General features: G+C 73.0%; 52 protein-coding genes, 1 pseudogene and 1 riboswitch (2 of these 54 only partly in view). Of the genes and pseudogenes, 14 read left to right on the top strand and 39 right to left on the bottom strand.

Translation table 11 applies throughout. From position 1 onward, the window contains the following. Window positions 1-844 carry the 3' portion of a DUF3097 domain-containing protein gene (locus P0Y31_RS10420; RefSeq protein WP_275869087.1) on the top strand. The gene continues 35 nt to the left of window position 1, outside the view, so 844 of the gene's 879 nt are visible here — the last part of the coding sequence; its start codon lies beyond the left edge, outside the window; its stop codon occupies window positions 842-844. A 143-nt stretch (window positions 845-987) separates the two neighbouring features. Continuing rightward, entirely contained in the window at window positions 988-1569 is a 582-nt protein-coding gene (locus P0Y31_RS10425; protein WP_275869090.1) for a DUF4870 domain-containing protein, read from the top strand. Window positions 1570-1623: 54 nt separating this feature from the next. On the opposite strand, the gene hemW is transcribed toward P0Y31_RS10425, so the two are convergent. After that, window positions 1624-2850 (bottom strand): radical SAM family heme chaperone HemW, encoded by a 1227-nt coding sequence (hemW, locus tag P0Y31_RS10430; protein ID WP_275869093.1) that lies wholly within the window; start codon window positions 2848-2850, stop codon window positions 1624-1626. A 98-nt stretch (window positions 2851-2948) separates the two neighbouring features. Between hemW and P0Y31_RS10435 the strand changes: the two genes are divergently transcribed. Both P0Y31_RS10435 and P0Y31_RS10440 read left to right on the top strand, forming a co-directional pair. After that, a complete protein-coding gene (locus P0Y31_RS10435) occupies window positions 2949-3905 on the top strand; it encodes an ornithine cyclodeaminase family protein (protein ID WP_275869096.1) in 957 nt (318 codons plus the stop codon). A 9-nt stretch (window positions 3906-3914) separates the two neighbouring features. Beyond that, complete coding sequence (locus tag P0Y31_RS10440) at window positions 3915-4700, top strand: tyrosine-protein phosphatase (RefSeq protein WP_345803632.1); 786 nt, start codon at window positions 3915-3917, stop codon at window positions 4698-4700. Here the strand turns inward: P0Y31_RS10440 and P0Y31_RS10445 are convergent. The 9 genes from P0Y31_RS10445 to P0Y31_RS10485 form a co-directional block, all read right to left on the bottom strand. Then, a complete protein-coding gene (locus P0Y31_RS10445) occupies window positions 4697-5164 on the bottom strand; it encodes a hotdog fold domain-containing protein (RefSeq protein WP_275869099.1) in 468 nt (155 codons plus the stop codon). The genes P0Y31_RS10440 and P0Y31_RS10445 overlap by 4 nt on opposite strands. A 160-nt stretch (window positions 5165-5324) precedes the next feature. Then, window positions 5325-7169: a translation elongation factor 4 gene (lepA, locus tag P0Y31_RS10450; protein WP_275869102.1), complete on the bottom strand. Its 1845-nt coding sequence runs from the start codon at window positions 7167-7169 to the stop codon at window positions 5325-5327. A 164-nt stretch (window positions 7170-7333) separates the two neighbouring features. Beyond that, window positions 7334-8611, bottom strand: coding sequence for a nucleotide pyrophosphatase/phosphodiesterase family protein (locus tag P0Y31_RS10455; protein WP_275869105.1), 1278 nt, complete (start codon window positions 8609-8611; stop codon window positions 7334-7336). After that, window positions 8608-10302, bottom strand: a complete 1695-nt coding sequence (locus P0Y31_RS10460; protein WP_275869108.1) for an alkaline phosphatase D family protein — start codon at window positions 10300-10302, stop codon at window positions 8608-8610. The genes P0Y31_RS10455 and P0Y31_RS10460 overlap by 4 nt, the downstream gene beginning before the upstream one ends. Window positions 10303-10370: 68 nt before the next feature. Next, window positions 10371-11582 (bottom strand): MFS transporter, encoded by a 1212-nt coding sequence (locus P0Y31_RS10465; protein WP_275869111.1) that lies wholly within the window; start codon window positions 11580-11582, stop codon window positions 10371-10373. Continuing rightward, window positions 11579-12634, bottom strand: coding sequence for an ABC transporter ATP-binding protein (locus P0Y31_RS10470; RefSeq protein WP_275869113.1), 1056 nt, complete (start codon window positions 12632-12634; stop codon window positions 11579-11581). Before P0Y31_RS10470 ends, P0Y31_RS10465 begins: the two co-directional genes overlap by 4 nt. Next, window positions 12631-14139, bottom strand: a complete 1509-nt coding sequence (locus tag P0Y31_RS10475; RefSeq protein WP_275869116.1) for an iron ABC transporter permease — start codon at window positions 14137-14139, stop codon at window positions 12631-12633. Before P0Y31_RS10475 ends, P0Y31_RS10470 begins: the two co-directional genes overlap by 4 nt. Window positions 14140-14225: 86 nt before the next feature. Continuing rightward, entirely contained in the window at window positions 14226-15281 is a 1056-nt protein-coding gene (locus P0Y31_RS10480; protein WP_275869119.1) for an extracellular solute-binding protein, read from the bottom strand. A 117-nt stretch (window positions 15282-15398) separates the two neighbouring features. After that, window positions 15399-15830, bottom strand: coding sequence for a hypothetical protein (locus P0Y31_RS10485; protein ID WP_275869122.1), 432 nt, complete (start codon window positions 15828-15830; stop codon window positions 15399-15401). Between the two features lie 47 nt (window positions 15831-15877). Between P0Y31_RS10485 and P0Y31_RS10490 the strand changes: the two are divergent. The 3 genes and pseudogenes from P0Y31_RS10490 to P0Y31_RS10500 all read left to right on the top strand — a co-directional run. Further along, window positions 15878-16357: pseudogene (locus tag P0Y31_RS10490) on the top strand (phosphotransferase); the annotation flags it as partial. 80 nt (window positions 16358-16437) lie between these two features. Continuing rightward, on the top strand, window positions 16438-16962 hold the full coding sequence (locus P0Y31_RS10495) for a type II toxin-antitoxin system PemK/MazF family toxin (RefSeq protein ID WP_275808805.1): 525 nt from the start codon (window positions 16438-16440) through the stop codon (window positions 16960-16962). Between the two features lie 59 nt (window positions 16963-17021). Then, entirely contained in the window at window positions 17022-17522 is a 501-nt protein-coding gene (locus P0Y31_RS10500; protein ID WP_275869125.1) for a type II toxin-antitoxin system PemK/MazF family toxin, read from the top strand. 68 nt (window positions 17523-17590) lie between these two features. Here P0Y31_RS10500 and rpsT read toward each other — a convergent pair whose 3' ends face one another. From rpsT to hflX, 5 genes are all read right to left on the bottom strand, one after another. Then, the gene (rpsT, locus tag P0Y31_RS10505) at window positions 17591-17851 is read right to left on the bottom strand and encodes a 30S ribosomal protein S20 (protein WP_275808811.1); all 261 of its coding nucleotides are present in this window, start codon (window positions 17849-17851) and stop codon (window positions 17591-17593) included. Between the two features lie 191 nt (window positions 17852-18042). Next, a complete protein-coding gene (gene holA, locus P0Y31_RS10510) occupies window positions 18043-19035 on the bottom strand; it encodes a DNA polymerase III subunit delta (protein ID WP_275869818.1) in 993 nt (330 codons plus the stop codon). A 40-nt stretch (window positions 19036-19075) separates the two neighbouring features. After that, on the bottom strand, window positions 19076-21340 hold the full coding sequence (locus P0Y31_RS10515; protein WP_275869128.1) for an ATP-dependent DNA helicase: 2265 nt from the start codon (window positions 21338-21340) through the stop codon (window positions 19076-19078). A 34-nt stretch (window positions 21341-21374) separates the two neighbouring features. Then, on the bottom strand, window positions 21375-22439 hold the full coding sequence (locus P0Y31_RS10520; protein WP_275869130.1) for a GNAT family N-acetyltransferase: 1065 nt from the start codon (window positions 22437-22439) through the stop codon (window positions 21375-21377). 59 nt (window positions 22440-22498) lie between these two features. Further along, complete coding sequence (hflX, locus tag P0Y31_RS10525) at window positions 22499-23953, bottom strand: GTPase HflX (RefSeq protein WP_275869133.1); 1455 nt, start codon at window positions 23951-23953, stop codon at window positions 22499-22501. A 74-nt stretch (window positions 23954-24027) separates the two neighbouring features. Between hflX and P0Y31_RS10530 the strand changes: the two genes are divergently transcribed. After that, entirely contained in the window at window positions 24028-24645 is a 618-nt protein-coding gene (locus P0Y31_RS10530; RefSeq protein ID WP_275869136.1) for a methyltransferase, read from the top strand. On the opposite strand, the gene dapF is transcribed toward P0Y31_RS10530, so the two are convergent. The 3 genes from dapF to def are packed head-to-tail and all read right to left on the bottom strand — an operon-like array spanning window position 24629 to window position 27039. Continuing rightward, the gene (gene dapF / locus P0Y31_RS10535) at window positions 24629-25495 is read right to left on the bottom strand and encodes a diaminopimelate epimerase (protein ID WP_275869138.1); all 867 of its coding nucleotides are present in this window, start codon (window positions 25493-25495) and stop codon (window positions 24629-24631) included. The two genes, P0Y31_RS10530 and dapF, sit on opposite strands and share 17 nt — an antisense overlap. Further along, a complete protein-coding gene (gene miaA, locus P0Y31_RS10540) occupies window positions 25488-26438 on the bottom strand; it encodes a tRNA (adenosine(37)-N6)-dimethylallyltransferase MiaA (protein ID WP_275869141.1) in 951 nt (316 codons plus the stop codon). Before miaA ends, dapF begins: the two co-directional genes overlap by 8 nt. Before the next feature lie 4 nt (window positions 26439-26442). Then, complete coding sequence (gene def / locus P0Y31_RS10545; protein WP_275869144.1) at window positions 26443-27039, bottom strand: peptide deformylase; 597 nt, start codon at window positions 27037-27039, stop codon at window positions 26443-26445. A 112-nt stretch (window positions 27040-27151) separates the two neighbouring features. Here def and P0Y31_RS10550 point away from each other — a divergent pair, with 112 nt between their 5' ends. Then, window positions 27152-27370 carry an antitoxin gene (locus P0Y31_RS10550; RefSeq protein WP_275808834.1) on the top strand — a complete coding sequence of 73 codons (219 nt, stop codon included), beginning with the start codon at window positions 27152-27154 and terminating at the stop codon, window positions 27368-27370. 68 nt (window positions 27371-27438) lie between these two features. Here the strand turns inward: P0Y31_RS10550 and miaB are convergent, their stop codons facing one another. Further along, on the bottom strand, window positions 27439-28968 hold the full coding sequence (miaB, locus tag P0Y31_RS10555; RefSeq protein WP_275869146.1) for a tRNA (N6-isopentenyl adenosine(37)-C2)-methylthiotransferase MiaB: 1530 nt from the start codon (window positions 28966-28968) through the stop codon (window positions 27439-27441). Window positions 28969-29105: 137 nt separating this feature from the next. Here miaB and P0Y31_RS10560 point away from each other — a divergent pair, with 137 nt between their 5' ends. Beyond that, window positions 29106-29765 (top strand): YceI family protein, encoded by a 660-nt coding sequence (locus tag P0Y31_RS10560; protein ID WP_275869149.1) that lies wholly within the window; start codon window positions 29106-29108, stop codon window positions 29763-29765. Window positions 29766-29891: 126 nt separating this feature from the next. Here the strand turns inward: P0Y31_RS10560 and P0Y31_RS10565 are convergent, their stop codons facing one another. The 12 genes from P0Y31_RS10565 to P0Y31_RS10620 all read right to left on the bottom strand — a co-directional run bounded on the left by P0Y31_RS10565 (window position 29892) and on the right by P0Y31_RS10620 (window position 40163). Continuing rightward, window positions 29892-30653 carry a YoaK family protein gene (locus P0Y31_RS10565; RefSeq protein ID WP_275869151.1) on the bottom strand — a complete coding sequence of 254 codons (762 nt, stop codon included), beginning with the start codon at window positions 30651-30653 and terminating at the stop codon, window positions 29892-29894. A gap of 93 nt (window positions 30654-30746) precedes the next feature. Next, a complete protein-coding gene (locus tag P0Y31_RS10570; RefSeq protein ID WP_275869154.1) occupies window positions 30747-31478 on the bottom strand; it encodes a LamG domain-containing protein in 732 nt (243 codons plus the stop codon). 217 nt (window positions 31479-31695) lie between these two features. After that, window positions 31696-32346, bottom strand: a complete 651-nt coding sequence (locus P0Y31_RS10575; protein ID WP_275869156.1) for a regulatory protein RecX — start codon at window positions 32344-32346, stop codon at window positions 31696-31698. 26 nt (window positions 32347-32372) lie between these two features. Next, window positions 32373-33404, bottom strand: a complete 1032-nt coding sequence (gene recA, locus P0Y31_RS10580; protein WP_275869820.1) for a recombinase RecA — start codon at window positions 33402-33404, stop codon at window positions 32373-32375. A 276-nt stretch (window positions 33405-33680) separates the two neighbouring features. Then, complete coding sequence (locus P0Y31_RS10585) at window positions 33681-34130, bottom strand: GNAT family N-acetyltransferase (protein WP_275869158.1); 450 nt, start codon at window positions 34128-34130, stop codon at window positions 33681-33683. Then, window positions 34120-34617 carry a DUF427 domain-containing protein gene (locus P0Y31_RS10590; RefSeq protein WP_275869161.1) on the bottom strand — a complete coding sequence of 166 codons (498 nt, stop codon included), beginning with the start codon at window positions 34615-34617 and terminating at the stop codon, window positions 34120-34122. Before P0Y31_RS10590 ends, P0Y31_RS10585 begins: the two co-directional genes overlap by 11 nt. A gap of 88 nt (window positions 34618-34705) precedes the next feature. After that, window positions 34706-35536, bottom strand: coding sequence for an ABC transporter permease (locus P0Y31_RS10595; protein ID WP_275869163.1), 831 nt, complete (start codon window positions 35534-35536; stop codon window positions 34706-34708). Continuing rightward, entirely contained in the window at window positions 35533-36384 is an 852-nt protein-coding gene (locus tag P0Y31_RS10600; protein ID WP_275869165.1) for an ABC transporter permease, read from the bottom strand. Before P0Y31_RS10600 ends, P0Y31_RS10595 begins: the two co-directional genes overlap by 4 nt. After that, window positions 36384-37316, bottom strand: coding sequence for an ABC transporter ATP-binding protein (locus P0Y31_RS10605; protein ID WP_275808852.1), 933 nt, complete (start codon window positions 37314-37316; stop codon window positions 36384-36386). The genes P0Y31_RS10600 and P0Y31_RS10605 overlap by 1 nt, the downstream gene beginning before the upstream one ends. Window positions 37317-37360: 44 nt before the next feature. Beyond that, entirely contained in the window at window positions 37361-38398 is a 1038-nt protein-coding gene (locus tag P0Y31_RS10610; protein WP_275869168.1) for a nitronate monooxygenase, read from the bottom strand. 7 nt (window positions 38399-38405) lie between these two features. Beyond that, on the bottom strand, window positions 38406-38627 hold the full coding sequence (locus P0Y31_RS10615; RefSeq protein WP_275808856.1) for a DUF3046 domain-containing protein: 222 nt from the start codon (window positions 38625-38627) through the stop codon (window positions 38406-38408). A gap of 30 nt (window positions 38628-38657) precedes the next feature. After that, the gene (locus P0Y31_RS10620) at window positions 38658-40163 is read right to left on the bottom strand and encodes a glycosyltransferase family 39 protein (protein ID WP_275869171.1); all 1506 of its coding nucleotides are present in this window, start codon (window positions 40161-40163) and stop codon (window positions 38658-38660) included. Between the two features lie 90 nt (window positions 40164-40253). On the opposite strand from P0Y31_RS10620, the gene P0Y31_RS10625 reads away from it, so the two are divergent. Continuing rightward, window positions 40254-44975, top strand: a complete 4722-nt coding sequence (locus P0Y31_RS10625; RefSeq protein WP_275869173.1) for an ATP-dependent helicase — start codon at window positions 40254-40256, stop codon at window positions 44973-44975. 3 nt (window positions 44976-44978) lie between these two features. Next, window positions 44979-45854 carry a DNA-formamidopyrimidine glycosylase family protein gene (locus P0Y31_RS10630; RefSeq protein WP_275869175.1) on the top strand — a complete coding sequence of 292 codons (876 nt, stop codon included), beginning with the start codon at window positions 44979-44981 and terminating at the stop codon, window positions 45852-45854. Between the two features lie 3 nt (window positions 45855-45857). Here the strand turns inward: P0Y31_RS10630 and P0Y31_RS10635 are convergent, their stop codons facing one another. From P0Y31_RS10635 to rimO, 5 genes are all read right to left on the bottom strand, one after another. After that, a complete protein-coding gene (locus P0Y31_RS10635) occupies window positions 45858-46445 on the bottom strand; it encodes a GrpB family protein (RefSeq protein WP_275869178.1) in 588 nt (195 codons plus the stop codon). Between the two features lie 10 nt (window positions 46446-46455). After that, window positions 46456-46755 (bottom strand): helix-turn-helix transcriptional regulator, encoded by a 300-nt coding sequence (locus P0Y31_RS10640; RefSeq protein ID WP_275808869.1) that lies wholly within the window; start codon window positions 46753-46755, stop codon window positions 46456-46458. 140 nt (window positions 46756-46895) lie between these two features. After that, complete coding sequence (locus P0Y31_RS10645) at window positions 46896-47408, bottom strand: CinA family protein (RefSeq protein ID WP_275869180.1); 513 nt, start codon at window positions 47406-47408, stop codon at window positions 46896-46898. A gap of 7 nt (window positions 47409-47415) precedes the next feature. Next, on the bottom strand, window positions 47416-48063 hold the full coding sequence (locus P0Y31_RS10650) for a CDP-alcohol phosphatidyltransferase family protein (protein ID WP_275869182.1): 648 nt from the start codon (window positions 48061-48063) through the stop codon (window positions 47416-47418). Next, entirely contained in the window at window positions 48060-49550 is a 1491-nt protein-coding gene (rimO, locus tag P0Y31_RS10655) for a 30S ribosomal protein S12 methylthiotransferase RimO (RefSeq protein ID WP_275869185.1), read from the bottom strand. The genes P0Y31_RS10650 and rimO overlap by 4 nt, the downstream gene beginning before the upstream one ends. Window positions 49551-49583: 33 nt before the next feature. Here rimO and P0Y31_RS10660 point away from each other — a divergent pair, with 33 nt between their 5' ends. Next, complete coding sequence (locus P0Y31_RS10660; protein ID WP_275869187.1) at window positions 49584-50789, top strand: dipeptidase; 1206 nt, start codon at window positions 49584-49586, stop codon at window positions 50787-50789. On the opposite strand, the gene P0Y31_RS10665 is transcribed toward P0Y31_RS10660, so the two are convergent. From P0Y31_RS10665 to P0Y31_RS10675, 3 genes are all read right to left on the bottom strand, one after another. Continuing rightward, a complete protein-coding gene (locus P0Y31_RS10665; protein ID WP_275869190.1) occupies window positions 50786-51445 on the bottom strand; it encodes an ion channel in 660 nt (219 codons plus the stop codon). The two genes, P0Y31_RS10660 and P0Y31_RS10665, sit on opposite strands and share 4 nt — an antisense overlap. 45 nt (window positions 51446-51490) lie before the next feature. Then, on the bottom strand, window positions 51491-52786 hold the full coding sequence (locus P0Y31_RS10670) for a multidrug effflux MFS transporter (protein WP_275869192.1): 1296 nt from the start codon (window positions 52784-52786) through the stop codon (window positions 51491-51493). Between the two features lie 116 nt (window positions 52787-52902). Beyond that, complete coding sequence (locus tag P0Y31_RS10675; protein ID WP_275869822.1) at window positions 52903-55434, bottom strand: DNA translocase FtsK; 2532 nt, start codon at window positions 55432-55434, stop codon at window positions 52903-52905. 506 nt (window positions 55435-55940) lie between these two features. Then, window positions 55941-56053: riboswitch (SAM riboswitch) on the top strand. Window positions 56054-56095: 42 nt separating this feature from the next. Between P0Y31_RS10675 and P0Y31_RS10680 the strand changes: the two genes are divergently transcribed. Next, on the top strand, window positions 56096-56532 hold the 5' portion of the coding sequence (locus tag P0Y31_RS10680; protein ID WP_275869194.1) for an aminotransferase class V-fold PLP-dependent enzyme. It continues 964 nt past the right edge of the window; 437 of the gene's 1401 nt are visible here — the first part of the coding sequence; its start codon is at window positions 56096-56098; the stop codon falls past the right edge of the window.

The raw sequence follows: 56532 nt of genomic DNA on the forward strand, positions 1-56532 counted from the left end.
CGACTGGCGTGCGCCCAAGGGCGGACGCTCCCGCGAGGTCGAGGCGGAGTCCGGCCTCGTGGTCGAGGACGTCGAGACCGGGTGGTGCGGGGCGGTCACCCGGGTCGAGAAGGCCGGCGGGATGCACGTGGTGCACCTCGAGGACCGGCGCGGCCGGTCGAAGGGCTTCCCCCTCGGCCCCGGCTTCCTCCTCGACGGACGACCGGTGGTGCTGACCCCGCCGAAGGCCGCTGCCCGCGCCCAGGTCGCGGCCGCCAGGCAGGCCGCCTCCCGCACCGCCAGCGGCTCGCGCGCGGTCCACGGCGCCAAGGCCAAGGTGGCCAGCGGGTCGCGCATCTTCGTCGAGGGGCGGCACGACGCCGAGCTCGTCGAGCGCGTCTGGGGTGACGACCTGCGCATCGAGGGCGTGGTCGTGGAGATGCTCGACGGCGTCGACGACCTCGAGGCGGCCATCCGGGACTTCCAGCCCGGCCCGGGCAGGCGCATGGGCGTGCTCGTCGACCACCTCGTCCCCGGCACCAAGGAGCACAAGGTGGTGGAGGCGGCCCAGCGCCTCCGGCCGTATGCCGCCCACGTCAAGGTCCTGGGCCACCCGTACGTCGACGTGTGGCAGTCGGTGCGGCCCGAGCGGCTGGGACTGCAGGCCTGGCCGGTGATTCCCCGCGGCACGTCGTGGAAGCACGGCATCTGCGCCCACCTCGGGTGGCCGCACGAGAGCCAGGCGGACATCGCCCGGGCGTGGAAGCAGATCCTCGGCACGGTGCGCAGCTACGCCGACCTCGAGCCCACCCTGCTCGCCAGCGTCGAGGAGCTGATCGACTTCGTCACCGCGCCGGGTCACTAGTCGCCCCGAGGTCCGGGCACGAGGTCGTCCCGGCCGCGCGGCTCAGGGGTTACCCGGACCGTGCCCTGAGCGCACCCCGAAAGGGGGTTCGGCCCGCCGCGGTGTGCGGTTGACTGGCACCAAGACCACAAGGAGAGACGCAGATGAGCGAGAACACGTCGTCCACGCCGGAGCCGCAGGCCCCGCAGGGACAGCCCTCCCAGCCGACGGCGCCGGGTGAGCCCCAGCTGCCGCCGCAGGAGCCGTCCCAGGAGCTGCCCCCGCCGCCCTATGAGCAGGAGCAGCCGTACGGGCAGGCGCAGGAGCAGCCGAACCAGCAGGGCTACTACCAGCAGCCGTACCAGCAGGGCTACCAGCAGCCGTATGCCGCGGCCGGTCCCGCACCGCTCTCGCCCACCGACGAGCGCAACTGGTCGATCGCGGCGCACCTGTCGCCGTTCCTCGCCTCGTTCGTCGGGCTGCCGTTCCTCGGCCCGCTGGTGATCTACCTGGTCTTCCGCGACCGCGGACCCTTCATCCGCCACCACGCCGCGCAGGCGCTGAACTTCCAGATCATCGTGGCCATCGGCATCCTGATCTCGGTCCCGCTGATGTTCGTGCTCGTCGGGTTCATCACGGCCGGCATCATCGCCGTCGCCGCGATCGTCTTCCAGATCGTCGCGGCGGTGGAGGCCAACAACGGCAAGTGGTACCGCTACCCCCTGACGCCCGACTGGGTGAAGTAGCCGAGCCCCCCGGACGGGCAGTCGCTGTCGTGGCGGCAGCCGCCCGTCCGGGGCTCAGCGCAGGCCGAGCAGGCGGCGCACTACGGTGTCGGCGAGCAGCCGGCCCCGGCGGGTCAGCACCGCCGCTCGGTCCCGCACCGCCGCCGTCCCGTCGAGCAGGCCGTCGGCGATGAGCCCGGCCACCGCCTCCCGGCCCTCGTCGCGCAGGTCGGCCAGCGGCAGCCCGTCGGCGAGCCGCACGCCGAGGAGCACCCGCTCGTCGTAGCGCTGCTCCTCCGTCAGCGTCTCCCGGCCGGCAGCCGGGCTCGCCCCGGAAGCCAGCCGGCCGGCATACGCGTTGGGGTGCTTGACGTTCCACCACCGCACGCCGCCGACGTGGCTGTGGGCACCGGGACCGACACCCCACCAGTTGCCGTCGGCCCAGTAGCCCTCGTTGTGGCGGCACCGGGCGGCCGGTGTCCGCGCCCAGTTGCTCACCTCGTACCAGTCGTAGCCGGCGGCGGCGAGCAGCTCGTCGGCGAGCTCGTACTTGGCCGCCTCGTCGTCGTCCTCGGGGGCCGGCACCTGGCCGCGGCGCACCTGGGCGGCGAGCTTGGTGCCCTCCTCGACGACGAGCGCGTAGGCGGAGACGTGGTCGGGGTCGAGGGCGACGGCCGCCTCGAGGCTGGCGCGCCAGTCCTCGAGGCTCTCCCCCGGCGTGCCGTAGATGAGGTCGACGCTGGTCTGCAGGCCCGCCGCTTTCGCAGCCTCGACGGCCCGGGCGACGTTGGCCGGCTCGTGGGTGCGCTCGAGCACCTTCAGCACGTGGGGCACCGCCGACTGCATGCCGACCGACACGCGCGTGAACCCGCCCTCGGCCAGCCGCTGCAGCGCCTCCGGCGTCACCGAGTCGGGGTTCGCCTCGGTCGTGACCTCGGCGCCCTCGGCCAGCCCGAAGACCTCCCGCACACCGTCGAGCATGCGCACGAGGTCGTCGGCGGCGAGCATGGTCGGCGTCCCTCCACCGACGAACACCGTCTCCACGGGCGGGGCCCCCTCGAGCACGCCACCGGCGAACCGCAGCTCGCGCAGCGCCGCGTCGGCGAACGTGTCGACGCTGGCGCCGTCGGCCCCGAGCTCGGTCAGTGTGTAGGTGTTGAAGTCGCAGTAGCCGCAGCGCACCGTGCAGAACGGCACGTGCAGGTAGATGCCGAAGGGGCGGGCCGGCAGGGTGGTCAGGGCCGACGCCGGGAGGCGTCCGTCGGGCGGCGCGGGGTCGCCCTCGGGCAGCGTGCTCGGCATGGGTCCATTCTCTCAGCCGCATCGTGGTCATTCGAACAGGGCGTGGTGCTCCGGCCACGGCGGGCGGGGGCGAGGAGGGCGCCGGTAGGTTGGCGCCCGTGCTGGTCCTGACCGATGACGACGTCCGCCGGCTGCTGCCGCCTCCGGCGGAGTGCGTCGAGCTCGCCGCCGCCGCGCTCACCGCCCTGGCCGACGGCCGGGCCGAGGCGCCGCCCAAGCCGGCCGTGCACACCCTGCCCGGCAGCTTCGCCAACGCGATGCCCGCCGCCTGGCCGGAGCGAGGGCTGCTGGGCTGCAAGTGGATCAGCATCTTCCCCGACAACCCGGCCCGCGGGCTGCCGACGGCGTCCGGCGTCATGGTCGTCAACGACGGCGAGACCGGTCTGCCGGTGTGCCTCATGCCGGCCGCCGAGCTGACCGCTGCCCGCACCGCCGCCGTCAGCGGGGCCTGCGTGCGCCACCTGGCGCCGCCACGGCCCGGCCACGTGGCCATCACCGGCGCCGGGGTGCAGGCCCGCTCGCACCTGCGCGTGCTCGAGGCCCTCGGGTGGCACGACGTGGTGGTGTGGGCCCGACGGACGGAGGCCCTCGACGCGCTGACGGCGTGGGCGGCCGAGGAGACCCCCTCCGTGCGGCTGCGGAGGGCGCCCGAGCCGGCCGGGGCCGTGCGGGGAGCCGCCGTCGTCGTGACCGCCCTCTCGATCGGGCTCACCGGCGCCGAGCTGCACCCGGAGTGGGTGCGCGACGACGCCCTGCTGCTCCCCCTCGACTACGCCAGCTCGGTCGGCCCGGCCCTCGCGGCGACCGCCCTTCTCGCGGCCGACGACGTCGTGCAGTTCGAGGCCGTGCGGAGCCAGCGGAAGCTGGGCGACTACCCGTCGCCCACGACGTGGACCGGTGCGCTGCTCGCAGCGAACCCGCGGGACAGGCCCACCGGCCGCGTCGTGTGCCAGAACCTCGGCAACGGCCTGAGCGACCTCGTCGTGGCCGACGCCGTCTGGCGCGCCGCCGGCGACGCGGGAGCCGGGCAGGTGGTTGGCGGCACCTCCACGTAAGGTCTGGACGTGAGCATCGGCTGGGTGGACCTCGACGGCGTCGTCAACATGCGGGATGTCGGGGGTCTGCCCACCATGGACGGGCGCACCGTGCGCACCGGCCGCCTGCTCCGCTCCGACAACCTCCAGGACCTGACCGAGCGCGACGTCCGGCGGCTCATCGACGACTTCGGGGTCACCGACATCGTCGACCTGCGCAGCAACGTGGAGTACCACACCGAGGGCCCCGGACCGCTGACCCGCACACCCCTGACCCACCACCGTCACTCGCTCTTCCGCGACGACGAGGTCGAGGTCACCGTCGAGGACGCGCTCGTGCTGCCGTGGCAGAAGGACGGCGTGCGTGAGCGCCTGGCCAGCCACGACGACGACTACTGGGCGAGCCACTACCTGGGCTACCTCGCCGACCGCCCGGACTCCGTGGCTGCGGCCCTCGAGGTCGTCGCCACGGCCCACGGGGCAACCGTCGTCCACTGCGCGGCCGGCAAGGACCGCACCGGCACGGTCGTGGGCCTGGCGCTCGCGGTGGCCGGTGTCCCCGACGAGGAGATCGTCGCCGACTACGTCGCCACCGCCGAGCGCATCGAGCGCATCATCGAGCGCCTGAGCGCCCGACCCGCCTACGCCGACAACCTCCGCGACCGACCGCTCGAGGACCACCTGCCCAGGCCCGAGACGATGGCGCGCATCCTCACGGTGCTCGACGAGCGGCACGGCGGCGCCGCCGGCTGGCTGGTCGAGCAGGGCTGGACCGAGGAGCAGGTGGCCGGGCTGCGTTCCAGCCTGGTGGGCTAGCTCGCCGGCCGGTCCGAGATGTGCAGCCGGATCACGCCCTGCACCACCGCAGTTCCGTCCTCCCGCACCCCGCGCACCCGCACCGGCACCTCCACCCGGCCAGCGGCCCAGTCCTGCGGGTCGGTCTCGGCGATGCAGCGGATGTCGCTGGTGGCCTTGGCGGTGTAGTCGACGCTCATGCCCTTGGGGATCCACCGCCGCCCCGGCGGGATGGTCGCCTCGGCAAGGGCTCCCATCGCGGCCTCGAGGCCGTTGCAGATGGCGATGACGTGCACGGTGCCGATGTGGTTCTGCACCCGGCGCCGCTTGGCGACCGTCAGCTCGGCGTAGTTCGGTCGCAGCTCCACGAAGCGGGGCCGGGAGGTGCGGAAGTAGGGCGCGGCCTGCTCGAAGACCAGGGAGAAGAGCCGCTTGCCCTGGGGGTATGCCGTGAGGCGCCGGTAGAGCGCGTAGGTGTCCACCATGGCGGCGATATTACCCGCCGGTAACCCAGGACGTGCTTTCGCCGAGATGGACCTCAGTCACACTCCGCGTCGGCGTGTCGTGGGGCGGAGCCCCATCTCGGCGAGCCGCACGCGCAGGCGAGCGCGCCAGCGGCCGCCTGCACGCGGCATACCGGGCTGGTTACTTCTTCTTGTCGGCTGCGCTGCTGTCGGACGACAGCGCCGCGATGAAGGCCTCCGGCGGGACCTCGACGGTGCCGATGTTCTTCATCCGCTTCTTGCCGGCCTTCTGCTTCTCGAGCAGCTTGCGCTTGCGGCTGATGTCGCCGCCGTAGCACTTGGCGAGCACGTCCTTGCGGATGGCGCGGATGTTCTCGCGGGCGATGATGCGCGCCCCGATGGCGGCCTGGATCGGCACCTCGAACTGCTGGCGCGGGATGAGGTCCTTGAGCTTGCTGGCCATCATCACGCCGTAGGCGTAGGCCTTGTCCTTGTGCACGATCGCGCTGAACGCGTCGACGGTCTCGCCCTGGAGCAGGATGTCGACCTTGACGAGGTCGGCGACCTGGTCGCCGTCAGGCTCGTAGTCGAGCGAGGCGTAGCCGCGGGTGCGCGACTTGAGCTGGTCGAAGAAGTCGAAGACGATCTCGGCGAGCGGCAGCGTGTAGCGCATCTCGACGCGGTCCTCGGACAGGTAGTCCATGCCGCGCAGGCTCCCCCGCTTCTGCTGGCATAGCTCCATGATGGCGCCGATGAACTCGCTCGGCGCGAGGATGGTCGCCCGCACCACCGGCTCGCGCACCTCGGAGATCTTCCCGTACGGGAACTCGCTCGGGTTGGTGACGACCAGGGTCTTGCCGTCGTCCATCGTCACGTCGTAGACGACGTTGGGCAGCGTCGAGATGAGGTCGAGGTCGAACTCGCGCTCGAGCCGCTCACGGACGATCTCGAGGTGGAGCATGCCGAGGAACCCGATGCGGAAGCCGAAGCCGAGGGCCGCGGACGTCTCCGGCTCGTAGACCAGCGCCGCGTCGTTGAGCTTGAGCTTGTCGAGGGCGTCGCGCAGGTCGGGGTAGTCCGAGCCGTCGATCGGGTACAGCCCGGAGAACACCATCGGCTTGGGGTCGCGGTAGCCGCCGAGTGCCTCCTTGGCCGGCTTGGCGGCGTTGGTGACGGTGTCACCGACACGGGACTGGCGCACGTCCTTCACGCCGGTGATGAGGTAGCCGACCTCGCCGACGCCGAGGCCCTTGGACGGCACCGGCTCGGGTGAGATGACGCCGATCTCGAGCAGCTCGTGCGTGGCCCTCGTCGACATCATCTGGATCCGCTCGCGCGGGTTGAGGTTGCCGTCGATCACCCGGACGTAGGTCACCACACCGCGGTAGGTGTCGTAGACGGAGTCGAAGATCATGGCGCGGGCCGGCGCGTCGGCATCGCCCACCGGCGAGGGGAACTGCTTGACGATCTGGTCGAGCAGCGGCTCGACCCCGAACCCGGTCTTCCCCGACACCTGCAGGCAGTCCTCCGGCTCGCAGCCGATGAGGCCGGCGAGCTCCTCGGCGAACTTCTCCGGCTGCGCCGCGGGGAGGTCGATCTTGTTGAGCACCGGGATGATCGTGAGCTCGTTCTCCATGGCCAGGTAGAGGTTGGCCAGGGTCTGGGCCTCGATGCCCTGCGCGGCGTCGACGAGCAGCACGGCGCCCTCGCACGCGGCGAGGGAGCGGGACACCTCGTAGGTGAAGTCGACGTGCCCGGGGGTGTCGATCATGTTCAGCGCGTAGGTCGTGCCGTCGAGCTCCCACGGCATGCGCACGGCCTGGGACTTGATGGTGATGCCGCGCTCGCGCTCGATGTCCATCCGGTCGAGGTACTGCGCGCGCATGGCCCGCTCGTCGACCACGCCGGTGATCTGGAGCATCCGGTCGGCGAGGGTCGACTTGCCGTGGTCGATGTGGGCGATGATGCAGAAGTTCCGGATCAGCTCCGGCGGCGTTGCGTGCGGCTGCAGCGCGGTGCGGGCCATGGGTGACACGGGTTCTTCAGACCTCTTCGGCGAGTCGGGGGCGGATCGACCCATCCTCCCATGCGCAGCCGTATGCCGGTGACGCACCGCTCGCGGTTCGGGGTATCGGTGCGCGCCATGGCACACGTCGATACCCCGAACCGCGAGAGGTCAGAGGCGAGGGGTCAGAGGCGCGAGGTGCCGTCGTAGCCGCCGGAGGGGGCAGACAGGCCGAAGAGCGCCCCAACCGTCGGGGCGACGTCGAGGGTGTGCGCCACGTCGGTGCGCACCTCGCCGAACGCGATCCGTCGCGACCCGCCCGCGAGGAAGAACGGGATCGGCTCGGTGGCGGGGTGCCCGTGGTTGCCGGGGATGGGGTTGGAGTACACCGCGGGGTCACTGAACCGCCAGCCCGCCCTGCAGTAGGCGACGACGTCACCGGCCTCGGGGCCGAGCCGCAGGTCGGACGGCACGTGGGTCGACAGCACGCCGGCCACTCCCCCGGCGACCTCGCGCATCCGGGTCACCGCCGCGGCGCGGTCGGCCTCGGCGCCGGTCCAGTAGAGGAGGTCGGCGCCGCCGTTCTGCGCGACCTGCACGCGGCCGGTGAGCAGCGGGTCGGCCTCGAGCGCCGGGGCGAGCGACACGACGCGAGTCGGCACCGACCAGTCCATCGAGTGGTCCGCGAGCACGACGAGCACCGAGCTCTCCCACCGGCCGGTGTCCTTCAGGTGCTGGACGAACCGGCCGACCTGCTGGTCGGTGGAGGCCAGCGCGGCGGTCCGGGCCGCGGCCAGCGTCGTCGAGCCCGTGAGGTCGGAGTGTCCGACCCGGTCGATGTCACCGAGGTTGGTGAACACGAGGTCGGGGTCGACGCTGTCGACCATCGAGATGAGGGCGTCCGTGGTGAAGGCGTCCGGCGCGTGGTTGGTGACGGGCACCAGCGGCGAGGGCTCCCAGCGGTAGGTCGCGCGGGTCCCGAAGATCCCGTAGAGGTACGACTTCGACAGCACGGTGCCGGTGCGGTAGCCGGCGGCGTTCAGCCGCTCGAGGAGCGTCGGGAAGCGCAGGTCGCTCGACCGGTCCAGGGTGCGCTCGGCGCCCTCGCTCCGGTCGAAGACCGCGTTGGCCGGCACGCCGCTGCGGTCGGGGCGCACGCCGGTCATCATCATCACGTGGTTGGGGATGGTCTCCATCACCGGCAGCGAGCGGGCGTTCGGGTACCACGTGCCGGCCTGGCGCAACGCGTGCAGGTTCGGCGTCAGGTCGGGGGTCACCTCGTCGGGACGGCAGCCGTCCGTGACGAGCACGTAGACACGGGTGCGGGCGCCCGCCGCCGCGGCGGCGAGGGGCGCGCCGGCGGCCGCCGAGAGCACCACGACGCCGCCGAGGGCACCGGCGGCGCGCAGGAAGGTGCGGCGCGACGTGGCGCCACCGTGCGGCATACCGGTCGTCGGGGTCATCGCGCCTCCCCCGTCGCTGCGGTGAGCTTGTTACTGCCGACGGCCACCTTCCAGCCCGTCGACCACGTCGAGGTGGCCGCCTGGTCGGCGCGGTCGCTGGTGACGTACCAGTCCATCTGGGTCTCCTGGGGGGTGATCGTGAGCACGGAGTAGCCGTGGCTGTCGAAGTCGAGGTGCTTCACGTGGCGGTTGCTGGCCCTGATCGCGTCCTCGACGGCCAGCGAGCTGGTGCGCGGCGGCGACCCGGTGAGGTCGTCGAGGTTGTTGGACGTCACCGAGGTGGCGACCAGCTCGACGCCGACCGTGCGGCTGAGCGGGTAGGTGCCCGGGTCGACCGGCAGCTCGCAGGCCCAGGCCGAGTGGATGTCGCCGGTCAGGAAGAGGGTGTTGGCGATGCCGCGGTCGGCGAGGAAGTCGACGAGCTCGCGGCGGTCGGCGGTGTAGCCGTCCCACTGGTCGACGTTGTAGGGCGCGCCGTCGCGGGGAAGGATGCCGGTCAGGTCGGCGATCGGCCCGGCGACGTGCTGGTCGAGCGGCGGGAAGAGGACGGGGCTGACCATCACCGGGTTGCCGACGAGCTTCCAGGTGGCGTCGCCCTCGGCGAGGCGGTCCTTGAGGAACTGCATCTGTGCGTCGCCGGTGATGGTCCGGGACGGGTCGCCCGTGGAGCCCGGGTCGGTGGTGGCGGCCTGCTGGCTGCGGTAGCTGCGCAGGTCGAGCATCGTCAGGTCGGCGAGCCGGCCGAACTGCAGGTGGCGGTAGACCTGCACGCCGTCGCCGGCCACAGCCGTGCCGGACAGCCGGACCGGCATCCACTCGTCGTAGGCCGTGCGCGCCACGGCTTTGCGGGTGGCCCAGTCGCCCTCGTCGGGCTGGTGGTTCTCGGCACCACCGGACCAGGCGTCGTTGGCGCTCTCGTGGTCGTCCCAGGTGGTGACCCACGGCACGGCCGCGTGCAGGGCCTGAAGGTCGGGGTCGGTCTTGTACTGCGCGTGGCGCTGGCGGTAGTCGGCCAGCGACACCATCTCGTGGGCCGGCTCGTGGGCGCGGACGACGCGGTTGGACTGGCCGTTCGCGTACTCGCCCGTGCCGTACTCGTAGAGGTAGTCACCCATGTGCAGCACCGCGTCGAGGTCGCCGCGGGCCGCGAGGTGGCGATAGGCCGAGAAGTAGCCCGCCTCCCAGTTGGAGCACGAGACCAGGGCGAGGCGGAGCCGTTCGGGCGTGGCGGTGGGCGCCGGTGCGGTGCGGGTGCGGCCGACCGGTGAGGTCGCGCCGTCGAGCGTGAAGCGGTACCAGTGGTCGGTCGCGGGGGCCAACCCCCGGGCGTCGACCTTGACGGTGTGGTCGCGCTCCGGGCCGGTCGCCGTCGAGCCCTGCGCGACGACCCGGCGGAACTCGGGGTCGGTGGCCACCTGCCAGCCGACGGCGACCCGCGGGCCGGCACCCGAGCCCGGCAGGGCGTCGGAGGTGGGGGTCACGCGGGTCCACAGCACCACGGCGTCGGGAAGCGGGTCACCGGACGCGACCCCGTGGCGGAAGACGGGGGTGGCGTCAGCGCCGGTGGAGCTGCCGGCGGTCGTGCTGCGGGTGGTCGGGGCGGCTGTCGCGGCCTGGGCGAGCGCGCCGCCGGCACCGAGGGTGCCCGCGGCCGCCGCCGAGCCGGCGAGGAAGGTCCGTCGTTCGATCATGGTCACGCAGCCTCAACGAGGCGGGTTGCGTGCGGGTGACGGGATCGGCGGGAGGGTTCACGCGGTGTTCACCCGCGGGCCACGGAGGCCAGCGCGTCGGGCGCCTGCGCGGTTGCCGCCCGGGTCTCGCGGCGCTGGGCCAGCCCCGAGACGACCGCCAGGCCGACGCCGAGCACGGCGAGGGCAGCGCCCACCCGGGAGGGCCACTCGTAGCCGAGCCCGCCAGCGAGCACGACCGAGCCGAGCCAGGCTCCGAGGGCGTTGGCGATGTTGAGGCTCGAGTGGTTGAGCGCGGCGGCCAGCGACTGGCCCTCGTGGGCGACGTCCATGAGCCGGGTCTGCAGCATCGGCACGAGGATGCTCGGAAGCAGGCCGAGCAGGAACACCATGGGGACCGCGAGCACCGGCTGGCGGGCCGCGAAACCGAAGACCGTCAGCATCACCGCGATGAGGCCGAGCGTGACGACGATGCCCCGCATGAGCCCGCGACGAGCGACCCGGCCCGACAGCATCGTGCCGACCGTCATGCCCACGCCGTAGACCGCCAGCACCACCGGGATGGCCGCGACCGGCAGCCCGGCGAGCTCGGTCATGGTCGGCGAGATGTAGGCGTAGGTGGCGAACATGCCGCCGAAGCCGACGGTGCCGATGCCGAGCGCGAGCCAGACCTGCGGCTTGTGGAGGGCGCGCAGCTCGGCCCGTACCGACTCCTCGCCGGTGACCGCCGTGAAGGGCACCCAGCGCCACACCGCGAGCACGGTGAGAAGCGCGATGACGCCGACCGCGGCATACGGCCACTGCCAGCCGAGGTCCTGGCCGAGCTTGGTGGTCAGCGGGACGCCCACGATGTTGGCCACCGTCAGACCGGTCAGCACCATCGCCACCGCCCAGGTGCGCTTGTGCAGGGGCACCAGCGACGCCGCGACGAGGGAGGCGATGCCGAAGTAGGCGCCGTGCGGCAGCCCGGCGGCGAAGCGGGCCGCCATGAGGGTGGGGTAGGTCGTCGCGAGGGCCGAGGCGACGTGGGCCACCGCGAAGGCCATCATGAGCCAGAGCAGCAGGTGCTTGCGGGGCAGCTTCGCGCCCAGCGCCGCCAGCAGCGGCGCCCCGACGACCACGCCCGCGGCATAGGCGGAGACGACGTGACCGGCGGTCGGGATGTCGATGCCCACGCCCGCGGCCACCTCGGGCAGCAGACCCATGGTGACGAACTCGGTGGTGCCGATGGCGAAGCCACCGGTGGCCAGCGCGAGCAGGGCCAGTCGGGGGTGCGCGCTCACGCGCGGTCCGCGAAGAACAGCCCGGGGCCCTCGACGGTGACGCGGACCCGGTCACCGACAGTGGCCGCGGGCCCGGTGGTGCGCACCAGCAGCCGCACCCCCGCGGACTCCTCGAGCAGCACGGCGACGGTGGCGTCGTGCCCGTGGAACGAGACCGTCTCGACCTGCGCGGGCACCCCCGCACCGGTGTCGCCGCGGTGCAGCCGCAGCTGCTCGGGGCGCAGCGCCAGCACTCCGGACGAGCCGGTGGCTGCCGCATGCCGTTCGGCCGGCACCGCGACGACGTCACCGAGCACCGTGTGCGCCGCCGTGCCCTCGAGCCGCGCGGGCAGCTCGACGAGCTGGCCGACGAACCGGGCGACCCCGAGGTCGACCGGGCCGGTGTAGACCTGCTCGGGCGAGGCGTGCATGCGCACCACGCCGTCGTCCATCACGGCGACGGTGTCGGCCATCGAGAGCGCCTCGTCCTGGTCGTGGGTGACCAGCACGGCCGTGGCGCCGGTCGCCGACAGCGCGGTGCGCACGTCGGCACGGACGGACCCGCGCAGCCCGGCGTCGAGCGCGGAGAACGGCTCGTCGAGCAGGACCAGCCGCGGGTTCGGGGCGAGGGCCCGGGCCAGGGCGACCCGCTGCTGCTGGCCGCCGGACAGCTCGTCGGGCCGGCGCTTGGCGTAGCCGGCCAGGCCGACGAGCTCGAGCACCTCGGCGACGCGCCTGCTGCCGCGTCGCTGGTCGCGTGCCAGGCCGAAGGCGACGTTGCCGGCGACGTCGAGGTGCGGGAAGAGCGAGCCCTCCTGGGGCACGAGCGAGACGCCTCGGCGCTCGGGCGGCACGTCGGTGCCCGGGCCGAAGAGCACCTGGTTGTCGACCATCACGGTGCCGGAGTCGGGCCGGACGAAGCCGGCCACGGCCCGCAGCAGGGTCGTCTTGCCACAGCCCGAGGGGCCGAGCACCGCGGTGAGGGTGCCCTCCGGCACGTCGAGGTCGACCCCCCGCAGGACGGTGGTGTCGCCGAACGAGGCGTGCAGGTCACGGATGGTCAGCGCGCTCATGACACGTCCGCCTCTCCGACGCGCTGCGATCTCATGAGGGCAAGCGTAGGCAGCACCGCGAGCACGACGAGAGCCAGCCCGTAGGGTGCCGCCGCGCCGTAGGCGGCCACGCCGGTCTCGGTCCAGAGGCTGGTGGCCAGGGTGTCGGCGCCGGTGGGCCGCAGCAGCAGCGTGGCCGGCAGCTCCTTCATGCAGGTGAGCAGCACGAGGGCGGCGCCCGCGCCGATGCCCGGTGCCGCCAGCGGCAGGGTCACCCGCCGCAGGACCTGCCACGGCGTGCTGCCCAGGCTGCGGGCCGCCTCCTCGGTGCGCACCGGGCTCATCGCCACCGCCGACCGCACGGCCCCGATGGCCGCGGGGACGAACAGCACGGCATACGCGAGCACGAGCAGCGGGGTGCGCTGGTAGATGGGCTGGGCCACCCGCGCCCCGAAGAACACGAGGGCGAGCGCGACCACGATGCCCGGCAGCGCGTGGCCGGCGAAGGAGGCGTGCTCGATGAGGGCGGTGCTGCGGCCGCGGTGGCGCGCCGCCAGGACGCCGACGGGGATCGCCAGGGCGGTGCAGAACACCGCGCCGAGCAGGGCGAACCAGAAGGTGTTGAGCGCGCTCGCCACCAGGTCGGGTACGTCGACGCCGGCCGACAGGCCGGTGGCGAACCAGTAGAGGAGCGACGCGATGGGGAAGACGAGCGCGACCGCGACGACCACCCCGGCGAGGGCGGCGGCCGGCCAGCGCAGGCGACCCAGCCCGACGACGTGCGGGCGGCGCGACACTCCCCCGCCGACGCGCGCGTGCTCGGTGCCACGCCGGGTCCGCGCCTCCGCCACGGTGATGGCGACGGTGATGATGACCAGGAGGAGGGACAGCACGGCGGCGGGGGTGCGGTCGAAGCTCGAGCGGTAGGACGCGTGGATGACGCGGGTGAACGCGTCGAAGCGCAGCAGCGACGGGGCCCCGAAGTCGCTGAGCGCGTAGAGCGCGACGAGCAGCGCTCCGGAGGCCGCGGCGGGGCGCAGCTGCCGCGCCGTCACCGACCAGAAGGTGTTCCACGGCGAGCGGCCGAGCGAGCGGGCCACCTCCTCCACGGACGGGTCGATGCGGCGCATCGCGGCCGCGACGGGCAGGTAGACGTAGGGGTAGCAGCACGCGGTGAGCACCAGCACTGTGCCGCCGAAGCCGCTGACCGAGGGGAAGGCAGAGATCCAGGCGAAGGCCGCGACGTAGCTGGGGATCGCCAGTGGCAGGGCGGCCGTCACGGCCAGGAGGCGGCGTCCCGGCAGGTTGGTGCGGGTGGCCAGGATCGCCAGGCCGACCCCGACGGCGAGGCTGAGCGCAGTGACCGTGCCGGCCAGGGCGAGGCTGCGCAGCACCAGGGTCAGGGTCCGCTCCCGGACCACGATGTCCCAGACCCGCTCGAGACCGGCCTCGCCGGCACGCACCAGCAGGTAGCCGATCGGCAGCAGCGCCACCAGCGCGGTGACGAGGCCCGGGGCCAGCAGCATCCAGGGCGCCCGCCGCCCGCGCACGCCCGAGCGGACCCCCGTCCGCGCCAACGGGTCGGGGGCCCGTTCGGTCAGCAGGTCGGCGCTCAGGTGAGCCCCACCTCGTCGAGCAGGGCGAGGGTCTGCTCGAGGGAGTCGAGCGAGTTCAGGTCGACGCTGCTGCGCTTGAGCTCCGACAGCGGCGGGATGTCGTGCTTCGTGGACTCGACACCGGCCACCACCGGGTACTCGGCCGTCTCGTCGGCGAAGTACTGCTGGCCGTCCTTGGAGAGCAGGTAGTCGACGGCCTTGGTGGCGGCAGTCTTCTGGTTGGTGCCCTTGAGGATCCCGACCCCGGCGACGTTGACGAGCGCACCGGGGTCGTCCGAGTTCAGGAAGTGGATCCTGGCCTTCACGGCGTCGGGGCCCTTCTCGGCCACCCGCTCGTACCAGTAGTAGTGGTTGATGAGGCCGAGCCCGACCTGTCCGGAGTCGACGGCGTCGAGCACGAGGATGTTGTTGTCGTAGGCCTTGGGCTCGTTGGCCTTGAAGTCCTCCAGCCACTTCTTCGCGCCGTCCTCGCCCTTGGCGACCCGCAGCGCCGTGACGAAGGACTGGAAGGAGGCGTTGGTGGGCGCGTAGCCGATCTTGCCCTTGTACTTCGGGTCGAGCACGGCGTCGACGGTCGTCATGTCGGTGACCTCGGGAGCCTGCGCCGGGTTGTAGGCGATGACCCGGGCCCGTGCGGAGGTGGCGACCCAGTGGTTGTTCGGGTCGGCGAAGCCGTCGAACACCGTGCCCGTCGTGGCGGCGTCGAGCGTCTCGAGCCGGTCGTTCTTGCCGAGCGCGCCGAGGGCGCCTGCGTCCTGCGAGAAGAACAGGTCGGCCTTGGTGTTCTCGCCCTCCTCGAGGAGCTGCGCGGCGAGCTCGCTGGAGCTGCCGTAGCGCACCTGCACGACGGCGCCGGTGGCGTCCTTGAGCTTCTCCAGCACCGGGGCGACGAGGTTCTCGTTGCGGCCGGAGTAGATCACCAGCGCGTCGTCGGACAGCGGCTCCTCGCCGTCCTGGCCGCAGGCGGTCAGCCCGAGGGCCAGGAGGGCGGCGCTGGCGACCGCGGTGGCACGACGGCCCGCCGCGCGGGAGAAGGAGAAGGGGGAAGGCATGGCGTCACGATATTAGGCAAGGCTTACCTTCTCAAAATCGCTGTCCCCGGCCGGCGCCGATGGCCCAGAACGACCCACCTTGCCCACCCCCCACCGCACCGCGCCGTCGGAGCTCGACTACCGCCGCACGGCGACCCGGCCCGCCTTCTGCGACCTGCCGCACGCGGTGCGCGAGCGCCTCGCCGCGCTGGCCGGCGGCGCCGTTGCGGTGGCCGAACCGCCGGTGACGAGCGGCTTCACCGGCGCGTATGCCGGCCGGCTCGTCCTCACGGACGGCCGGGCGGTCTTCGCGAAGGCTGCGGACCCGTCGGCGCTGCACGCCCGCGTGGCCATCGAGCGCGAGTCGACGATCCTGGGGCGCCTCGACGGCCGAGCCAACGCTCCCCGCCTGCTCGGCTCGGCCGGGGTGGGCGCCTGGCGTCTGATCGTCATGGAGGCGCTCGACGGGGACATGCCCGGTATGCCGTGGACCCCGGCCGCCGCCGACGCCGTCCACGAGGCGTGCCTCACGGCGGCCGCGGTGGCCCCCGACGTGGTCGCGCAGCTCACCGACGACCGGCTGGCCGACAACCTCGGCTCCGACCCCACCGCGCTGCTGGCCCCTGCGGGACCTCGCCGACGGCACGGACCCGTGGCCGGGCTGGCTGCCGCCGCTGGCGCGGGCGCGCCGGGCCGACCTGGCCCTGCTAGCGGGGAACGCCGCCACCGCCCTGGTGGGCGACCGGGTCGTGCACGGCGACCTCCGGTCCGACAACCTGCTGCTCGACCGCGGCGGCAGGGCACGCATGGTCGACTGGAACTGGGTCTCCCGCGGGCCGGCCTGGGTGGACTTCGTCGGGTTGTGGCCCCTGATTGCCCACCACGGCCTCGACGTCGAGACGTGGCTGGGATCACCGCTGCTGGAGGGCGTGGACGCCGACGACGTCGATGCCTTCCTGGCCGCGATCACCGGCCTCATGGTGGCCACGTCGCGAGGTGACGACTCCACCGCCGCCCTCGCAGTCCTGCGCGCCCACCAGCGCTTCACCGCGCACACGTTCCTGACGCTGCTGCTCAGGCGGCGCGGCTGGGCCTGAGTACCTCCGCGGCTGGGCCTGAGCACCTCCGCGGCTGGGCCCGAGCGCCCCGCGGCCGGCGGGCAGGTAGCGTGCCCGCCATGGCGCGATCACGTCTGGGACAACAGCTCGCCCGCCTGCTCGGCAGGGCCGCCCACGACGGCGCCCGCGGGTGGCTGCGTACACGCACGACGGCCCCCGCCGGTCGAGCTGCGACGCCCGGCGCCTACCCCGGAGACTTCGAGGGCGTGCCCGACATGACCTACGCCCCCGCCCACGACGGCGACCCCGACCCCGGCGAGGTCGTCTGGACCTGGGTGCCGTTCGAGGAGGACCACAGCAGGGGCAAGGACCGGCCCGTGCTGGTCATCGGCCACGACGGCGACTGGCTGCTCGCCCTCATGCTGACCAGCCGGGACCACGACCGCGACGCAGCCCAGGAGGCCCGCTGGGGTCGCCACTGGGTCGACATCGGCTCCGGGCCGTGGGACCGGCAGGGCCGGCCGAGCGAGGCCCGCGTCGACCGCGTCCTGCGCGTCGACCCGGCGCGAGTACGTCGAGAGGGCGCGGTGCTGTCGAGCCGGCGGTTCGCCGAGGTCGCTGCGGCGGTGCGTGGCCGCCACTGACACGGACACGGCCTCGGGCCTGCCCCGATCCGGTCAGCCTCGCCAATAGGGTTCCGCGCATGGCTGAGAAGAGGTTGGGGGGCCGGCTTGCCGTCCTCGTGCTGGATGGCCTGCGACGGGCCCTGGGTCTACCGCCCTCCTACCCGGGGGACTTCACGGACACGCCGGAGGTGGCCTACGCGCCGCGGACTGACGGGCGACCCGACCCGGGCGAGGTCGTGTGGGCACATGTGCCCTTCGAGGAGGACCACCGCCGTGGCAAGGACCGGCCCGTGCTGCTCATCGGGCGCGACGGCAGGTGGCTGCTCGGTCTGATGCTCACGAGCCAGAACCGTCGACCAGACCCCGGCCGCAAGGCGCCTCGCGCTCCACGGTGGGTCGAGATCGGGACCGGCCCTTGGGACCGGTCGCAGCGACAGAGCACGGTGCGCGTCGACCGCATCATCCGCATCCACCCGCGCACCGTGCGCCGCGAGGGGGCGATCCTCGACCGGGCCCGCTTCGAGCAGGTGGCTGCGGCGGTGCGGGCCGCCCACCGAACCCCCGCTGCCAGGAGGTAGGCATGCGACAGGGCCCGTCACCGCGATGCGGTGACGGGCCCTGTCGATGGTTCAGGTGGCGCCTCTCGTCAGAGGGAGGCGGCCTTCTTCGCCATGGCCGACTTCTTGTTGGCGGCCTGGTTCTTGTGGATGACGCCCTTGCTCACGGCCTTGTCGAGCTTGGTCGAGGCGACCTTGAGCGCGTCCTTCGCCTTGTCAGCGTCGCCCGCCGCGGCGGCCTCGCGGAACTTGCGGATCCAGGTCTTGAGCTCGCTCTTGACGGCCTTGTTGCGCTCGGTCGCCACGCGGTTGGTCTTGATCCGCTTCAGCTGGGACTTGATGTTTGCCACAGTGGTTCTTTCTGGTTGGTCGGTTGGTTGCCGTTAGAGGGCGGCAGACGCGGCTCGGGACCGGGCGTGGGGCACCCGTGGTTGAACCGCGCTGGGTGGTGCTGCATGCGCGCACGACCTAGGCGCGCACGCGAGGGCCAAATCTACCAGCGGCGCAGGCCGGGGCACAAAACGCGGGTGCCGCGTGACCCTCACCGTCGGGGGCCGCCCTGCCGCTCCCGGGTGATGGTCAGGATCGCGCGCTCCACGGCATACACGGGGTCACGCCCACCACCCTTGACCTCGAAGTCGGCGGCGGCGACCGCCTGGATCGACCGCCCGAGCGCCTCGGCGTCCCAGCCGCTGAGGGCGCGCCGGGCCTTGTCGACCTGCCAGGGGGCCATGCCGAGGTCGCGGGCGACGTCGGCCGAGCGGCCCCGGCCCGCGTGCCCGACCCGGACCAGCTGGCGCAGCTGCTGGGCCAGGACGGCCACGATCGGCACCGGGTCGACGCCGGTGGCGATGGCGTGTCGCAGCAGGCGCAGCGCCTCCCCCGTGTTGCCGGCGACCGCGGCGTCGGCGACCCGGAAGCCGGTGGCCTCGACCTTGCCCCCGTGGTACTTCTCCACGAGCGCCTCGTCGATGACGCCGGTGGTGTCGGAGATCAGCTGCTGGCAGGCGGCGGACAGCTCGCGCAAGTCCTTGCCGACCGCCTCGATGAGGGCTCGCACCGCGTCCGGCGTCGCGCGCCGGCGGGCCGCACGGAACTCGTTGGCGGCGAAGTCGCTCTTGTCGCGGTCGGACTTGACGGCGGGGCAGTCGATGACGCGGGCCCCACCCTTCTTCAGGGTGTCGAGCACCTTCTTGCCGCGCTGGCCGGACTTGTGGGTGACCACGAGGGTGATGTCGGGCTCGGGGGCGGCGAGGAAGGCCAGCAGGTCGGACTGCAGCTCGTCGGACGCCTCGTCGAGGTCCTGCACGACGACCGCCTTCTCGCCGCCGAACAGCGACGGGCTGGTGTGCACGACCAGGGACCCCGGCTCATAGCCGGCCGCCTCGAGGCGGACCACCTCGATGTCGGGGACGGTGACCCTCACCTCGCTGAGGATCGAGCTCAGCGCGCGCTCGGCGAGGATGCCCTCTGGCCCGGTGATCAGGACCAGCGGCGGGACGGTGCGCTGGGGGGTGGTGGTCACGGCGCACAGCCTGCCACGCCGTGGTGACAGGCCGATGCCGAGGGCGGAGTCAGTCGAAGGACATCCGCGCGGCGCCGGAAGCCTCCAGGCCCAGGCCACGCAGGCGGGCCGCGACCACGTCCTCGGGCAGCTCGAGGCTCTCGGCGAGCTCCTCGAGCGTCAGGCCCAGCTCCACGCCGTCGCGCAGCTCCTCGTCGGCGTCCGCCGTCCACGAGTGGCCCTGGGTGACCGCGGTGCGGGAGGAGGCAACCGGTGGCGGTGCCGACGCGACAGGCCTCGGGTCCGCCCCCGGGCGGGGGTGCTCGGCGCCGTCGCCCATCGTCGTGCCGGCCACCGCGCCCGTCACCCCACGCAGGGCGGGCTCGTGCACCGTCACCGGTTCGGGCGCGGTCTCGTCGAGGCGGCGCAGCGCGCCGAGCACCCGCTCGCGGTCGGTGGTCGGCCAGAAGGGGGGCAGCGAGCGCTGGAGGAACCCGGCATACCGCGCCGTCATCATGCGGGAGTCGAGGAAGGCGACGACGCCGCGGTCGTCGGCCCGGCGGATCAGCCGTCCCGCGCCCTGGGCGAGCCGCAGCGCGGCGTGGGTCGCCGAGACGGCCATGAAGCCGTTGCCGCCCATGCGCGCGATCGCCTGCGAGCGCGCCGACGCCAGCGGGTCGTCGGGCCGCGGGAACGGGATGCGGTCGATGATGACGAGCTGGCAGGCCGAGCCGGGCACGTCGACGCCCTGCCACAGGGTGAGCGTGCCGAACAGGCAGGTCTTCGGGTCGCGCGCGAACTGGCGCACCAGCGTGGTGATCTGGTCCTCACCCTGGCACAGGAAGCCGATGTCGCCGTCGAAGCGCTCGCGCATCGCCTCGGTGGCGTCGCGGGCGGCGCGCATCGAGGAGAACAGCCCCAGCGCCCGGCCCCCGGCGGCGCGGACGAGCGCCTCGATCTCGTCGAGGGTCTGCTCGCTGATGCCGTCGCGTCCCGGTGGCGGCAGGTGCTGGGCGACGTAGGCGATGGCCTGCTTGGGGTAGTCGAACGGGCTGCCGACGTCGAGGCCGCGCCAGTCGGGAGCGCCGTCACCGCGCAGGCCGAGCGTGCCCGCGACGGCGTCGAAGGTGCCGCCGAGCTCGAGGGTGGCCGAGGTCATCACGACGGTGCGGTCGCCGAACACCTTGTCGCGCAACAGCATCGCCACGCTCATGGGCGCCACCCGCAGCACCGTCCCGCGTCGCGGGTCGCGGTTCACCCACACGACGTCGAGCTCGCGCCGCTCCAGGATGCGGGCGCTGTTCTCGTACACCTCGTCGATGGCCGCCCGCGCGACCTGCCGGGTGCCGTCGGACTCCTCCCCCGGCTTGGGCTTCAGCTCGCTCTGCACCTGGCGCGCCGTGTCGCGCACTCGGGAGAGCGCCAGCTCGAGGGCGTCGGGCACTGCGGTCAGCCGGCCCTCCGGCAGCTCGTCGAGCACGCCCTGGAGGAACACCGCGGCGTCGTCGACGGCCTCGGTCGACTCCGCGAGCCGGGAGGCGCGCTTGGCCGCGCCCATCACCAGGTTCGCGGTGATCTCGTCGGTCACCGTCGAGGTCACCCGGTCGACCAGCTCGTGGGCCTCGTCGACGACGAGCACCTTGTGCTCGGGCAGCATCTGGCGGCCCTCGAAGGAGTCGATCGCCATGAACGAGTGGTTGGTGACGACGACGTCGACCTCCTTGGCGGCCTCGCGCGAGCGCTCGACGAAGCACTCGGCCACCATCGGGCACTTGCCGCCCAGGCACTCGTGGGCGCTCACCGACACCTGCCGCCAGGCCCGCTCGCTGACCCCGGGCACGAGCTCGTCGCGGTCCCCGGACTCGGTGGTCTCGGCCCACTCGCGCAGGCGCACCACCTCGGCGCCGAGCCGGCTGGCCTGCTGGTCGACCTGGCCGACGTCGAACAGACCGGACTCGTCGTCGGGGAAGCCGCCCTCGAGCTTGTGGGCGCACAGGTAGTTGCGCCGGCCCTTGACCAGGCCGTAGGTCGGGCGCCGGCCGAGCAGCGGCGCCAGCGCGTCGGCCAGCCGGGGCATGTCGCGGTCGACGATCTGGGCCTGCAGGGCGAGAGTCGCCGTCGCCACCACGGCGGGCTTCCCGGCCTCCATGGCGTGCTGCACGGCCGGGATGAGGTAGGCCAGCGACTTGCCGGTGCCCGTGCCGGCCTGCACGAGCAGGTGCTCGTCCTTGGCGATGGCGTCGGCGACGGCGTGCGCCATCTGCACCTGGCCGGGGCGCTCCACTCCCCCGACCCCCTGGACGGCAGCGTGCAGCAGGTCGTCGAGGGAAGGCATGGGGCAAGGGTATGCCGTGGCGCGGGCCGCGCGGTCAGGTGCCGCCGTGCGGCTGGAGCGGCTTCCCGTCGAGCCGCCGCGTCATGATGACGTCGTCGCGGTCGTCGCCCGGCGCGACCCGGATCGCGCCGGGGACCCGGCCGACCTCGGTGTAGCCGCAGCGGGCGTAGAAGCCGCCCACCCCGGTGCCGCTGCGGTAGTCGAGCGTGACCATCTCGATGCCCTCGGTCTCGCGGGCCACCCGGTGCAGGCCGGCCATGAGCAGCCGTCCGAGGTTGCGCCCCTGCAGGGCGGGGTCGACCATCACGCGGTAGAGCCACAGTGCGTGCGCGAGCAGTGGCGTCGGGGAGGCGACCCACCAGCCGAGCCCGACGAGACGGCCCGCCGGGTCGCGCAGCTGGCCCAGCACAGCTTGGTCGTCGGCCAGCTGGGCCTCGTGGCGGGCCAGCGCGTCGTCGACCTCGTCGCGGGTCGCACCGGAGCGGAAGCCGACAGCCCCACCGGCGTCGTTGACGCGGCACCACAGGTCGAGCACCTCGTCGCGGTCGGGCACCTCGGGCACGTGGGAGAGCCGGTGCATCCGGGGCGCCTCGAGCACCACGGACGGTTCTTCGTCCGGCAGGTCGTCCGGGTGCCGCATGCTGCCGGCGCGGAACAGCCCGGCCCGCTCGGCGGTGCGCAGCGACGCCTGGTGACCGGGACGCACGACGGCCCGCACCGGCACACCCGGGAGCCACTCGGTGGCGAGCGCCACCGCCTCGCGGGCGGCCTCCCGGGCGTAGCCGCGGCCCTGCGCCTCGTGCCTGAAGCGGTAGTAGAGGTTGAGGTAACCCTCCGCGTGCCGGAGCCCGGCCATGCCGACCGGCTCACCGGTGGCCAGGTCCTCGACCACCCAGTAGCCGAAGCCGTGCTCGTCCCAGTGGCGCACGAAGCGCTCGAAGACGTCGCGGTTCTCGGCCTCGCCGTGCATCGCCTGCGGCGCATGGGTGTAGAGACGCGCGTCGGTGTGCAGCGCCACGTGAAAGGGCAGGTCGGCCGGCACCGGGCGGCGCAGCCTCAGCCGGGGTGTGGTGGTCTCGAAGAGGTTCGCGGGCAGCACGGCGGCAACGCTAGCGGCGCACCCCGACACCGGGTCGGGATGCGCCGCTGACGCACGGCTCAGGCGGGGTAGGCCGTGAGCTCGGCGGCGAGGTCGGGGTGCACCCGGGCCTGCACGCGGGTGCCGTCGGTGGTGTGCTCCGCTCCGAGGACCTCGCCCTCGTCGTGGAGCCGGCTGACGAGGTCGCCGCGCTCGTAGGGCAGCAGCACGTCGACGTCGATCGTCGGGCGCGGCAGCTCGTCGGCGATGAGGTCGCGCAGCTCCGCGATGCCTCGGCCGGTGCGGGCCGAGACCACGATGCAGTGCTTCTCGTGGCGGCGGAGCCGGTCGAGCACCTCGGGATCGGCCGCGTCGGCCTTGTTGACGACGATGACCTCCTTGACACCGGCGGCGTCGACGTCGGCGAGGACGCCTCGCACGGCAGTGATCTGGCCCTCGGGGTCAGGGTGCGACCCGTCCACGACGTGCAGCACCAGGTCGGCGTCGGCGACCTCCTCCAGCGTCGAGCGGAAGGCCTCGACGAGCTGGGTCGGCAGCTGGCGCACGAAGCCCACCGTGTCGGCCAGAGTGTAGAGCCGGCCGTCGGGCGTCTCGGCGCGCCGGACCGTCGGGTCGAGGGTGGCGAAGAGCTGGTTCTCGACGAGCACGCCCGCCCCGGTGAGGCGGTTCAGGAGCGAGGACTTGCCGGCGTTGGTGTAGCCGGCGATGGCCACACTCGGCACGGCGTTGGCCTTGCGGCCGGCCCGCTTGGTGTCACGGCCGGTCTTCATCTCCTTGATCTCGCGGCGGAGCTTGGCCATGCGCTGGTTGATGCGCCGGCGGTCGAGCTCGATCTTGGTCTCACCCGGACCACGCGAACCCATGCCCTGGCCGCCCGCCGCCTGGCCACCGGCCTGGCGCGACATCGACTCACCCCAGCCGCGCAGGCGCGGGAGGAGGTACTGCAGCTGGGCGAGCTCGACCTGGGCCTTGCCCTCCTTGGACTTCGCGTGCTGGGCGAAGATGTCGAGGATCAGGGCGGTGCGGTCGATCACCTTGACCTTGACGACGTCCTCGAGCGCACGTCGCTGGCTGGGGGTCAGCTCGGTGTCGCAGATGACCGTGTCCGCGCCCTCGGCGATGACGATGTCGCGCAGCTCCTCGGCCTTGCCGGCGCCGAGGTAGGTACCGGTGTCGGGCTTCGAGCGACGCTGAACCAGGCCTGCGAGGACGGTCGAGCCGGCCGTCTCGGCCAGCGCCGCGAGCTCGCGCATCGAGTTGTCGGCGTCCTCCGCGGTCCCGTCGGTCCAGACGGCGGCGAGCACGACGCGCTCGAGGCGGAGCTGCCGGTACTCGACCTCGGTGATGTCCTCGAGCTCGGTCGACAGACCGGCGACGCGGCGCAGGGCCGCGCGCTCCTCACGGTCGAACTGGTCGCCGTCGTATCCGTTGTCGCCGTCGAGCTCGGTGTCGAACAGGGCCTCGTCGGCCAGGGCCTCGGCCCGCTGGTTGAAGAGTTCAGTGCGTGAAGTCATATCCCCTCTAGGTTCTCACCAGATGAACGGGTCGGGCGACTCGTTTATGCCCCCGCTCGCTAGCGTGTGGGCTGATGAGCCAGAGCGACCACTACTTCACCGCGCAGCCCGGGAGCCCCAGCGAGCAGCGGGCGCTGACCGTGCGTCTCGCCGGCCGTGAGGTCACCGTCCGCACGGCCCCGGGCATCTTCAGCCCGGACGGGCTCGACAAGGGCACCGCGGTGCTGCTGCGCGAGGTGCCGGAGCCCCCCGCCACCGGGGACCTGCTCGACCTCGGCTGCGGTTGGGGCCCGGTGGCGCTCACCCTGGCGCTGCGCTCCCCCGCCGCCCGGGTCTGGGCGGTCGACGTCAACGAGCGCTCCCTCGCGCTGACCGCGGCGAACACACGCTCGCTGGGTGCGGACGGCGTCCGAGCCGTGCGGCCCGAGGACGTGCCGGACGACGTCCGGTTCGCGGCCATCTGGTCCAACCCGCCGATTCGGGTCGGCAAGGCCGCCCTCCACGAGATGCTGCTGCACTGGCTGCCGCGGCTGGAAGCGGGCGGCACGGCATACCTCGTGGTGCAGAAGAACCTCGGGTCGGACTCCCTGCAGCGCTGGCTCGCCGAGCACCTGCCGGCGGGCGAGTTCAGCGTCTCCCGCCACGCCTCGGACAAGGGCTTCCGGGTCCTGGCGGTCACACGAGGTTCGTGACGCCGTCGGCGACGAGCGTCGCCGGCCCGGCCAGCTCGACCTCCTGGCCCGGCAGCGCCGTGACGCGCAGGCGTCCGCCGGGAACATCGACGGTCCACACGTCGGGCGCGCCCTCCCCGGCCCAGAACCTCGTCGCCAGCGCCGCCGCGCAGGCGCCGGTGCCGCAGGAGCGGGTCTCGCCCACCCCCCGCTCGTGCACGCGCATGCTGATGTGGCCCAAGCCGTGCGGGCGGACGAACTCGACGTTGGTGCCCTGCGGTGGCGCGGGGTTCACGACCGGCGCCCGGGTGAGGTCGAGGCTGTCGAGGTCGATGCTCTCCGGCAGCGCGACGACCGTGTGGGGGTTGCCGAGGTCGAGGCTGACGGCCGAGAAGGGCTCGCGGCCGTCGAGGTGCACCAGGGCGTCGACGCCGTCGTCGCCGGCGTCGACCGGGTCGGCGAAACGCCACGGCCCGAGGTTCACGGCGATGAGGCCGTCGGGCTCGAAGCGCACGCGCTTGACGCCGGCCCGTGTCGCGATGGAGAACTCGGCGGCGGTCTCGAGGCCCTCACGCCGCAGGTAGGCCGCGAAGACCCGCGACCCGTTGCCGCACATCTCGGCGGCGCTGCCGTCGGCGTTGCGATAGTCCATGAACCAGGTCGCCTCACCCGCCTGCGCCAGCACGGCGTCCTCCGCTGCCATCGCCGTGGGCACGACGCGGATCACGCCGTCGCCACCGATGCCCGCACGGCGGTCGGCCAGCAGGGCGACCTGGCTGGGCATGAGGTCATGGGTGCCGTCGAGGTCGGGCACGATGACGAAGTCGTTCTCGGTGCCGTGCCCCTTGGTGAAGGCCAGTGCGTCAGCCATGCCGGTCATTGTCCCTGATCGCCTGACGAACGAGGTGCACGGCTCGCGCGACGGCGTCGTCGTCGCGCGGGTCGAGCCACGTCACGCGCGGGTCGGGCCGGAACCACGACTCCTGCCGCCGGGCCAGCCGTCGGGTCAGGGCGGCGGTCTGCTGCTGGGCCTCGGTCTCGGTCAGGTCGCCGTCCAGCTGCGCCAGCACCTGCGCGTAGCCTATCGCTCTGGAGGCGGTGCGTCCCTCGCGCAGGCCGCACCCCTCCAGCCCGCGGACCTCCTCGACCAGGCCCTCCTGCCACATGCGCCGCACCCGCGCCTCGATCCGCTCGTCGAGCACCTCCCGCGGCACGGCCAGCCCCAGGGTCACCGTGGGCCGCAGGTACTCGCGGCTCGGCATGGTCGCCGAGAAGGGGCGTCCCGTCAGCTCGATGACCTCGAGGGCCCGCACGATGCGGCGGGTGTTGTTCGCCTCGATCGACGACGCCGCGGTGGGGTCCGCCTCGCGCAGGCGCCCGAGCATCGCGGGAGTGCCGAGCTCGGCTGCCTCCTGCTCCAGCCGGCGCCGCACGTCGGGATCGGTGGGAGGGATCTCGAGGCGGTCCAGCGCCGCCCGCACGTAGAGCCCGGAGCCCCCCACGACGAGCGGGTGCAGTCCCCGGTCGGTGATGTCGGCGAGGTCGGCGCGCGCGGCCTGCTGGTAGGCCGCGACGCTCGCCTCCTCGGTCACCTCGAGCACGTCGAGCTGGTGGTGCGGTATGCCGCGTCGCTGGCTCACGGGGAGCTTGGCGGTGCCGATGTCCATGCCGCGGTAGAGCTGCGACGCGTCCGCGTTCACGACCTCGCCGCCGAGCGCCTCCGCGAGGTGGAGCGCGAGGTCGGACTTGCCGGTGGCGGTGGGGCCGACGACGGCGACGACGGCCGGCTGCGCACCGTGGGCGGGTTCGGTCATCTCCCTACAGGTCGTGCTCGTCGGGGGCGTCGTGCCCGAAGGGGTCGGGGTCGACGCCCGGCATCCAGCTGTGGCCGGGCTTGCCCCAGCCGTTGCGCTTGACCGCCTTCTTCGCCTTCCGGCCCCACTTCTCGCCCAGGCGGTCGACGTAGAGGAAGCCGTTGAGGTGGTCGTACTCGTGCTGCATGCAGCGGGCGAACCAGCCGGTGGCCTCGAAGGCGACCTCGTTGCCGACGACGTCGTAGCCGCTGACGCTGGCGCGGTCGCCGCGCTTGAGCGGGAAGCTCTCCCCCGGCACCGAGAGGCAGCCCTCCACCTCCTCGTGCGGGTCGGGCTCCTCCTGCGCCGGCTTCGACGAGCTCACGTACGGGTTGATGATGACGCCGCGCGCGGGAACGTCGTCGGAGTTCTCCATCTGCCAGGTGAAGATGCGCAGTCCCACGCCGATCTGCGGCGCAGCCAGACCGACCCCGTAGGCGGCGTCCATCGTCTCGAACATGTCCGCCACCAGGGCCCTGAGCTCGTCGTCGAAGGACTCCACCGGCAGGGCGCGCTGGTGCAGGACGGGCTCTCCGGTGATCACGATGGGGCGCACGGTCATGGCGGGCAGTCTCCCAGACGCTCCGGTCGCGGACTCCAGCAGGCTGCGGCAGGGTGAAGGGGTCCGCGGAACACCTGCGGTCGACACATCCCACCAGCGAAGGAGATCCGCCATGGGCATGTTCGACGAGATCAAGGACAAGGTGGCCGACCTCGCCGGCCAGCACGGGGACAAGGTCGAGGAGCACAGCGACACCGGTCTCGACCGCGCCGAGGAGATGGCCGGTGAGCGGTTCGGCGAGCAGCACGCCGAGCACATCGGTCAGGGCCGCGACATCCTCGACGAGCGCATCGGTGAAGGTGGCGGCGACGAGGGGCAGCAGCCCGTCTGACCCACCCATCGACAGGAGCGCCGGACCCGATCGGGTCCGGCGCTCCTGTCGTGAGGCAGTGCCTTGGCTCAGCTGCTGGCGCAGGCCGGGACCGAGGCGGGCGACGTGGCGGGGCGCCCCACGCCCGGCATGCCGAGGGAGACGGCCGGCTTGCCCGGCACGGGCGCGTCCTGCAGGGCCTGCCAGGCATCGCCACCGGCGGTGCGGCGCACGGCATACGGTCCGCCGCTCAGGGCGGCGTCGGCGACGAGGTGGTGGGGCGCGCCGTAGGTGACACCGACCGTGACCAGGTCGCCCGGTCGAGGGCGCTCGGCGCCCTCGGGGACGGCGAAGTGCACGAGCCGGTTGTCGCGGGCGCGACCGGAGAGGCGCTGGGTCTCGGTGTCCTTGCGGCCCTCACCGGTGGCGACGAGCACCTCGATCTCGCGGCCCTCGATCGTGCGGTTCTCGGCCCAGGAGATCTCCTCCTGCACCTCGATGAGGCGGTCGTAGCGCTCCTGGACGACGGCCTTGGGCACCTGGTGGTCCATCGTCGCCGCCGGGGTGCCGGGACGGATGGAGTACTGGAAGGTGAAGGCGCTGGAGAAGCGGGACCGGCGCACCACCTCGAGGGTCTGCTCGAAGTCCTCGTCGGTCTCGCCGGGGAAGCCCACGATGATGTCGGTGGTGATGGCGGCGTCGGGGATCTGCTCGCGGACCCGGTCGATGATGCCGAGGAACTTGGCGCTGCGGTAGGACCGGCGCATCTCCTTGAGCACCCGGTCGGAGCCGGACTGCAGCGGCATGTGCAGGCTCGGCATGACGTTGGGGGTCTCGGCCATCGCGGTGATGACGTCGTCGGTGAACGCGGCCGGGTGCGGGCTGGTGAAGCGAACGCGCTCGAGGCCCTCGATCTCGCCGCAGGCGCGCAGCAGCTTGCCGAACGCGAGCCGGTCGCCGAACTCGACCCCGTAGGTGTTGACGTTCTGGCCCAGCAGGGTGACCTCGACGACGCCCTGGTCGACCAGCGCCTGCACCTCGGCCAGGATGTCGCCGGGTCGCCGGTCGGCCTCCTTGCCGCGCAGGCTGGGGACGATGCAGAACGTGCAGGTGTTGTTGCAGCCCACCGAGATCGAGACCCAGCCGCTGTAGGCGGAGTCGCGACGGGTCGGCAGCGTGCTCGGGAAGACCTCGAGGCTCTCGAGGATCTCGACCTGGGCCTCGCGGTTGTGCCGGGCACGGTCGAGCAGCGCCGGCAGGCTGCCGATGTTGTGGGTGCCGAAGACGACGTCGACCCACGGCGCGCGCTTCACGATCGTGGCTCGGTCCTTCTGGGCCATGCAGCCCCCCACGGCGATCTGCATGTCGGGGTTGCGGGTCTTGGCAGGACGGAGCTGGCCGAGGTTGCCGTAGAGCTTGTTGTCGGCGTTCTCCCGCACCGCGCAGGTGTTGAAGACCACGACGTCGGCGGCCTCGGGCCGCTCCCCCGCCGGCACGCTGTTGAGGTCGACGTAGCCGGCCGTCTCGAGGAGCCCTGCGAGTCGCTCCGAGTCGTGCACGTTCATCTGGCACCCGTGGGTGCGCACGTCGTAGGTCTTCTGCGTCGTCTGTGTGGTCATCGCACGGACAAGGGTACGTGCTGCGCACGACCGGGTATGCCGCGTGGCCGCGGCGGTTTGACAACGGCGCTGGCGTGCCGCACTATTTAGTTGAACCTTCAAACATCACCTCTTCGACACCCAGAGACGAGATACCCATGGCCCTGTTCTCCCGCAAGAAGTCCGCTCCCTCCCCGGTCGCCGCCCCGGCAGCCCCGGCGTCGCGCACCGCGACCGCCGTGCTCGACCGCCACGCCTTCGACGAGGCCACCCAGGCCGTCCAGGACATCGCCGGCGACTACGTGATCGACGCCAGCCACACCCGCATCGGCTTCTCGGCCCGCCACGCGATGGTCACCACCGTGCGTGGCCAGTTCGACGAGTTCGAGGGCACAGCCCACATCGACACGGCGAACCCCGCCGCCTCCAGCGTCTCCGTCAGCATCAAGGCGGCCAGCGTCACCACGGGCAACGAGCAGCGTGACGGCCACCTCAGGACGCCGGACTTCTTCGACGTCGACAACCACGAGACGATCACCTTCGTCTCCACCGCCGTCTCCCGCCAGGGCTCCGAGTGGACCATCACCGGCGACCTCACCATCAACGGCGCCAGCCGCCCGGTCACTGTGGTGTTCGAGGAGACGGGTTCGGCCAAGGACCCCTACGGCAACCTCCGCGTCGGGTTCGAGGGCGGCACCACCATCAACCGCACCGACTGGGGCCTGAGCTTCAACGCGGCGCTCGAGACCGGCGGTGTGCTGGTGAGCGAGAAGGTCAAGCTCGAGTTCGACATCTCGGCGATCGCCCAGTCGGCCTGAGCTGACCGCGCCCAGCCCCGGCCTGACCCCGGGCCTCCCCACCCTGCCCCTGGCAGCCGCCCCTCGCGGGGGCTGCCAGGGGCAGGCCTGTCTCGCGACGCTGTACTCCCGACTCGGGGGCCGGTGTCAGCGGGCGCGGAGGTCGGCGACCAGCGGGGGCGTGGCCACCACCAGGAGCACCAGTGCGGGGGCGATGAGCACCGGGAAGCCCAGCGCGAGGTAACCGGCTGCCCCCGCGACTCCGCCGACGAAGAAGAGGGCGACGAGCCCTGCCAACGTCCCCAGCCTGCCGAGGTCCGCCTGCACCGGCGCCTGCCCGGGCATGCGGCTGCGGTAGGCGGCCTTGCCCAGCTCGATCCCGATGTCGGTGACCATCCCTGTGACGTGGGTGGTGCGGATCTGGGCCGCGGAGATCTTGGTGATGATGGCGTTCTGCAGGCCCATGGTGAAGCAGAGCACCGCCACGAAGACGAGGTCGCGGTGCCGCCACGTGAGCAGGTCGGCCAGTCCCCCGAAGGCCAGGATGAGCAGCGCCTCGAGCACCAGCACATTGGCGAACCGGGCCTCGTGGTGCCTGCGGCGCCCCCAGTTGAAGAGCAGCGCACAGGCCATGGCGCCGAGGACGAAGCAGGTGATGGCTTCGAGGCCGACGGCGACCAGCCGCATCGAACCGAGGACCAGGTGGTCGGCCACCGAGGCCGTGAGGCCGGTCATGTGCGAGGTGTAGACCGAGACGGCGACGAAGCCGACCGAGTTGAGGGCGCCGGCGATGAAGGCCAGCAGATTGGCCAGGTGGCGGTTGCGACGCGGCGTCCGCGTGGCGCCGGCGACGGCGCGCAGACGGCCGGCCAGCCTCGCGAGGCGTGGCTGGGGCTGCGGTGGGGGCACGCCGGCGAGGCTACCGGCGCCGGTGGCGTGGGCAGCTGCCCGCTCGGTCGGTGGCCGCCACGCTCCGAGCAGGGCGGCCACCCGAGCGCAGGCTCAGCAGGGCATCTTGCCCATCAGGGTGGTGCGGGCGTAGGCGCCCGAGGTGACACCGGCGCACGTGATGTACCCGTAGAACTGGTCCGTCCACGTGGTCGTCGACCCCTTGCCGCCGACGAGGAAGGGCCGACCCTGGGTGAGGCGGATGGTCCCCGGCGAGACGTACGAGGTGGTGACGTAGCCGTCGACAGCGATGCTGATCGAGCCTGCCTGGCGGCTGCAGACGACCTCGTGCCAGGCCCCGTTGGCCAGGCCGGTTCGCGTGGACTTCACCATCAGGTAGCCGCCGGTGCCCTTGAGCACGCAGATCGCCGTGCCGCCGTTGACCGGCTGGAGCGCGATCTTGTACTGGCCGGCGTCGTTGCCCATGCCGCCCTGGATGACGTTGGGGTTGGACCCGGCGGCCACCTTGGAGGTGGCGAACACTGCACCGAACGCGAACTCGAGGTCGCCCGGGCTGAAGGTCGAGCCGCTGACGGTGCCGTAGGCCGGGGCGGAGTTGAAGCTCACGTAGCCGCTGCCTCGACCCCAGCCTCCCTTCATGGTGAGGTTCTGTGCGTCCCCGTCGAGGTCGTCGACCTTGCTGCTGCCGGTGGGGACGCTGAACCCCCACAGTGCCGACGGGCTGGTGGCTGCCTGCGCCTGTGGAGCCGCCACCACCGCCGCGGGCACCAGTGCCGCCACGATCGTCGCCGCGGCAGCGGTCAACTTCTTCACCTTCGTGCTCATTGCTGTTCCCCTCGTGTGTCCGGGATGGCAAAGGGCCCTCGTCCGTCCACGCTTCCGCGGCGTCCCCGTCGCCGCAGGCCCCTCTGACCCAAGCCACGATAGGTAGGACCGCGACGGTGCACGTCCCCCTTTCTGCGTAGTGGCCCTGGGCCAGATAGCGGGCGCCTGCACGTCGGCGGGGGGCACTGCGTCCGTCCGCGCCCGCCCGAGGGCGTCGTCAGTCGCGCTGGTGCTCGGGGGCGTCGGCGATGGCCTCGCGGATCACGGCGAAGGCCATCGACGACGGGTAGCCCTTGCGGGCGAGCATGCCTGCGAGCCGCCGGGTCTGGACGGCGGCGTCGAGGCCGTGCAGCGTCCTGAGCTTCTTCTCGACCAGGGCGCGCGCTCGCTCCCGCTCCTCCTCCGGGTCGATCTCGGCGAGGGTGGCCTGCGCCGTCTCCGGGTCGACACCCTTCGTGCGCAGCTCGCGGGCGAGGGCTCGCGCGGCCAGCCCCCGGCCAGCCTGTTGGGACCGCACGAGCATCGCCGCGTAGGCCCCGTCGTCGACGAGGCCGACCTCGGCCATCCGGTCGAGCACGGCCTCGGCCACGTCGTCGGGGCAGTTGCGCTGGCGGAGCTTGTCCCTCAGCTGCTGGCGGCTCCTCGGCGCCATGGCGAGCTGGCGGAGCACGATCTGCCGCGCCACGTCGTAGGGGTCCGGTTCGTCGTCTCGCCCCTGGAGGTCCTGTTCGGGATCCGGTGGCGTGGCGCGGCGACGGCGGCGCCTGGCCGGCCCGGCCGACCCCGGCGCGGTGCCTTCGGGAGGGTCGGACGTCGCGGCCAGGGCAGCCTCGAGGGCAGCCCTGGCCGCGTCCTGTCGCTCGCTCATGGAGGTGGTCCGTGGCGCGGGGTCGATCAGAAGTCGACCGGGACCTCGGCCACCGGCTCAGCCGGCTTGTCGACCTGCGGGCCGATGCCGAGCTTCTCCTTGATCTTCTTCTCGATCTCGTCTGCGAGGTCGGGGTTGTCCTTGAGGAACGTGCGGGCGTTCTCCTTGCCCTGCCCGAGCTGGTCTCCCTCGTAGGTGTACCAGGCGCCGGCCTTGCGGACGAAGCCGTGCTCCACGCCCATGTCGATCAGGCCACCCTCGCGGGAGATGCCATGCCCGTAGAGGATGTCGAACTCGGCCTGCTTGAAGGGCGGGGAGACCTTGTTCTTGACGACCTTGACGCGGGTGCGGTTGCCGACCGGCTCGCTGCCGTCCTTGAGGGTCTCGATGCGGCGCACGTCGAGGCGGACCGACGCGTAGAACTTCAGCGCCTTGCCACCCGTGGTGGTCTCGGGCGAGCCGAACATCACGCCGATCTTCTCGCGCAGCTGGTTGATGAAGATCGCGGTCGTGCCGGTGGTGTTCAGCGCACCGGTGAGCTTGCGCAGGGCCTGGGACATCAGGCGGGCCTGCAGGCCGACGTGGCTGTCTCCCATCTCGCCCTCGATCTCGGCGCGCGGCACCAGGGCGGCAACGGAGTCGATGACGATGATGTCGAGGGCGCCCGAGCGGATCAGCATGTCGGCGATCTCGAGGGCCTGTTCACCGGTGTCGGGCTGGCTCACCAGGAGCGAGTCGGTGTCGACGCCCAGCTTCTTGGCGTACTCGGGGTCGAGGGCGTGCTCGGCGTCGATGAACGCGGCGATGCCGCCCTTGCGCTGGGCGTTGGCCACGGCGTGCAGCGCCACGGTCGTCTTGCCGGAGGACTCCGGGCCGTAGATCTCGACGACGCGGCCGCGCGGCAGGCCGCCGATGCCGAGGGCGACGTCGAGGGAGATCGACCCGGTGGGGATGACCTCGATGGGCGGGCGGATGTCGTCGCCGAGCCGCATCACGGCACCCTTGCCGTGGTTCTTCTCGATCTGGCCCATCGTGGTCTCGAGGGCCTTGAGCTTCATGTCCTGGCTGTTGCCTGCGTTGGAGGCGGCCTGGTTCGGGCGAGCCATCGCCACACCTGCTTTCTGTTCGTCGAGTCGGGCGCGCCTGCCTTCGACCCGCACCAGTTCGTGTCGTCGATCTGCTGTCGGGTCAGACGCTAGGAGCCAGCACCGACAGCCGAACCAGCGCCGACCAAAGCGGTGGACGGTGTGACTGCGGAAGTGCTCCTGTGGACGAATCTAGCCGAACACGTGTTCGAAGTCTGCAGGCGCGCCGCGACACGCCGCAGGAGTGCCTCAGCGGCCTGCGCGCCGCATCGGCGTGTGCGGGATGCCGTCCTCGACGAAGCCCCGGCCGCTGGGTTCGAAGCCGAAGCGCAGGTACCAGTCGACGAGGTGGGACTGCGCGTCGAGCGCCACCTCGCGCTCCCCCGCGACCTGCAGCGCACGCTCCACCAGCGCGGCGGCCAGCCCCTCGCCCCGGTGCGCCTCCCGCGTGGCCACGCGGCCGATGCGCAGGCGGCTCCCGTCGTCGAGCAGCCTCAGCGTCGCCACCGGCTCGCCGCCCCGCTCGACCCACAGGTGCCGGGTGAGCGGCTCGGTGTCACGGCCGTCGAGGTCGAGGTAGGGGCAGTCCTGCTCGACCACGAAGACCTCCGAGCGCAGGGCCCACAGCCGGTATGCCGTGTCCGACGGCAGCTCGGCGAAGGTCGCCACCCGCACCTCGTGGGTCACCTCACCAGCCATGCGTCCCCGGGCCTCCCTTGAAGGGGCCGACGACCTTGGAGGTGACCCAGCCGCCGTAGAACCCGCCCGGCTGGGGCACGACCCGCTCCTCGTCGACGAAGCAGGCGTCGACGAGCGCGGGCATGACCGCGAGGTAGCCGGCGATGGGCAGGAAGGGCGCGGTCGGCTGCGGGTACCACCAGACCGCCCGTCGCGCGACGGCGTCACCGGAGACGAGGTCGCCGTAGGCAGCCTCGCCCTTCCACTCGCACACCGTCGACCCGGGCACCGGGCGCACCGAGCCCGGCAGGAAGCCGTGGGGCGGCAGGTAGTAGGTGGGCGGGTGGCTCGTCTCGAGCACCCGGTAACCCTCGGTGGTCTCGGCGACGACCCGCCCTCCGAGCACGACCCGCAGGCGGGCGGTGGTGCGCTCGAGCCGCGGGGGCCTCGGGTAGTCCCACACCGACTCCTGGCCCGGGCCGGGGACGAGGGGCTGGGGTCGACTCACCCCGCCAGCCTAGGCGGCCCGCGAGGCGCCCACGCCCGGGGCCGTCACGGCATACCGCCCTGTTGTGACCGTCGCCGCACGGCGACGGTCACGAGAGGAGCAGCTTCTCCAGCCGCCGGGCGGTGCCGACCACGCCGAGCCCACCGAGCGCCACGAGGTAGAGGACGTGCCACAGGACGCCGGGGTCGACCTCCCCGAGCATGAGCGCCCGCTCGAGCGCGACGCCGTGGTAGAGCGGCGTCGCCTGCACGAGCCACTGCAGCGAGGGCGGGTAGGTGGACAGCGGGAAGAAGGTGGCCGAGAAGAGGAACATCGGCTGGATGGCCAGCGTGATGTAGTCGAAGTCGACCCAGGAGCGCATGAACGTGGTGGCGAACATGCCCACGGCGGCGAACGCGAAGCCGATGAAGACCGCGGCCGGCAGGGCCAGCAGGGCCCACCACGACTGCACCGCCCCGGCCAGCAGGGCGACGAGCAGGAACAGGGCCGAGTAGATGCCGCCGCGCATCAGCGACCAGGAGATCTCGCCGACGGCGATGTCGCGCGGCCCCATCGGCGTGGCCAGCACCGAGTCGTAGAGCCGGGCGTAGCGCAGCTTGAAGAAGACGTTGAACGTCGAGTCCATGACCGCGCCGTTCATCGCCGAGGCGGCCAGCAGGGCCGGGGCGACGAACTGGAGGTAGCCGACCTCGGCGCCGCTGTCGGTGACCACGGTCTGCACGAGCGCGCCGATGCCCACGCCGATGGAGAAGAGGTAGAACACCGGCTCGGCGAACCCGGTGACGAGCGCGATCCACCCGTGCCGGAACGAGGTGATGTTGCGCTCGACGAGCATGCGGGCCAGGCCGGCACCGGCCGGCATGGGCAGGAGCCGGGCCAGACGGGAGGCGGCCCTCGGCGCGGTGGTGGTGGCGCTCACGTGACCAGCCTCCGGGTGAAGGAGCGGACGGCCAGCACCCAGCCGACTGCGACGAAGGTGGCGAGGACGAGCAGGTGCAGGGCGAGCCACAGCCAGTCGACCTGTCCGGTGGCGACCATGCGGCTGGACTCCACGCCGTGCCACAGCGGGGTGCACCAGGCGACGGGCTGCATCCAGAGCGGAAGCTGGTCGACCGGGAAGAACGTGCCGGAGAACAGCATCAGCGGCGTCACCACCCAGCGGAACAGGATGTTGAACCCGTTGTCGCCCTCCTGGCGGGCGGTGAAGGCGAAGATCGGCACGGTGAAGGCCATGCCGGTGAGCACCGCGATCGGCAGCGACAGCAGCGCCCACCACGACGAGAACCCGCCGAAGAGCGCCGCGACGCCCATGAAGATCGCCGTGGCGACGGTCAGGTGGCCCACGACCGAGAGCAGGTGGCCGACGAGGATGTCGCGCACGCCCAGCGGCGTCGCCAGCATCGCGTGGTAGCCCATGTTCCACTTGATGTAGCCGAGCACCTGGTAGGTGGACTCCCCCATGGCCACCCACATCGCCTGGGTCGCGACGATGGCGGGGACGACGAACTGCAGGTAGGGCGTGCCGCCCACACCGCCGGCGCGGTCGTCGACGAGCGCGCCGAGGCCGAGGCCCATGGACAGCAGGAAGAACAGCGGCGACAGGAAGCGCCCGATGATGCTGCCGCGCCACGTGCGCCTGTAGACGGTCAGGAGGTACTCGAAGACCGCGCCCCAGCGCTCCGAGCCGCCCATCGGCTGCCGGACACCGTGCTGGGCCCGGTCGCCGGGAAGCGGCGCGGGCTGCGCAGCCGTGGTTGCCGACGTCATCAGTCCACCAGCGTCCGGCCGGTCAGGTGGAGGAAGACGTCCTCGAGGGTCGAGCGCCGCACGAGCGACGACAGCGGCGCGATGCCGCGCGAGTGCACCACCGCGGCGGCCTCGTCGCCGTCGTCGGTGTAGACCAGCAGGCGGTCGGGCAGCACCTCGACCCGCTTGCCGACGCCGGTGACCTGCTCGGCGTGGTCCTTGTGGTCCTCGGCGTCGAAGCGCAGCTCGAGCACCTCGCGGGTGGAGTACTCCTCGATGAGCTGCCGGGGCGAGCCCTCGGCGACGATCTTGCCGTGGTCCATGACGACCAGCCGGTCGCAGAGCTGCTCCGCCTCGTCCATGTAGTGGGTCGTCAGCACGAGCGTGACACCCGAGCGCTTGAGCCGGAACAGCCTGTCCCACAACACGTGTCGCGCCTGCGGGTCGAGTCCGGTGGTCGGCTCGTCGAGCAGGAGGATCTCGGGAGAGTTGATCAGCGAGCGGGCGATCGTGAGGCGCCGCTTCATGCCACCGGAAAGCGGGTCGACCTTGTCCCGGGCCCGCTCGGTCAGCTGGGCGAAGTCGAGCAGCTCGGCAGCCCGCGACCGGACCTCCTTGCGCGACAGCCCGAAGTAGCGACCGTAGATCCAGAGGTTCTCCTCGACGGTGAGCTCCTCGTCGAGGGTGTCGCGCTGGGGCACCACGCCGAGGCGCGCGCGGATCGCCGGACCGTCGGTGGCCGGGTCGAGGCCGAAGAGCCGCAGCTCGCCGCCGGAGACCGGCGAGACGCATCCGACCATGCGCATCGTCGACGACTTGCCGGCGCCGTTGGGGCCGAGGAAGCCGAAGGCCTCCCCCTTCCGCACCGCGAAGTCGATGCCGTCGACGGCGGTGAAGTCGCCGAACGTCTTGGTCAGTCCCCTGGCGCTCAACAGGATGTCGTCCCCAGTCACAGGCGCCACGCTAGCGAACCCCCGCGACAGTCCTCACCAGGGTTTCAGCCGCGGCGCGCCGCCTGCGACTGCTCCACCTCGCGCAGCAGGCTGCGGACGAGCTCGCCGGCCGGCAGCCGCCGGAGGCGCTCGTGGCCGGTGCCGGCCCAGAGGTGCACGAGCTCCGCCTCCCCCGTGGCCTTGCCGTGCGCGCGCAGCGGCGCCGTCACGTGGTGGATGTGCGGGTATGCCGCGGGTGCGCCTGCGCCGTAGCCGTCCGTCCACGCGGTGCGCAGTGCGCGGGCGCTGCGGCCGGTGAACGCCCGCGTGACCACGGTGCCCCTGCGGTGGGTGAGGGCGTGCACGTGCACCGGGGAGGTGCCGGCCTCCGGGCAGGCGAGGAACGCCGTGCCGAACGCCGCCGCCACGGCTCCCTCGGCCAGCACCTCGGCCGCCTCGCGCCCGGTCATGAGGCCGCCTGCCCCCATGACGGGCAGGTCGGTGCGGGCTCGCACGGCCCGCACCAGCTCGCGCACCGGCAGCTGCTCCTCACCCGTGTCGACCGGTCCGCCGCGGTGGCCGCCGGCCTCCCACCCCTGGGCCACGACGCCGTCCACCCCGAGGGCCTGCGCCCACTCGACCTCGGCAGGCTCGTTGAGGGTCACCCAGACCGCGACACCGGCCTCCTGGAGGCGGCCGACGACGTCGGCGGGGGGCCACCCGAACGCGAAGCTCACGACCCTCGGTCGCACCTCGGCGAGCACGTCGACCTTGGCGGCGAAGTGGTCGTCGTCCCAGCGCGCCACGCCGAGCTCGACCCCTGCCGCAGCGGCCCACGGGGCCAGCCGCGCGGCATACGCCTCCGCGGCAGCGGTCATCGAGGGCTCGTCCGGCGACGGCGCGAACACGTTGACCCCGAAGGGTTTCGCCGTGCGCGAACTGAGCTCGTGCAGGTCGGACCGGAGCCGCTCAGGGGTCAGGTAGGCCGCGGCCAGGAAGGGGAAGCCGCCGGCGCCGGCGACCGCGGCAGCCAGCTCGACCGTGCTCGGGCCACCGGCCATCGGCGCCAGGACGACGGGCGCGTGGGGCCAGCCGGCCGTCACGCCGCACTCACTTCCTGGCGCGGTGCTCGACGCCCAGGCGTCGCGACTCCGGCACGTCCATGTCGTCGCAGAGCGCCAGCCACACCGTGCGGGGCGACTCGCCCTGGTCGAGGGCCTGCAGCGCGGTCCTGTTGCCGAGGGCGCCGACGACGTGGTCCCGCGCCAGGGAGCCGGCGTAGGACTCGCCGAACTCGTCGTTCATCAGGGACCAGAACTTGCTCAGCCGCACAGCCGCGAGTCTGTCACAGGTGCGCGACCGTCAGTCGAGGTGGCGGAAGCGCGGCCACAGCTCGCGCCAGGGCGCTGCGGGGTCGGCACAGACCATGACGGGGGCGCCCTGCTCCTCGTTGTCGACACCGACACCGTTGTCGAGGCGGTCCATCGTCCGGCAGGTGCCGAAGAGGCCTGTCAGGTGGGGCGCCTGCCAGCCGACGAGGACGACCGTGTCCGTTTCATCCGCAGGAGGGCCGGCGTCGTGCAGGGCGTTGTGCCCGCTGTGCGGGGCGGGGAGCCCGAGCGCCGGGCCGAAGCGTGCGACGGCGCCGGCCTCCCCGTAGTTCGAGGTGATGACCGCCACCCGGTGCCCCTCCGGCACCCCGCGGACGGCGTCCGCGACCTGCGCCACGTAGACGGGCCACCCGACCTGGTCGCCGACGAGGGGCCCGATGTCCGGCACGGGCGTGTCCCCCAGACGGTCCACGGGGACGGCGGGAAGGGCCAGCACCACCGCGAAGGCCGCGTTCGCGGCGAGCCCGGCCACGGCCAGCCGGCGCCACCCGGTGCGGGCGGACAGCCAGCGCGCCACCGGCACACACCCCGCGGCATACATGACGCTCACGAGGTGCACCGGGTAGTGCGGCTGCGCGCCGGAGACGAGCGTGAAGGCCACGAGGACACCGAAGGCGACGGCCAGGAAGCCCACCTCGCAGCGCTGCGGCCGGCGCAGGAGCCAGACCACGCCCACGCCCCAGACGACGGCCAGCACCGGGCCGAGCATGACGAGCAGCAGCGGCAGCGCGAGGGCGCGCACCTCGCCCGCGTTGTTCTCCGACAGCGCGGCGCCCATCGCCAGCTGGGGCCAGTCGTGGGTGGCCTGGTAGGCGAGGTTGGGCGCGGCCAGGAGTGCGGCGAGCGCCACGCCGGCCCACAGCCAGGGGCTGCGCAGGACGCGACGGGGACCGAGAAGCAGCACTCCCACCGCCAGGGCGACGCCGAGCACGACGACGAGCAGGCGGCTGTAGGACGCGACGCCCGCGACGGCGCCGACCGCCAGCCACCAGCGGGGGTCGCCGCGCACGGCCAGGACCGCCGCCAGGGTGGCGGCCAGCCAGAAGGTCTGGTCGAGCGTCGAGGTCAGGAGCAGGTGGCCGAGCATGAGGGGCATGGCCGCGAAGGCGTAGCCCCACGCCGCCAGCGCCTGGGCGCCGCGCCCGCCGCCGAGCGCACGGGCGATGAGGGCCACCAGCACGACGGACACCGCCGAGGCCAGCGTGGCGGGCACCCGCAGGGCCCAGGGCTCGTCGACCAGTCCGGCGACCGACCGGGCGAGGAACGGCACGAGCGGCGGCTGGTCGACGTGGCCCCAGGCTGACGGCAGCATCCGGAAGTACAGCTCGTCGCGGTGCCAGCCGTAGCCGCGGCTGCCGGCGGTGAGGACCGCTGCCTGGGCCACGGCAGCCGGGAGCACCCAGCGCCAGGCCGCCACAGGACGAGTCGGGGTGGGGCCGCCTCGGCTGGACGCCGGGGCAGGGCTGCTGGTGGTCACGGTCCGCGACCCTAGGGCCGAGCGCCGCCGGGGGGAGCCGGTTCCGGGCATGTCGCGCCGGTGTCGGTGCCCGGTGGCAGGCTTGTCACGATGGCCCGTTCCCCCGGCACGGACGTGCTCGCGCGCTTCTCCCCGGCCACCGCGGCGTGGTTCGAGGGTTCCTTCAGCGACCCCACGCAGGCGCAGGCCGGCGCATGGGAGGCCATCAGCTCCGGCAGGCACGCCCTGGTCGTGGCCCCGACCGGTTCGGGAAAGACGCTGTCGGCCTTCCTCTGGGCCCTCGACCGGCTGGCCAGCGAGCCCCCGCCCGAGGAGCGGCTGCGGCGCTGCCGCGTCCTCTACGTCTCGCCCATGAAGGCGCTCGCCGTCGACGTCGAGCGCAACCTGCGCTCACCGCTCGTGGGCATCGGCCACGCGGCCACCCGGCTCGGGCTGCCCGAACCCGACATCACCGTGGCGGTGCGGTCCGGTGACACCCCCGCCAACGAGCGGCGTGCCTTCGCCCGCACGCCGAGCGACATCCTCATCACCACGCCCGAGTCACTGTTCCTCCTGCTCACCTCCGCGGCCCGGGAGGCGCTCGCCGGGGTCGAGACGGTGATCCTCGACGAGGTGCACGCCGTCGCCGGCACCAAGCGCGGCGCCCACCTGGCCCTCAGCCTCGAGCGGCTCGACGCCCTCCTCGACCAGCCCGCGCAGCGCATCGGCCTCTCGGCGACGGTGGAGCCGGTCGACGAGGTGGCCCGCTACCTCGCCGGCGGCCGACCGGTCGAGGTCGTGCGTCCGCCCTCGACCAAGGAGTGGGACCTCGACGTCGTCGTCCCGATCGCCGACATGTCCGCCCTCGGCGAGGTGGTGCTCGACGACCTGTCCGGGCCCGCCGCGGGTGCCGAGCGGCGCGCCTCGATCTGGCCGCACGTCGAGGAGCGCATCGTCGACCTCATCGCCGAGCACCGCTCGACCCTGGTCTTCGCGAACTCCCGCAGACTCGCCGAGCGGCTGACCTCCCGCCTCAACGAGATCTGGCAGGAGCGCCTCGAGGAGGCCGCCGAGCAGCTCGGCGACACCGACGGCGACACGGCACCCGAGCGGGCTTCGAGGAGGACCGGCACCCGGACCCCTGCGGAGATGATGGCGCAGGCCGGCGCGAGCAGGGGCGCACCGGCGGTCCTGGCCAGGGCCCACCACGGCTCGGTGAGCAAGGAGCACCGCCAGGTCATCGAGGAGGACCTCAAGGCCGGGCGCCTGCCGGCCGTCGTCGCCACCAGCTCGCTCGAGCTCGGTATCGACATGGGTGCCGTCGACCTCGTGGTCCAGGTCGAGTCACCGCCCAGCGTCGCCAGCGGGCTCCAGCGCGTGGGCCGGGCCGGGCACCAGGTCGGAGCCGTCTCCCACGGCGTGCTCTTCCCCAAGTTCCGCGGCGACCTCGTCCAGACCGCCGTCGTCGTCGAGCGGATGCGCTCCGGTGCGATCGAGTCGCTGCACGTGCCGGCCAACCCGGTCGACGTGCTGGCCCAGCAGGTGGTGGCCATGTGCGCCATGGACGACTGGGCGGTCGACGACCTCGAGCAGCTGGTGCGCCGTGCCACCCCGTTCGCCTCGCTGCCGCGCTCGATCCTCGAGTCCGTGCTCGACATGCTCGCCGGCCGCTACCCCAGCGACGAGTTCGCCGAGCTGAGGCCGCGCATCGTCTGGGACCGCGTTGCCGGGGTGCTCTCCGGCCGCCGCGGCGCCCAGCGGCTCGCTGTCACCAGCGGCGGCACCATCCCCGACCGCGGCCTGTATGCCGTGTTCCTCGCCACCGGGGAGGGCACCGGCAGGCGGGTCGGCGAGCTCGACGAGGAGATGGTCTACGAGTCGCGGGTCGGCGACGTCTTCACCCTCGGCACCTCCACCTGGCGGATCGAGGACATCACGCACGACCGGGTCCTGGTCACCCCGGCACCCGGGCTCCCGGGGAAGCTGCCGTTCTGGAAGGGCGACCAGCTCGGGCGTCCCGCAGAGCTCGGTCGGGCCGTCGGGGCCTTCGTCCGTGAGCTCGTCGGGCTGCCCCCGGCGAAAGCGCGGTCCCGCGTGGCCGCGGCCGGTCTCGACGAGTGGGCCACCGACAACCTCCTCGCCTACCTCGAGGAGCAGCGTGAGGCGACGGGCCACGTCCCCGACGACCGCACCATCGTCGTCGAGCGCTTCCGCGACGAGATCGGCGACTGGCGGGTGGCCCTCCACTCCCCCTTCGGCGGCCAGGTGCACGCCCCCTGGGCGCTGTGCGTCTCGGCCCGGATGCGTGAGCGCTTCGGCGTCGACGTCCAGGCCATGCACGGCGATGACGGCATCGTCTTCCGCCTTCCCGACCTCGAGTTCGAGGACGGCCGCGGTGCCGGCGCCGAGCTCCTCGAGCTGGTCCGCCTCGACCCTGACGAGGTCCATGACCTCGTGACCGGGGAGATCGGCGGGTCTGCCCTGTTCGCCGCGAGGTTCCGTGAGTGCGCCTCCCGCGCCCTGCTGCTCCCCCGCCGCCGCCCCGACCGGCGACAGCCCCTGTGGCAGCAGCGGCAGCGCGCTGCCCAGCTGCTCGAGGTGGCCAGCCAGTACGCCTCGTTCCCGATCATCCTGGAGACGGTGCGCGAGTGCGTGCAGGACGTCTTCGACGTGCCGGGCCTGACCGAGCTCATGCGCGACATCGAGGCGCGCACCGTCACGATGGTCGACGTCGAGAGCTCGCAGCCCTCGCCCTTCGCCCGGTCGCTGATGTTCGGCTACGTCGCGCAGTTCCTCTACGAGGGCGACTCTCCGCTGGCCGAGAAGCGGGCCGCCGCGCTGTCCCTCGACCCGACCCTGCTGGCCGAGCTGCTCGGCCGCGGCGAGGGTCTGTCGCTGCGCGACCTCCTCGACCCGGCCGAGGTGACCCGCACCGAGCGCGAGCTGCAGCGTCTGGCGCCCGAGCGGGCCTGCCGCGACGCCGAGGACGTCGCCGACCTGCTACGGAGCCTGGGCCCGCTCTCCCTGGGCGAGATCGAGCGCCGGTGCCGGGAAGGCCTGTCCCGCAACGACATCGGGAGCTGGCTCGTCGACCTCGAGGGTGCCCGGCGCCTGATCAGGGTGCGCATCGCCGGCGAGGAGCGCTGGGCCGCCATCGAGGACGCCGGACGACTGCGCGACGCCCTCGGCGCCTCCCTGCCCGTGGGTGTGCCGCAGGCGTTCCTCGAGTCCGTCCCCGACCCACTCGGCGACCTCGTGGCCCGCTACGCCCGCACGCACGGACCGTTCTCCGCGCCCGATGTCGCCCACTGGTGGGGCATCGGTCCCGCCGTGGCCCTCGACGCCCTGCGCCGGCTCGTGTCGGCCGGCCGCGTCGTCGAGGGCGAGCTGCTGCCCACGGAGAACGGCGGTGGCGCCCACGGCCTCGACTACTGCGACGCGGAGGTGCTGCGCACCCTCCGTCGGCGCTCCCTGGCGGCCCTGCGCGCCGAGGTCGAGCCGGTCCCCGCCGTCGAGCTCGCCCGCTTCCTGCCGAGCTGGCAGGGGGTGGGTGGTGGCCTGCGCGGCCGCGAGGGCCTGGTCCGGGCGGTCGAGCAGCTGGCCGGCGCCGTGGTGCCGGCCAGCGCCCTCGAGACCCTGGTGCTGCCCTCCCGGGTGGCCGGCTACACCCCCGGGCTCCTCGACGAGCTGACCAGCACGGGCGAGGTGCTGTGGCGAGGGCACGGCTCGCTCCCGGGCGACGACGGATGGGTGTCGCTCCACCTCGGCGACACCGCCCACCTGACCCTGCCGCCGCACGACGACCTCGCGGTGACCGAGACCCAGCAGGCGGTGCTCGACGCCCTCGCCGGCGGCGGGGCCTACTTCTTCCGCACGCTGTCCGACGCCGTCGGCAGCACCGACGACGAGGCCCTTATCACCGACCTCTGGCAGCTCGTGTGGGCCGGGTTCGTCACCAACGACACCATGGCGCCCCTGCGGGCGCTCCTGTCCGGGGGTCGCACCGCGCACCGCCGCACCCGGTCGGCTCCCCGTTGGACCCGGTATGCCGGTCGGCGAGGCTCCCTGGGCGCGCTCTCCGGCCAACGCCCGGCGGGCGGGCCGGCGCTGCCCAGCCGCAGCGGACCGCCGACCGGCGCCGGCCGGTGGTCGCTGCTGCCGGCGCCCGAGGCCGAGGCCACGGTCCGGTCCTACGCCACCGCCGAGGTGCTCCTCGACCGCTATGGCGTGGTGACCCGCGGGTCGGTCGTCGCCGAGGGTGTCGTCGGCGGCTTCGCCGGCGTCTACCGGGTGCTGGCCGCTGCCGAGGAGTCGGGCAGGGTGCGTCGGGGTTACTTCGTCGAGTCGCTGGGGGCCGCCCAGTTCGCGGGCACCGGGGCGATCGACCGTCTCCGGGCCGGCGTGCGGCCGCTGGGCGGCGCCGAGGCGTCGGGCGAGCCAGCCTCGGCGGTGGTGCTCGCCGCGTCCGACCCGGCCAACGCCTACGGCGCCGCCCTGCCGTGGCCGGCCCGGCCCGCCACCGAGGAGGAGACCGGTCGCAAGGGCCACCAGCCGGGCCGGAAGGCGGGCGCCCTCGTCGTCCTCGTCGACGGTGCGCTCGTCCTCTACGTCGAGCGCGGGGGCAGGACGCTGCTGTCGTGGTCGGATGACCCCGCTCTGCTGCAGGCTGCCGCCGACGCGTTGGCGCTCGCGGTCCGCGAGGGCGCCCTGGGGCGCCTCACGGTGGAGAAGGCCGACGGAGGGTCCGTGCTCGGGTCGGACCACCCGCTCGCCCAGGCCCTCGCCTCCGCCGGCTTCCACGCGACACCGCGCGGTCTGCGGCTGAGGCGATGAGCCGTGCCTGAGGGCGACACCGTCTGGCGCACGGCAACCCGCCTGCACCAGGCGCTGGCCGGCCGGCCGGTCACCCGGTGGGACCTGCGCTGGGGCGAGCTGGCCACGAGCGACCTGGTGGGGGCGTCCACCGTCGAGGTGGTCAGCCGCGGCAAGCACATCCTCCACCGGCTCGACGCGGGAGTGACCCTGCACTCGCATCTGCGGATGGAAGGTCAGTGGCGCATCGAGGACGCGACGCGAGTGTCCCCGCGACAGCTGGCCAACCCGCAGGTCCGCGCCCTGGTGGCCACCGAGCGCTGGGTCGCCCTGGGCCTGAGGTTGGGGATGCTCGACCTCGTGCCGACGGCCGCGGAGGACACCCTCGTCGGCCACCTCGGGCCCGACGTGCTGGGCGAGGACTGGGACGCCAACGCGGCGGTCGCGAACCTGCGGTCCTGCGGGCAGACGCCCATCGGCGCCGCCCTGCTCGACCAGCGCAACCTGGCCGGCGTGGGCACCCTGTGGGCCAGCGAGTCCCTCTTCCTCCAGCGCATCAACCCCTGGTCCGGGGCGGCCAGTCTCGAGGAGCAGCAGCTGGCGGCCCTGGTCGAGCGGGCCCACCGGCTCATCGACGCGGCCAGGCACCACGCCGTGCAGAGCAGCACCGGGGTCCGCCGGCTCGGGGAGACCAGCTACGTGCACGGACGTTCGGGCCGCCCCTGCCGACGCTGCGGGCAGGGCGTGCGGGTGGCCATGGTCGGCACGCCCCCGCAGGAACGCACGATGTTCTACTGCCCCAGCTGCCAGGGCGGGCTCGGCCCCACCGACGACGGTCGCGAGCAGACGCCGTTGGGCTCGAGCTCGCCGGGGCGGGCCAAGCCGTACCGGCGCACCTGACGCCTACGGGGTCGAAGGTGCTCCGGCCCGGACGAGGATCGCCTCGACCACCTCCGACTTGGCGTCCGCGTAGTCCTGCACGTGGCGCCAGCGGCGCGACGCCAGCTCACGCTTGGTCGCGGCATACCGGTCGCGGTCCTCGCGGTGGGTGCGCAGCCAGTCGGGGAACATCCGCATCCGCGCGACCTCCCGGTCCGCCGCCCCCGGTGAGAACACGTGAACGTTGACGTCGTGGGAGTCCCCGTCGGCGAGTCGGCGGGCCACCACGCGGTGCTCGAGCCAGTCGGGCTCGCGGACGCGCAGGTGGTAGCCGACGGCCAGCAACGCGGGCAGGTATGCCGGCTCGTCAGCGGAGTCGGGCACGAGCAGGAGCACGTCGATGACCGGCTTCGCGGGCAGCCCGGGCACCGACGTGGACCCCACGTGCTCGACCGAGAGGGCAGTGGCCCCGAGGGCACTGGTGATCGCAGCCCGCTCCTGAGCGAACAGCCCGGGCCAGGCCGGGTCGGGGTCGACGACGACCACCGGCACGGCATACGGCTCGGTTGGGACGACCAGCCCCGTGGCCGGGAGTGGACCGGTGCCGCTCACGCGGGGAGGGTCAGGCAGCCGAGGCCGAGACGAGCGGCGTGGCAGGCACCGGGAGCGAGACGGGCGCGGTGAGCGCCTCGGACTCGGCTACCCGTTCGGAGACGTGCCCGAGCACCTCCGACAGCGGCAGGTGCAGCGCGCTGCAGATCGCGGCGAGCAGCTCGGAGGACGCCTCCTTCTCGCCGCGCTCGACCTCGCTGAGGTAGCCGAGCGAGACGGACGCCGCGGCCGAGACCTCACGCAGGGTGCGGCCCTGGGACTGGCGCTGCTCACGGAGCACGTCGCCGAGTTCACGACGGAGCAAGATCACAGCGCCTCCTTCACAGCTTTCCGGCCCGGTTCTGGCACCCACGTTACCGCGCACGACCGACGGCGCGCGCGCAGGTTTGGCCAACCGACACCCGGGGGCCGGTGGCCCGCGTGGCCGGGCACCTCAGGACCACTCCCACCTCAACCGCCGGAGACTGGCGGTTCTTCCGCTCCCGCCAGCCCGGCGCGCAGCTCGTCGAGGGCCGCCCGGACCGCAGCCGCCCGGATCGCGGCACGGTCGCCGTCGAAGTGGTGCTCGCGCACCGTGGCGCCGTCCGGGCCGGCCACGGCGACGAAGACGGTGCCCACCGCAGCCTCGTCCTGCGGGTCGGGGCCGGCCACGCCGGTGGTGGCCACTCCCCAGTCGCTGCCCACCAGGGTGCGCACGGCCCTGGCCATCTGGCTGGCCACCTCGGCGTCGACGGCGCCCACCTGCGACAGCAGCGCCCTGTCGACGCCCAGCAGCGAGGCCTTGACCTCGGTGGCGTAGCTGACCACGCCCCCGCGCAGCACCGCCGAGGCGCCGGGCACGTCGGTCACGGCCGCGCAGACCAGCCCACCGGTGAGGGACTCCGCGCAGGCCAGGGTCTCGCCGCGACGCTTCAGGGCGGCGACGACGTCGGCGGCGTGGGGGCTCTCAGCGGGGGCGGTCACCGCGGGGTCACCCGCGCTTGGCCGCGCGGGCGCGCTTGCGCAGGGTGCGCTCGCTGGTGCGGCGCAGCCTGCGTGCCTTCACGACGTAGTCGATCCCGGTCACCAGGGTCACGCCGACGGCCAGCGCCATGGTCAGCCACGCCACCGCGGTCCAGGCCTCGGAGAGCGGGAACGTCCACAGGGGCAGGGTGAACAGGGTCAGGGTGACGCTCTGGAGGACGGTCTTGAGCTTGCCGCCCCGCCCGGCCGGCATGACGCCGTGCCGGATGACGAAGAAGCGCATGAGGGTCACACCCCACTCGCGAACGAGCACGAGGACGGTCACCCACCACCAGAGCTCACCGAGGATCGACAGCCCGACGAAGGCCATCCCCATGAGCGCCTTGTCGGCGATGGGGTCGGCGACCTTGCCGAAGTCGGTGATCAGGCCCCGGCTGCGGGCGATGTCACCGTCGACGCGGTCGGTCGCGATCGCGAGCAGGAACACCCCGGCCGCCCAGAACCGGAGGGTGGGGTTGTCCCCGCCGTCGGAGAGCAGCAGCCAGCCGTAGACGGGCACCATGAGGATCCGCAGCATCGTCAGGGCGTTGGCGATGTTCCACGGGCTCGGCGGTGGCTTCGGCGTGGGGTCGAGGAGGTGGTCGTGCTCGCTCATGCAGGCTCCGCGAGCAGGTCGATCCCCTCGGTGCCCACCACGGTGGCCGTGACCGTGTCGCCGACCCCGACACCCGGGCAGGCTGCGGCCTCGAGGACCGTGACGCCGTCGACGTCCGGGCCCTGGTGGAGGGCGCGGCCGACCACCCGGCCGTCCTCGTCGTCCACCTCCTCGACGAGCACCTCGACGAGCTCGCCGATTCGCTCCTCGGCCCGCTGCGCGTTCAGCTCCTCGATGAGCGCGGAGAAGCGGGCGACCCGCTCGGCCACGACGTGTTCCGGCAGCTTGTGGCCGTAGCCCTCGGCCTCGGTGCCGTCCTCGTCGGAGTAGCCGAAGACCCCGACGACGTCGAGCCGGGCAGCGACGAGGAACGCCTCGAGCTCGGCGAGGTCCTCGTCGGTCTCGCCGGGGAATCCGACGATGACGTTGCTGCGGATCCCGGCCCGGGGCAGCCGCCCCCGCACGTCGTCGAGGAGACCGAGGAACGCCTCGCGTCCGCCGAAGCGCCGCATCCGGCGCAGCAGGGGAGCGGAGGCGTGCTGGAAGGAGATGTCGAAGTACGGCACGACGCCCGGGGTGGCCGCCATGGCGTCGAGCAGGCCCGGACGGATCTCGGCGGGCTGGAGGTAGGACACCCGCACCCGCTCGATCCCCTCGACGGCCGACAGCTCCGGCAGCAGCTTCTCGAGCAGGGCGAGGTCGCCGAGGTCCTTGCCGTAGGAGGTGGAGTTCTCGCTGACGAGGAAGACCTCCCTGACCCCTCGCTCGGCCAGCCACCGGGCCTCGGCGAGGATGTCGGTGGGCCGGCGCGAGACGAAGGCACCCCGGAACATCGGGATGGCGCAGAAGGCGCATCGCCGGTCGCAGCCGCTGGCGATCTTCAGCGGCGCCCAGGGCCTGCCGTCGAGCCGGGCCCGGATGATGCGCGGGCCGGAGGCGGGTGCCGGTCCCTCCACGGTGACGTCGGCCGGCTCCAGCGTCGCCGGCGCCTGCTCCGGCGAGGTCGGGTCGCCATGGCCGGGCAGGGCCACGCCGCTCGTCCCACCCTGGCGCTGCACCGGTGAGAGCGGCAGCAGCCGGCGCCGGTCCGAGGGCGTGTGCGAGGCCGGCCGCTCCCCGGTGAGGATCGCCTTGAGGTGGCTGGACATGTCGGCGTAGGTGTCGAACCCCAGCACCGCGTCGGCCTCGGGCAGCTCCGCCGCCAGCTGCTCGCCGTAGCGCTCGGCGAGGCAGCCGACCGCGACGACGGCCTGGGTGCGGCCGTCCTCCTTGCCCGCGGAGGCCTCGAGCAGCACGTCGATCGAGTCCTTCTTGGCCTGCTCGACGAACCCACAGGTGTTGACCACCGCGACGTCGGCCTCGGCCGCGTCGTCGACCAGCCGCCAACCCTCGGCCGCGAGGCGGCCGGCCAGCTCCTCCGAGTCGACCTCGTTGCGGGTGCACCCCAGGGTGACCAGGGCGACGCTGCGCGAGGCGGAGGAGCTCATGCGCCCACTCTAGAGGTGGATAGGGTCGCATCCATGAGCGCCGCTCCCGTCGCACCGTCCGCCCGCATCCGGTCGCTGCTCGAGCGCCAGCCCGTGCTCGACGGCCACAACGACCTCCTCTGGGAGGCGCGCGAGCAGGTGGGCTACGACTTCGACCGGCTCGACATCGCTTCCGGCTCGCCGACCACCCACACCGACCTGCCACGGCTGCGCCGGGGCGGGGTCGGCGCCCAGTTCTGGTCGGTCTTCGTCCCCTCCTCCCTCACCGGCGACGACGCGGTCAGCGCCACGCTCGAACAGGTGGACGCCGGCCACCAGATGGTGGCCCGGTATGCCGCCGACCTGGCCTTCGCCCGCACCGCGGACGAGGTGGAGGCGGCCTGGGCGACGGGCCGTATCGCCTCGCTCCTCGGCGCCGAGGGCGGGCACTCGATCAACTGCTCGCTGGCCACCTTGCGCATGCTGCACGTCCTCGGGGTGCGCTACCTGACCCTCACCCACAACAGCAACGTCCCGTGGGCGGACTCGGGCACCGACGAGCCGGTGGTCGGCGGGCTGTCGCGTTTCGGGGTCGAGGTGGTCCGCGAGATGAACCGCATCGGCATGCTGGTCGACCTCAGCCACGTCTCGGCCGACACCATGCGCGACGCGTTGCGGGCCTCCGAGGTGCCGGTGCTCTTCTCGCACTCCTCGGCCCGTGCGGTCTGCGACAGCCCGCGCAACGTCCCCGACGACGTGCTCGGGTCGCTGCGCCACAACGGCGGGGTCTGCATGGTCACCTTCGTGCCGAAGTTCGTGAACCCCGAGGCCGCGGCCTGGCACGCGCAGGCGGTCGCCGAGGCGCAGGCGCAGGGCATCAGCCAGGCCGACGCGGCGGCCTTCTCCCCCTTCTACCGCGACTTCCGAGCCCGTCACCCCGAGCCCCCGGCCACCCTCGACGACGTCGTGCGGCACTGCGAGCACGTCCGTGAGGTGGCGGGCGTCGACCACGTCGGGGTCGGCGGCGACTACGACGGCGTGGAGGTGCTCCCGCAGGGCATGGGCGACGTCACGGCATACCCGGCCCTGCTCGAGGCGCTCGCGGAGCGGGGGTGGTCCGACGACGACCTGGCCAAGCTCACCAGCGGCAACGTCCTGCGCGTGATGCGCGACGCGGAGGCGGGTGCCCGGGCGCTGCAGGAGCAGCGCGGCCCCAGCCTGGCGACGATTGCCCAGCTCGACGGACCCACGGCCCCCTAGCGCCGCTTGAGCACCGTCAGGCTGACGACGCGGGAGATGATCATCGCGACGTAGAGGACGCCGGCGACCTGCTCGACCATGGCCACGGAGCGGGCGTGTGGCAGCACGGGGATGACGTCCGAGAGGCCCACGCTCGTCAGGGTCGCGAAGGACAGGAACAGCAGGTTCGGGAAGCCCTGGAACCCCTCCCCCTGGAACGACACGAACGAGTTGGGCCAGACCACCTGCACCGCCATGAAGGCGTAGGCGAAGCCCCAGGCCACGACGGTGAAGTTGGCGCCCACCGCGAACACCTCGTCGCGGGTGACGAAGGTGTCGTCGAAGAGGTACCGCACGAGGCCGTAGGCCGTGTAGCCGTAGAACAGCGCGTGGAGGATGGACGACCACAGGCGGATCACCTCACTGCCCGGGTACACCGCCTCGGCGACCGTCAGGACCATCACCGGGATCCCGAGGGTGATGGCGATCCAGGTCAGCGCCGGGGTGGCCCGCACGGCCCAGACCGCGACGGCGAGGACGAACAGCCCGAACACGCCGAGCACGGCGCGCCCCACAGGGGTCTCCCCGGTGAACGGGTAGGCCAGCACGGCGATCAGCTGGGCGGCGAGGAGCACACCCGAGGGATGCGCCTTCACGGTGGTCATCCACTGCGACATGGCGGACACCCTAGGGCGTCGCCGGCCCCACAGCGCGACCCGGCGTCAGGCCTCGCCGACGGGTCCCCGCAGGGTCAGCGCGGCGACGGCCGCTGCGCCTGTCGCCGTGGTGGCCATCACGAGGGCCATCGGCACCGCGGAGCCGGAGCCGAGCGCACCGATCACCGGGGCCGCCGCCCCGCCGATGACGAACTGCGAGGCGCCGAGCAGGGCCGCAGCGGTGCCGGCGGCCTCTCCGTGCCGGGTGAGCGCCAGCGCGGGGGTGTTGGGCAGCGTCAGGCCGCAGGCGAACAACAGGAACCACAGCGGCCCGAGGACCAGCGGCAGCCCGCCGATGCCGGTGACCGCGGCCGCGAGCAGCACGAGGGCGGAGACTGCACCGATGGCGACCCCCGCCCGGACGATGTCGCGCGGGCCGAGACGGCGCAGCAGGAGGGGGTTGAGCTGCGACCCGGTGAGGAAGCCCAGCGAGTTGAGCCCGAAGGCGAGGCCGAACTGGGCGACGCTGAGGCCGTAGATCTCCTGGAGGACGAAGGACGAGCCCCCGATGTAGGAGAAGAGGGTGGCGAACATCAGGCCCGAGATCAGGACCAGCCCGACGAACGTGCGGTCGCGCAGCAGCGAGGCGTAGGTGCGCAGCACCGGCAGCGGCTCGAGGCGACGGCGACGCTCGGGCGGCAGGGTCTCGCGCAGCAGCAGCGAGGCCACCGTCACGAGCACCACCCCGGCAAGGGAGACCAGGCCGAAGACCCCGCGCCACGAGGTGTGCGCGAGGACGGCGCCTCCGATGGTCGGCGCCACGATGGGGGCGATGCCCATGACGAGCATCAGCCGCGAGAGCAGCGTGGCTGCCGCCGAGCCGGTGAACAGGTCGCGCACCGTGGCCATGGCCACCACCGAGACCGCGGCGTTGCCGAGCCCCTGCACGACACGCGCTGCGGTGAGCAGCTCGACGGTGGGGGCGAGCGCGCAGGCCACCGACGCGACGATGTGCAGCACGAGGCCGGCGATGAGCGGCTTGCGGCGGCCGACGGCGTCGGCCAGCGGGCCGACGAGCAGCTGGCCGAGCCCGAGGCCGAGCAGGATCCCGGTGAGGGTGCCCTGCACCTGCGACTCCGTGGCCCCGAGCTCGTCGGCGATCGACGGCATCGCGGGGAGGTAGGTGTCGATGGTGAGCGGCCCGATCGCGATGAGGGCGCCGAGCACCAGCACGAACTTCACGTAGGAGCGGCCGCGCGGCGCCTCGAGCATCACCGGCCGCGGGAGGCGGACGCCCCGGCGGCTGGGTCGCTGCGCCAGGTCGGTGGGTTCGGGAGTCAGCTCAGTGGTCGGCGCAGTCACGTCGGTGGCCAACGCAACCGAGTGGGCTCACTATTCCGCGCCGTCTCATTCCACGGCGTATGCCGGTGGGGCACCGTCGGCGCCACCACGGCATACCGGGGTCGTGGGGCCGGTGCTCAGCCGCGGTCGGTGAGCGACCAGGCGTCCTCGTCGCTCTCGCCGTCCACCTGCTCGTAGGCGTCGAGGTCGGGGCCGAGGTCGCGGGCCGCGTAGGCGCCGACCGCGACCTCGTCGGTGCGGTCGACCGAGCCGTCGGTGACCGCCCCTGCGCCGTCGCCGTCGGCCTCGCCGTCGTAGACCGGGTCGGGGTCGGGGACGTCCTCGCCGCGCATGAGCGCCAGCGTGGTCGGCAGGTCGTCGGGCTTGACCAGCACGTCGCGGGCCTTCGAACCCTCCGACGGGCCCACCACGCCGCGGGACTCGAGCAGGTCCATGAGCCGCCCCGCCTTGGCGAAGCCCACCCGGAGCTTGCGCTGGAGCATCGACGTCGAGCCGAACTGGGTCGTGACCACGAGCTCGGCGGCCTGCAGCAGCAGGTCGAGGTCGTCGCCGATGTCGTCGTCGATCTGCTTCTTGGCCGCGACCACGGTGACGTCGTCGCGGTAGTTGGGCTTGAGCTGTTCGGTGACGTGCTTGACCACCGCGTGGATCTCGGACTCGGTGACCCAGGCGCCCTGCACGCGCATCGGCTTGCTGGCGCCCATGGGGAGGAAGAGCGCGTCACCCTGGCCGATGAGCTTCTCCGCGCCGGGCTGGTCGAGCACGACCCGGCTGTCGGCGAGCGAGGAGGTGGCGAACGCCATCCGCGACGGCACGTTGGCCTTGATGAGGCCGGTGACGACGTCGACCGAGGGGCGCTGGGTGGCGAGCACCAGGTGGATGCCGGCGGCGCGCGCGAGCTGGGTGATGCGGACGATCGACTCCTCGACGTCGCGCGGCGCGACCATCATCAGGTCGGCGAGCTCGTCGACGATGACGAGCAGGTACGGGTAGGGGTGGATCTGGCGCTCCGACCCGGGCAGCGGCTTGACCTTGCCCGCGCGGACCGCCTTGTTGAAGTCGTCGACGTGCTTGAACCCGAACATCGCGAGGTCGTCGTAGCGGGTGTCCATCTCCCGCACCACCCACTGCAGGGCCTCGGCGGCCTTCTTCGGGTTCGTGATGATCGGGGTGATGAGGTGCGGGATGCCCTCGTAGGCCGTGAGCTCGACGCGCTTGGGGTCGACCAGCACCATGCGCACCTCGTCCGGTGTCGAGCGCATGAGGATCGAGGTGATCATCGAGTTGACGAAGCTCGACTTGCCGGCGCCGGTGGCGCCCGCGACGAGCAGGTGGGGCATCTTCGCGAGGTTGGCGATGACGTAGCCGCCCTCGACGTCCTTGCCGACGCCCATGACCATCGGGTGCTCGTTGCCACGGGCCGCCTGGCTGCGCAGCACGTCGCCGAGCGACACCTTCTCGCGGTCGGCGTTGGGGATCTCGATGCCGATCGCCGACTTGCCCGGGATGGGGCTGAGGATGCGCACGTCGGCCGAGGCCACGGCATACGCGATGTTCTTCGACAGCGCGGTGACCCGCTCGACCTTGATGCCGGGGCCGAGCTCGACCTCGTAGCGGGTGACCGTCGGGCCACGGGTGAAGCCGGTGACCTGGGCGTCGATGTCGAACTGGTCGAGCACCTGCGTCAGCGACTCGACGACCCGGTCGTTGGCGGCGCTGCGCGTCTTGTGCGGCGAGCCCGGCTCGAGGATGGCGTTGTCCGGCAGCGTGTAGGTGATGTCGCCGGCGAGGGCGAGCTGCTCCACGCGCTGCGGCAGCGGGGTGGTCGGCGGGGCCTCGAGGGCCGGCTTGACGTCGACGGCTGGGCTGGTGGCGGCGCCGCCGGGCTCCTTGGCCGCGGTGGGGGCGAGCACGCCCGGGGCGGTGGGACGCTTCTGGCCGGGCCGCAGGCGCTTGCCGTCGGGTGCGACGACGGCGGCCTGCTCGAAGGGCATGTCGCCGTCGAGGTTGCCGTCGGCGTCGGGGCCGATCTTGCGTCGCTGCCGCTTGGGCTTCTCCTCCTCGGGCTCCTCGACGGGTGCGCCGCGGTGCAGCAGGTGGTCGCGCAGCTCGGCGAGCCGCTCGGGGATCATGTGGACCGGCGTCGCGCTCAGCACGAGCAGCCCGAAGAAGCCGAGCATCAGGAGGATCGGCACCGTGCCGTAGACGCTGACCGCGGCCTCGAGGGGGCTCGAGGCCAGGAAGCCGATGATGCCGCCCGCGTCACGCATGGGGTCGGCGCCGTCCGGCGGCTGCGGGATGCCCTTGGCGACGTGCACGAGGCCGGAGGCCGCGAAGGACAGGGCTCCGAGGCCGATGCCGATCCGGGAGTTGGCGGTGGACTCGTCCGGCGCCCGGAGCAGGCGCAGGCCGAGGAAGAGCAGGGCGAGCGGCACGGCATACGCGACCCGGCCGAACGTGCCGGCGACCACGGCGTGGACGACGTCGCCGACGACGCCCTCGAACGCCCACCACTCGCGCGCGGCGACGACGATGGCCAGGCCGATGAGGGCGAACCCGAAGCCGTCGCGGCGGTGCTCGGGCTCGAGGTCACGGGCGCTGTGGCCGACCCGGCGCACCGCGCCGCCGGCGACGTGCGCCATGCCCATCCACGTCCCCCGGATCGCGCGCAGCGGCAGCGGCAGGCCGCCGCCCTTGGCCTGCCCGCGCGGGGCCGCCTTCCTGGTGGCGGGCTTGCGGTTGGCCGGGCGCGTGGACGTGCTGCGACTCGTCGAAGAGCGCGCGGAGGTGGACGGACGTGTCGCCATGCTCCGCACGGTACGCGATCGCCTCTGCGGAAACACGCGTCACACGCGCCACACCGAGCGGTTTCTTGCCCGTGACGGCATCCTCCGAACGGTTGACCCGACTGTCGTGATTCGGCCATTTCCGCAGGTCAGGGCCCCAGCGGCGGCGGGGACGTGCCACCCTGAGGGTGCGTCTGGCGGGGCCTGCGTCGACGCTCTGGCGGGAGCGTCGACGCAGGCAGACCTGGCCACCTCGCCCCCGCCACGGCCGGATGCTCCCTCCAGGAGCCGGGCCGGGTCTCAGATGGCGGGAATCACCGACGGCGTGGTGGCGCCGCGGGGACGTCGCTCGCTACCGTTCCCGCCAAGGTCATGAGTGCCAGCGCGCAGCCCCGGCTTGCTGGCCAGCAACCCTCCTCCGCGGTGGGGTGCTCCGGGTGACGACCGGGTCGCCTGCGCCCGCAGGTGGCAAGCGCGGACCCGCGGCCACTCCCCCGGGTCCACCGGACCCCAGGAGCACGCCGTGTCCATCGCCAGCACCAGCCGCAACCGAGCCCCCGAGACCCACACCGGGCAGGCCCACCACCGTCGCCACCTGCGGCCCGTGCCCGGCGAGCCCGCGGCCGCGGGTCCGGTGCCCGCGGTGGTCTCGGCCGACCTCGGCGTGCCGACCCTGCACCGCACCGTGGTCGACTACGCCAACCTCGACCACGCCGCCTCCACACCGGCTCTCGTCTCGGTCAAGCAGGCCGTCGACACCGCCCTGCGCACCTACTCGTCCGTGCACCGGGGCAACGGGTATGCCTCGCGCGTGACGAGCCGGTGGTACGAGGCGGCCCGGGAGGAGGTCCGGCGCTTCGTCGGTGCGCGTGAGGGCGACGAGGTCGTCTTCACCCGCAACACCACCGACTCGTTCAACCTGCTCGCCCGCGCCCTTCCCCGGGGCACGGAGGTCTTCGT

Origin of the sequence: Knoellia sp. 3-2P3, assembly GCF_029223115.1 — a bacterium.
Classification (GTDB): domain Bacteria; phylum Actinomycetota; class Actinomycetes; order Actinomycetales; family Dermatophilaceae; genus Pedococcus_A.

Excerpts from the sequence above, each read along its gene's own strand:
- hflX (WP_275869133.1), bottom strand. The coding sequence starts at position 23,953 with ATGACTTCACGCACTGAACTCTTCAACCAGCGGGCCGAGGCCCTGGCC.
- P0Y31_RS10665 (WP_275869190.1), bottom strand. The coding sequence starts at position 51,445 with ATGTCGCAGTGGATGACCACCGTGAAGGCGCATCCCTCGGGTGTGCTC.
- recA (WP_275869820.1), bottom strand. The coding sequence starts at position 33,404 with ATGAAGCTCAAGGCCCTCGAGACCACGATGGGCCAGATCGAGAAGAAC.
- miaA (WP_275869141.1), bottom strand. The coding sequence starts at position 26,438 with ATGACCGAACCCGCCCACGGTGCGCAGCCGGCCGTCGTCGCCGTCGTC.
- P0Y31_RS10625 (WP_275869173.1), top strand. The coding sequence starts at position 40,254 with ATGGCCCGTTCCCCCGGCACGGACGTGCTCGCGCGCTTCTCCCCGGCC.
- P0Y31_RS10585 (WP_275869158.1), bottom strand. The coding sequence starts at position 34,130 with ATGGCTGGTGAGGTGACCCACGAGGTGCGGGTGGCGACCTTCGCCGAG.
- rimO (WP_275869185.1), bottom strand. The coding sequence starts at position 49,550 with ATGAGCTCCTCCGCCTCGCGCAGCGTCGCCCTGGTCACCCTGGGGTGC.
- P0Y31_RS10600 (WP_275869165.1), bottom strand. The coding sequence starts at position 36,384 with ATGACGTCGGCAACCACGGCTGCGCAGCCCGCGCCGCTTCCCGGCGAC.
- P0Y31_RS10550 (WP_275808834.1), top strand. The coding sequence starts at position 27,152 with ATGGGCATGTTCGACGAGATCAAGGACAAGGTGGCCGACCTCGCCGGC.
- def (WP_275869144.1), bottom strand. The coding sequence starts at position 27,039 with ATGACCGTGCGCCCCATCGTGATCACCGGAGAGCCCGTCCTGCACCAG.
- dapF (WP_275869138.1), bottom strand. The coding sequence starts at position 25,495 with ATGGCTGACGCACTGGCCTTCACCAAGGGGCACGGCACCGAGAACGAC.
- miaB (WP_275869146.1), bottom strand. The coding sequence starts at position 28,968 with ATGACCACACAGACGACGCAGAAGACCTACGACGTGCGCACCCACGGG.
- lepA (WP_275869102.1), bottom strand. The coding sequence starts at position 7,169 with ATGGCCCGCACCGCGCTGCAGCCGCACGCAACGCCGCCGGAGCTGATC.
- P0Y31_RS10470 (WP_275869113.1), bottom strand. The coding sequence starts at position 12,634 with ATGAGCGCGCTGACCATCCGTGACCTGCACGCCTCGTTCGGCGACACC.
- P0Y31_RS10475 (WP_275869116.1), bottom strand. The coding sequence starts at position 14,139 with ATGCTGCTGGCCCCGGGCCTCGTCACCGCGCTGGTGGCGCTGCTGCCG.
- hemW (WP_275869093.1), bottom strand. The coding sequence starts at position 2,850 with ATGCCGAGCACGCTGCCCGAGGGCGACCCCGCGCCGCCCGACGGACGC.
- P0Y31_RS10445 (WP_275869099.1), bottom strand. The coding sequence starts at position 5,164 with ATGGTGGACACCTACGCGCTCTACCGGCGCCTCACGGCATACCCCCAG.
- P0Y31_RS10480 (WP_275869119.1), bottom strand. The coding sequence starts at position 15,281 with ATGCCTTCCCCCTTCTCCTTCTCCCGCGCGGCGGGCCGTCGTGCCACC.
- P0Y31_RS10575 (WP_275869156.1), bottom strand. The coding sequence starts at position 32,346 with ATGAGCGAGCGACAGGACGCGGCCAGGGCTGCCCTCGAGGCTGCCCTG.
- P0Y31_RS10455 (WP_275869105.1), bottom strand. The coding sequence starts at position 8,611 with ATGACCCCGACGACCGGTATGCCGCACGGTGGCGCCACGTCGCGCCGC.
- P0Y31_RS10515 (WP_275869128.1), bottom strand. The coding sequence starts at position 21,340 with ATGCCTTCCCTCGACGACCTGCTGCACGCTGCCGTCCAGGGGGTCGGG.
- P0Y31_RS10560 (WP_275869149.1), top strand. The coding sequence starts at position 29,106 with ATGGCCCTGTTCTCCCGCAAGAAGTCCGCTCCCTCCCCGGTCGCCGCC.
- P0Y31_RS10650 (WP_275869182.1), bottom strand. The coding sequence starts at position 48,063 with ATGAGCGAGCACGACCACCTCCTCGACCCCACGCCGAAGCCACCGCCG.
- P0Y31_RS10495 (WP_275808805.1), top strand. The coding sequence starts at position 16,438 with ATGGCGCGATCACGTCTGGGACAACAGCTCGCCCGCCTGCTCGGCAGG.
- P0Y31_RS10530 (WP_275869136.1), top strand. The coding sequence starts at position 24,028 with ATGAGCCAGAGCGACCACTACTTCACCGCGCAGCCCGGGAGCCCCAGC.
- P0Y31_RS10460 (WP_275869108.1), bottom strand. The coding sequence starts at position 10,302 with ATGATCGAACGACGGACCTTCCTCGCCGGCTCGGCGGCGGCCGCGGGC.
- P0Y31_RS10500 (WP_275869125.1), top strand. The coding sequence starts at position 17,022 with ATGGCTGAGAAGAGGTTGGGGGGCCGGCTTGCCGTCCTCGTGCTGGAT.
- P0Y31_RS10425 (WP_275869090.1), top strand. The coding sequence starts at position 988 with ATGAGCGAGAACACGTCGTCCACGCCGGAGCCGCAGGCCCCGCAGGGA.
- P0Y31_RS10660 (WP_275869187.1), top strand. The coding sequence starts at position 49,584 with ATGAGCGCCGCTCCCGTCGCACCGTCCGCCCGCATCCGGTCGCTGCTC.
- P0Y31_RS10570 (WP_275869154.1), bottom strand. The coding sequence starts at position 31,478 with ATGAGCACGAAGGTGAAGAAGTTGACCGCTGCCGCGGCGACGATCGTG.
- P0Y31_RS10675 (WP_275869822.1), bottom strand. The coding sequence starts at position 55,434 with ATGGGCATGGCGCACGTCGCCGGCGGCGCGGTGCGCCGGGTCGGCCAC.